This is a genomic window from Schlesneria paludicola DSM 18645, from assembly GCF_000255655.1.
Taxonomy (GTDB): domain Bacteria; phylum Planctomycetota; class Planctomycetia; order Planctomycetales; family Planctomycetaceae; genus Schlesneria; species Schlesneria paludicola.
Genome location: NZ_JH636435.1, coordinates 2,824,053 through 2,868,430, shown reverse-complemented (window position 1 = coordinate 2,868,430; position 44,378 = coordinate 2,824,053). Strand labels below are relative to the sequence as shown.

The 44,378-nt window shown below is 55.8% G+C and carries 26 protein-coding genes; 14 read left to right on the top strand and 12 right to left on the bottom strand.

The features are described from left to right. Positions 1–391 precede the first annotated feature (391 nt). Complete coding sequence (locus OSO_RS45780) at positions 392–1,066, top strand: hypothetical protein (protein WP_010586678.1); 675 nt, start codon at positions 392–394, stop codon at positions 1,064–1,066. Here OSO_RS45780 and OSO_RS0130240 read toward each other — a convergent pair. Next, positions 997–2,946, bottom strand: coding sequence for an ArnT family glycosyltransferase (locus OSO_RS0130240; RefSeq protein ID WP_010586677.1), 1,950 nt, complete (start codon positions 2,944–2,946; stop codon positions 997–999). The two genes, OSO_RS45780 and OSO_RS0130240, sit on opposite strands and share 70 nt — an antisense overlap. Before the next feature lie 1,312 nt (positions 2,947–4,258). On the opposite strand from OSO_RS0130240, the gene OSO_RS0130215 reads away from it, so the two are divergent. Continuing rightward, a complete protein-coding gene (locus tag OSO_RS0130215; RefSeq protein WP_010586674.1) occupies positions 4,259–6,955 on the top strand; it encodes a DUF1573 domain-containing protein in 2,697 nt (898 codons plus the stop codon). Positions 6,956–7,682: 727 nt separating this feature from the next. Here OSO_RS0130215 and OSO_RS0130200 read toward each other — a convergent pair. From OSO_RS0130200 to OSO_RS0130175, 5 genes are all read right to left on the bottom strand, one after another. Beyond that, entirely contained in the window at positions 7,683–9,440 is a 1,758-nt protein-coding gene (locus tag OSO_RS0130200) for an ArnT family glycosyltransferase (RefSeq protein ID WP_010586673.1), read from the bottom strand. Further along, a complete protein-coding gene (opgC, locus tag OSO_RS0130195) occupies positions 9,437–10,765 on the bottom strand; it encodes an OpgC domain-containing protein (RefSeq protein WP_010586672.1) in 1,329 nt (442 codons plus the stop codon). The genes OSO_RS0130200 and opgC overlap by 4 nt, the downstream gene beginning before the upstream one ends. A gap of 535 nt (positions 10,766–11,300) precedes the next feature. Then, complete coding sequence (locus tag OSO_RS0130185; RefSeq protein ID WP_029247636.1) at positions 11,301–11,729, bottom strand: hypothetical protein; 429 nt, start codon at positions 11,727–11,729, stop codon at positions 11,301–11,303. 663 nt (positions 11,730–12,392) lie between these two features. Further along, on the bottom strand, positions 12,393–14,360 hold the full coding sequence (locus OSO_RS0130180; RefSeq protein ID WP_010586670.1) for an FG-GAP repeat domain-containing protein: 1,968 nt from the start codon (positions 14,358–14,360) through the stop codon (positions 12,393–12,395). A 144-nt stretch (positions 14,361–14,504) separates the two neighbouring features. Next, positions 14,505–15,491, bottom strand: coding sequence for a HEAT repeat domain-containing protein (locus OSO_RS0130175; protein ID WP_010586669.1), 987 nt, complete (start codon positions 15,489–15,491; stop codon positions 14,505–14,507). Positions 15,492–15,966: 475 nt separating this feature from the next. On the opposite strand from OSO_RS0130175, the gene OSO_RS48795 reads away from it, so the two are divergent. Continuing rightward, complete coding sequence (locus OSO_RS48795; protein WP_010586667.1) at positions 15,967–19,794, top strand: PSD1 and planctomycete cytochrome C domain-containing protein; 3,828 nt, start codon at positions 15,967–15,969, stop codon at positions 19,792–19,794. 6 nt (positions 19,795–19,800) lie between these two features. Then, the gene (locus tag OSO_RS0130155) at positions 19,801–21,216 is read left to right on the top strand and encodes a DUF1501 domain-containing protein (protein WP_010586666.1); all 1,416 of its coding nucleotides are present in this window, start codon (positions 19,801–19,803) and stop codon (positions 21,214–21,216) included. 86 nt (positions 21,217–21,302) lie between these two features. Here OSO_RS0130155 and OSO_RS0130150 read toward each other — a convergent pair whose 3' ends face one another. Together OSO_RS0130150 and OSO_RS0130145 are read right to left on the bottom strand one after the other, a co-directional pair. Continuing rightward, complete coding sequence (locus tag OSO_RS0130150; protein ID WP_010586665.1) at positions 21,303–22,535, bottom strand: Glu/Leu/Phe/Val family dehydrogenase; 1,233 nt, start codon at positions 22,533–22,535, stop codon at positions 21,303–21,305. Between the two features lie 265 nt (positions 22,536–22,800). Next, a complete protein-coding gene (locus OSO_RS0130145; RefSeq protein WP_010586664.1) occupies positions 22,801–24,126 on the bottom strand; it encodes an SGNH/GDSL hydrolase family protein in 1,326 nt (441 codons plus the stop codon). Between the two features lie 953 nt (positions 24,127–25,079). Between OSO_RS0130145 and OSO_RS0130135 the strand changes: the two genes are divergently transcribed. The 5 genes from OSO_RS0130135 to OSO_RS0130100 all read left to right on the top strand — a co-directional run bounded on the left by OSO_RS0130135 (position 25,080) and on the right by OSO_RS0130100 (position 32,666). Next, a complete protein-coding gene (locus OSO_RS0130135; RefSeq protein ID WP_010586663.1) occupies positions 25,080–26,663 on the top strand; it encodes a 2-isopropylmalate synthase in 1,584 nt (527 codons plus the stop codon). Positions 26,664–26,735: 72 nt separating this feature from the next. Continuing rightward, the gene (locus tag OSO_RS0130130; protein ID WP_010586662.1) at positions 26,736–27,317 is read left to right on the top strand and encodes a redoxin domain-containing protein; all 582 of its coding nucleotides are present in this window, start codon (positions 26,736–26,738) and stop codon (positions 27,315–27,317) included. A 966-nt stretch (positions 27,318–28,283) separates the two neighbouring features. Further along, entirely contained in the window at positions 28,284–29,591 is a 1,308-nt protein-coding gene (locus OSO_RS0130115) for a hypothetical protein (protein ID WP_157605535.1), read from the top strand. Between the two features lie 388 nt (positions 29,592–29,979). Further along, a complete protein-coding gene (locus OSO_RS0130105) occupies positions 29,980–31,815 on the top strand; it encodes a hypothetical protein (RefSeq protein WP_157605534.1) in 1,836 nt (611 codons plus the stop codon). A 311-nt stretch (positions 31,816–32,126) separates the two neighbouring features. After that, positions 32,127–32,666 carry a PSP1 C-terminal domain-containing protein gene (locus tag OSO_RS0130100; protein ID WP_010586658.1) on the top strand — a complete coding sequence of 180 codons (540 nt, stop codon included), beginning with the start codon at positions 32,127–32,129 and terminating at the stop codon, positions 32,664–32,666. A 146-nt stretch (positions 32,667–32,812) separates the two neighbouring features. Here the strand turns inward: OSO_RS0130100 and OSO_RS0130095 are convergent, their stop codons facing one another. Then, entirely contained in the window at positions 32,813–33,697 is an 885-nt protein-coding gene (locus OSO_RS0130095) for an alpha/beta hydrolase (RefSeq protein WP_010586657.1), read from the bottom strand. 311 nt (positions 33,698–34,008) lie between these two features. On the opposite strand from OSO_RS0130095, the gene OSO_RS0130085 reads away from it, so the two are divergent. Beyond that, positions 34,009–34,326 (top strand): hypothetical protein, encoded by a 318-nt coding sequence (locus OSO_RS0130085; RefSeq protein ID WP_010586655.1) that lies wholly within the window; start codon positions 34,009–34,011, stop codon positions 34,324–34,326. A 134-nt stretch (positions 34,327–34,460) separates the two neighbouring features. Here OSO_RS0130085 and OSO_RS0130080 read toward each other — a convergent pair whose 3' ends face one another. Beyond that, the gene (locus OSO_RS0130080) at positions 34,461–35,696 is read right to left on the bottom strand and encodes a tetratricopeptide repeat protein (RefSeq protein WP_010586654.1); all 1,236 of its coding nucleotides are present in this window, start codon (positions 35,694–35,696) and stop codon (positions 34,461–34,463) included. A 380-nt stretch (positions 35,697–36,076) separates the two neighbouring features. Here OSO_RS0130080 and OSO_RS0130070 point away from each other — a divergent pair, with 380 nt between their 5' ends. After that, entirely contained in the window at positions 36,077–37,318 is a 1,242-nt protein-coding gene (locus OSO_RS0130070; RefSeq protein ID WP_010586653.1) for a serine hydroxymethyltransferase, read from the top strand. Between the two features lie 199 nt (positions 37,319–37,517). Here OSO_RS0130070 and larE read toward each other — a convergent pair whose 3' ends face one another. After that, the gene (gene larE, locus OSO_RS45760) at positions 37,518–38,402 is read right to left on the bottom strand and encodes an ATP-dependent sacrificial sulfur transferase LarE (protein ID WP_010586652.1); all 885 of its coding nucleotides are present in this window, start codon (positions 38,400–38,402) and stop codon (positions 37,518–37,520) included. 326 nt (positions 38,403–38,728) lie between these two features. Here larE and OSO_RS0130055 point away from each other — a divergent pair, with 326 nt between their 5' ends. From OSO_RS0130055 to dtd, 3 genes are all read left to right on the top strand, one after another. After that, complete coding sequence (locus OSO_RS0130055; protein ID WP_010586651.1) at positions 38,729–40,615, top strand: c-type cytochrome domain-containing protein; 1,887 nt, start codon at positions 38,729–38,731, stop codon at positions 40,613–40,615. A gap of 114 nt (positions 40,616–40,729) precedes the next feature. Next, the gene (gene thiO, locus OSO_RS45755) at positions 40,730–41,845 is read left to right on the top strand and encodes a glycine oxidase ThiO (protein WP_010586650.1); all 1,116 of its coding nucleotides are present in this window, start codon (positions 40,730–40,732) and stop codon (positions 41,843–41,845) included. 55 nt (positions 41,846–41,900) lie between these two features. Then, positions 41,901–42,350 carry a D-aminoacyl-tRNA deacylase gene (gene dtd, locus OSO_RS0130045; RefSeq protein WP_010586649.1) on the top strand — a complete coding sequence of 150 codons (450 nt, stop codon included), beginning with the start codon at positions 41,901–41,903 and terminating at the stop codon, positions 42,348–42,350. A 656-nt stretch (positions 42,351–43,006) separates the two neighbouring features. Here the strand turns inward: dtd and OSO_RS0130030 are convergent. Further along, positions 43,007–44,011 (bottom strand): acetyl-CoA carboxylase carboxyltransferase subunit alpha, encoded by a 1,005-nt coding sequence (locus tag OSO_RS0130030; protein ID WP_010586647.1) that lies wholly within the window; start codon positions 44,009–44,011, stop codon positions 43,007–43,009. Between the last annotated feature and the right edge of the window lie 367 nt (positions 44,012–44,378).

Below are 44,378 nucleotides of genomic sequence, written 5' to 3'. Positions count from 1 at the left end.
GAAAATCCTGCATCCCTATCCCCACGTGAGGTTCGCTCGTCTTTATTCAAGGTAAGAGCCGTATGCAGTAGTGCTGCACGTACGGATCTGTGCGGGGGGCGGTCAGCAATGACCGTCCCTACCGCGATAACGAATGGCACTGCCGCAATTGTTGTTGTCATCGTCCGCGCAGAACGATAGGACCCGCGCGCGGTGCATGCGTTGTCGTGGAGTGTGAGTTTTGGATTGAAGGCGAAAATCGGGAATTCGACTTGGTTGTGAGACCATTTTGTCCTAATATTTCGCTTTATGTGAGACCTTTCTTGGGCGTTGCCGGCAAGCTTGGACCAAGGAAGGCCTCATGTCTTTTACATGGACTGCTCGCAGCGCGGATAGATCAATTGATTTAGTGATGCGTTCTCTATTGCAGCGTGACGGCTTGCCATTAGCCGATGCCCTGAGTGTTGAACAGATTGAGCAGGCCTTCGAAGACGAAGGCGTGTCGTTCAACGACGCCGAATCGAATCACGAGACGGCCGCCTCTGCAAACGACGTTGGACTCGTCTATACCAGCGGAGTGACGTTGTGGGCGATGGTGTCGCAAGCGTTGTTTGGCGGCGTTCAACGATCTTGCCGGGCCGCTGTCCAGCGGGTTGCGGTCTATCACGCGCTGCTGGGGCATGACGTCTCGTCGACCAATACCGGCGCTTACAGCCGTGCCCGTGCGAACGTACCGGAAGGCGTCGCCCAACGTCTGATCGAAAGCGTCGCGGAACGATGTGAGGCATCGATCCCTGAGGAGTGGCGGTGGAAAGGCTTTCGAGCCCTGGTCGTGGATGGCACGACCCATTCCATGCCGGACACCGAGGAAAACCAGGCGGAGTATCCGCAGTCCAGCATGCAAGCCGAAGGGCTCGGCTTTCCGATCCTGCGTGCGGTCGCTTTGACCTCACTGGCCACGGGGATGGTGCTTGGCCACACGACGGGGCCCTCGCTTGGGCTGACGATCACTGTTCCTCATTCCGTCCGACTTGGCGGGAAGCCAAGATCCCGTCTCAATGTCTCGGCCTGCTCGGGCGTCAGGTGATAAATTAAGATCGAATAGCCCGCCGATGCCACTGGCTGAAGGCGTTGGAAATAGGTAAACCGTGGTTTTGAAAATCGTGTGTCAACGTATCCTTTGACCTGGCCAATGCTGATGGCGAACCAGCCCGGACACGGGCCCGATAAGTCGGCATTTCTCACAGTCGGCGAATCATCGGGTGTCAGGAAGCCTGGGGCAGGGATCGCATCAATCCCCGCGAGTTTTGGATCAACGTCGCCATCGCCGACATAGGCGAGGTGAAGAGGTGTGGAGCTCGGATGGCTGTCGAGCCACCTTCTCAGAAAAAACAAATCCTGGCACCAATCGATATTGGCGCCCAAAAGGTATCGTGAGCCCCCGGTGGGGCCTCCCGCCGCGATGTTGAAAAATGAAATCTGATGCGGAAACACCATTGCGCTTTCCGTGGCGGCGAAAAGGCACGCCGCCGCTACAATCCGAATTCGAGTTCTGCGATGGCGGCCAATTGAGGTTGCCACACGGCTCGTGTGGATGAAAACGAATGGAAGCACCGGAATTGCATAGCGAAGATACTCATTGATTCCGGTTTGAGAGCTCACGAGTGCGAATAGTGAGATTGGCGGCAAGAGTAGTAACAATTCGTTTTCCCATCCGGATCGGAATTGCTTCCATAGTAACATCGCCATCGAAGACCAAAGAAAAATGGCGATTGTCGCAACCGGAGTCTTCAGGACAAATGCACAGGCATAGTAGTACCACCACCCTTGATCTCGCAGGACGCCGAACAGATACGAAGGTCTACGTTGCTCAAATTCATATTTCTGAATGTCAAATCCTCGTACATAGTCTTCCGGAAACGGTACTGGGATGACCCCGGCCCAGGTATTCGAGAATCGATTGGCGCCTTCATCCGGATGGTTCTCTCCGCTTAAGCTTTGGCTGACAAACTGAAATTTCCCCAATGGCGTCCAGGTGCCGCGAAATCCGTAGCCCAGATTGAGGACATAGAGTCCCATCGCAAGGATCAGGACAAGCTGTATTGCGGGTAATGGCTTCGAGAAGGCGGTTTGGCTGATGCCGGAGCCCAAGGCAATTTGGTGCAATTCTTTTGTCGTACGGCCCGGCTGAGGCGCTGGTTCATTTCTTGAATTGTGAAACACTCTGTGGAGTGCCCAGAGTGTTGGCCATATGGCAAACAGAATAATCCAAGACATTTTCGACAACTCGGCCAGGCCCAGTGCCAGTCCCGCATACACAGCGTTCAGCCAGCTTGGATCGCGCATCCATTTCCGATAGGCGTATGCCGACAGGAGGCCAAGTGAAGCGCAGCCCGCGTCAGGGGTGATACAGGCGCCCCAGGCAATCATGTTGGGGCAGCCGCAGTAAAACGTCGCCGACAGGATTCCGGCAGTTACTCCGTAGAGTTCCGTCGACCATTGATACGCGAGGTACATTCCAAGCAGGCACAGCGGAATGCAGGTCCAGCGGGCGACTGTCAGATACCAAAATGCGGCCGGCCCATTGCACGTCACGAAATCCTTTCCTACTGGGAACTCGTCTCTTGACTGCGGGGCTAGTTTGCTCCAATGCGACCAATCTTGTTTTGCGGACGTGAGCAATATTGGTGCTGAGGCAATCATTCGAACCAAAGGCGGGTTCACGCGGTAGAGGTCAAAGCGGCTGAATTGCCAGTGGCTAAGACCGGCCACAAGGTGTGCCGGTTCATCAACTCCTGGGCTGTTAACGACAGCGATCCACATCAGGCAAGCTGCGTGAACTCCCAGCAAAATCGGCAGAATGAACGCCGAAACGTTGTGCTTGGCAGGTGGGGTCGCAGCAGAGCTTCTGTCCGCTTCTTCGCCGGATCTGACGTCGTTCATTGGCGTGAAGTCGGTCTGCTTCATGTTGCGGGAATCCAAGCGTGAGCACCAAAAAATGCCGAGGCACCATGCAGATGATGAAGAACAATACAGTCTCTGCGAGATTCCCGACACAGCACGGTGTGGTTTGATTGAAATTCAACATTGCCGGTTTGCCGGAAAGTTGCGATTTGCAGCGAAGAATCCACGCCGCAGAATGTCGGGATGACGACGTATTGGCGAACGAAATGAGCCTTTTTTTCAGCGAATTCTGACAACAATCACGGATTTAGAGTTTAAGTCGATTTGTCGTCAATGAGCAGTATTGCATTTGGATGGAGGGCGTGTTGCGGGTTGCCGCGAAGCGATTGACAGGACGTTGGGCTCTCCGTATGTTTGATTTTCGCCAAAACGTTCGTTTTTGGCGAGTTTGAAGTGCCGTTGTGACATTTCAGTGCATCGATTCCAAGATGAGGAGGACAAGGCAATGGTGTTTTCGAGTCAAGACTGGAAGCCGATCGGTTTAATGTCTGTGGTCATCGCTGTCATCGCTTCAAGTGCCATGGTCGCGTCGGGGGGGGCAAGCGGCGAACTGCCGGGGACCCATGCTGACGCGCAGGTTCTGGCGAGCATTCGCGGCGCACAAGTTGGTTTTTCTTGCACGAATGGCGCGGCTTGTACCGCGACGCAGGCTTGCCCAGCTGCTCAGGCCGGCGTGTGTCCTATCCCTGCCGCAAACTGCGTTGCTGGGGCTGTGGGCGGGGTTGCGAATACTTGTTCCGGCGCGGTGAATCAAACGTGTGTGGCGGGCGGTTCGGCCGTCCAGTGCGTCGCAGCTCCGGTTCAAACCTGTTGCAACCTGACAAACTCTTGTGCACAAGGGCGTGCTGGTTGTGATTGCAGCGGGGCGATTATTGGGGGACCCGTTGCGATCGGTACGCGAACTGTTTGTTGATCGCGGAGACGTCGGGGTGCTTCGCCTGCCATTGACGTCAATGGCGAGGTGACGACCTGAAGGCCGTCGTTTCAAAAATGTTCTGGTCAGAGTTTCGTCCGTTGTGTGTCATGACAAGGCTGCTTATCAAAAGCGTATGCCATGCATTTCGGCGTATTCGCCCCGGCAGGGATCTCGGTGCCCTTGATGTTGTCGGGCCAAATTCTTGTGCGGACACAACGGACGATCTTTCGTTGATTCCGGCTCCAAATCATCTCGTTTCTGTCAAATCAATGGATGTGTGTTGCTTGGTCAGATCTCATGAGGCTTGGCATTTCAGTCTCTCGATGTCGCGCCAGGCTCGATCGCGGATTGGACAAATCCAGGGACTGCGGCAATGGGTTTATCAAGAGGATTGTCATCATGAGAGCATTCAATGTGACTCGTTGTGGTCTTGTTATTTGCCTGATTGTGCTGACGGATTTAAACACGACATTATTTGCAGTTGAAATCGAGCAGGCTCTGGCGGTCGTTTCGCGCCACGAGGCCGAAATCCAGTCGGTTCAATTTCATTGCGATTTCAAGACCGGCGAATTCGAATCAATTGATGATTTGTCAAAATTTCGCGTCGAATTCGAGGACCGGAATTCCTCTTTGACGAAATTTGATTTTGATGGCAGACGTTTCTTTTGTCATTCGTCGCGAGTTTCGTACGCGATATTTCCTGGTAACACTCCAGATAAGGCGAAAGGATTCCAGAGTTCGCTTGATGAATATGCGAATGATGGAAAGGTTTTCCAGCATTGGTATCGTCACGTCTTGACGGAGTCGGGGGCACCACCTGCGATTCCTGACTTAGAGACAAAGCTTCATCAGGGAAACCGACAAGGGTTTATCGCAACTGCGGCCGATGAAGATCGAATGATGCAAGGGATCGGCTATCTCAAGATGCAGGGATTGGCCACAGGGATGATCTGGGCGGCCCCATTCATATGGCCCGAATTCGAAATACCTCAAAAGTTGTCGGAGTTTATCCGCGACAAGACGGACCCCGACGACACCGTGTCGGTGAATGCTCTGGATGATGGGCTTTGGGAGATCATTGTCGTTTGCGACAACGAAAAGCGAGCGGTTCCCTATAAGTGGACGCTGACATACGACCCGATTCGTGGCAGGCCGATGACGGTCTTTTGGGAATGTTATCCTAAATGGCGCCCACGACGAAAAGCGTTCTATGAATATGATTCACCCGATGCCAAGTTTCCGTCCCGAGTGGTTTTGGTGACGCTTCCCCTTGGCAAAGGTGGCATCGACGGTGAGTGGCGATATCGGGATGTCGAGATCAATCCAAAATTATCGGATGCGGATTTCAAGTTGTCGTTTCCCAAAGGGACGGAAGTCACCGATCATACTCGACAAAGAACTTATATCGCGGGCGAAAGTGCCGTCGACGATGACAAGGCTGTCCGTGCATTTATGGAGAGTCAGGGCCTGAACGCATCTCCGAAGACCGAACTTGTGGAAACAAAAAAATCAGGATTTCTACTCCTGTTGGGCATTAACGGCGTTCTCGTTTTCGCGCTGTTGATTTTCCTGTGGCGACGCTCGAAACGCAGTGTGGCGGGTCTGCTTTTGGTGCTGGGGATCTGTTCAGAGGCATCGGCCGCGGGACCGCTTCAGGATCAGAAAAGTAACATGTCAATCGGGCATGAGTCTCAATACACCACCCAGTGCGGAATGCTCTCGACGCTCTTCATTCTCCGACATTTTGATCTGAATTATTCGCTGAATGCTCTGGATGCATCGTTTCATCCCGACGACCGCGGGATTCCAATGTCTGAAATCGTTTCCGTCCTCGAGGCATATGGCCTTGAATGCCATCCGAGAAAGGGTGTTACCGTTCGTGACGTGACAAGAATGGTCGATCGTGGCTATCTGGCGCTGATACCCGTCACTCTTAAGAATGGAAGGGGACACTATCTTGTCGGGGTCAAGCATGCGAAGACGAACGAGTTACTCGCTGTCGACGTTCCAACTTTAGTTGCGGGGCTTGATCAGGCAATTACCGATGCAAAACTGAAAGAAACCAACGGTGTGGTCGCGTTCGTCTCTCAAAATCCGCGGCGACCTCAACGAAAAATCGATGTCCGGTTTGATCAGAGTGTGATCGACCTGGGTGAAATCCATCCCAGCGATACTGCGATCCGTACGGTCGATGCCGAACTCGTGAACCATTCCGCGTCGCCGGTGATCGTCGACGAAATTCTGACGTCGTGTGGCTGCACAACACCCAATTGGACGTGCGGGTTGATTGGCGCCAATGAGAAAAAGACGATTTCTTTTAAGGTCTCTGTTCTTGGTTGGACGTCTGGAAAACAGACAAAGACTGTGAAAGCGAAATTGACTGGCGGCGACAATACAAATCTATTTATTACGGGTACGGGTGTTGATGCCCAGCAAGTTCATGGGATCTTTGTTTCGCCCAAGAAAATTGAAGTTGACGCAACTTCCTTATTTTTGCCAGCCAACCAAGAGCCCGAAGCTCCTCAATTCAAATTCGTCGTCACTGGCGATGCTGATTCCGTGGCAGCGCTTCGATCGAAGACCGGTACGGATTGGTTGGAATCCAAGGTGAACGTGCTACCGAATGATGCCGCCTTCCAGGACTCGTTGGCGGAAGTTGTCGTTTCCGTATTGAGGAATGAAGCATCACGGTCTGCGCTACAGAAAGGGCGAACGACCTGTCAATTGTCATTGTTTAAGGAGTTGCTCCCGAATGACGAACCGATCAAGGTTGCTGTTGTTGTCACTCGGAAGCCGATGGCAAAACTGAAATCGTCGATACAGGAACCGATAACGTCAGGCGAATCGGCCAGCGTGGAAATTGCGAGCGCAGTTCCTTCTATCGGTCACAAAATGGCTTTAAAAAGTATCAAGTCGAGCCCCGAAGGGCTTCTGTTTAGCCATTCTCAATTGGAGGATGGTTCAATTCGCATTCAAATCGACAGCACAACGAAGGACGCCGCTCAAACATATCTGGTGACCTGCGAGGTCGAACAGAACGATCCCAACGTGATCGACGTGATTGGCTTTCCGGTACAAGTGCGTTCGCCCCGTTGACTGACATCGCCGGTCGGCGTCATGCTCACGTCTCGACGACATTGACGTACGAGTTGACCCGGTGATCGTTGTATGATTCAGGCCCGCGGACAATTGATGAATGCCGTCTCAGCAAGGCCACGGCATTCGGTCTTATTTCCCTGCAAAATGAGCCAAAATGCTCTTGAGGACGTCTGTTAAGGGGCTGCTGTTGAAGTAGGGGGGGGGAGGGCAGGCACCTTGGCGTTGACGACGTCGTGTTTTTTTAAGCTGGCCGGAGCCAGTCCCAATGACTTCAACAGACTGGTGGGGCGGTATCGCTTGCTTCGGCCATTTTCTTTAACCGACGAGTCCTTCGACAAGATGGACACAGCCAAGCGTCGCAGTATCGCGATTGTCTGCGGTGCTTGCTCCTTGCGGATTCGATTGGCGTCTTCTGTGAGCGTTACCCCTCGAATTCAGTGCAATCGAATTTCGATGCTCCGGTGCTGACGGATGAGCTTGGCGAGATTCTTGACCTGGGCTGGGAGGTTGGACAGAAAATAAACGGGCTTCTCCCGAGTCTTTCCCATTGGTCTGACTTGGGTTGAATGACGGACATCCAAGCCGAAGTGGAGCATCAATGCACGGCAGTGGCCGTCCGGGCGATTAGAAATTTTCGACGTTTGTGTCGCAAGCAGGTGACAGGAGTCGAAAGATCAAATTGGTCTGCGAGCCAAAATGATTGAGCAACTGGCTGCGGAGACGATCATTGTTGATTGAGCCGGTCAAGGCGTTCGGCGGTCATGTGATACAAATAGATCGAATAACCGGCCATCATGTCGGGAGCGATGTGTTGAAATCGGGTCCATGTCGGTTGGTCGTTTTCGTAGTGCCGATAGCCATACAGATGATTGACACTGATTGCATACCATCCTGGAGTCAAGTTGGGGCGCGTCACTGTGTTATCTAGCGTCGACTGTGGCTCGGCTCGAAATCCTGCGAGTTTTTGATCCGCGAACCCGAAGTAGATCAAATTGATTGGGGTCGCTTCTGGGTGAGCGTCGACAAATCTTTTGAGCTCTAACAGATCCTGGCCCCAATCAATGTTGGCATCCAAAAGATGTCTCGGTCCGCCGAGCGGCCCGCCAGCAACCAAGTTGAAGTACGACATGGAATGGGGAAATACCAACAGACTGCCGAGGATTGCCATCATCGTACTGATCACACAGAGCAGTCGTGGCAAACGTTGTTTCAGTTCGAACGCTTTCGCCGATTGGCTCGCAAAGATGAACAGGAATGGAAGTGCTGGCAGAACATACCGCAGATATCTGTTGAAACCCGTTTGAGAACTGACAACTGCCAGCACTGTCAACGCGGGAATGAGCAGCACGATTTCGTCTCGAAACTTCACTGAATATCCACGCGAAATTGCGAGGAGAAGTATTGTCAGTCCCATGAGGAATAAAGTGCCGAGCGGAGTTTTGACGGCCAGCGCGTACAAATAGTAGTACCACCAGCCGCCGAGTTTCTGTTCGCCGCGCAGATACGACCATTTGCCTTTTTCAAAGTCGAATTTCTGGATATCGATCCCGCGAAGATAATTGGCGGGCACCGGGACCGGAATCGATCCGATCCACGAATCGCGAAACCGATTGCCTGGCGCTGTGTGAGCGTCTGGACCTCCCAGGGATTGGCTGATGAAAGTGAACTGTCCCAGCCGCTGAAAACTCCCATCAAGGCCGTAACCGAGATTTAAAACGTAAAGACCCAATAGGCACAGACAAACCAACTGCAAGACTCGCGGTTTCGGAACGACCACGGTACGAATGCAACACCGCCAAGCAAACCAAAGAACGGGCCAAAGCAGAAAGAGAATAATCCAGGTCGATTTTGACAACTCGGCGAGACCCATTGCGATACCGGCAATCAACGCCGCGCTCCACGAAGGGGTTTTCAGCCAGCGCCAGAACGCATACGCCGCGGCCACGCCGAACGCGGCCGCCCCGTTATCGGGTGTGATTGTCGATCCCCAAGCGAGGACATTCGGGCATGTGGACCAAAGAAGCAATGCGACAAACCCTGACGACGGTCCGAATAATTCTCGCGCCCAACGAAAGCAGATCCAACCACCGAACATGGAGACCGGGATTTGAGCCCAACGGCAGATGCTGAACAGCCAAAACGATTCATACCCATTGGCCCTCATAAACTTTGAGCCGACGACAAATTCTGGTCGCGCATAGGGCCCGTCTGAAATCGAACTCCAGTCCGTCTGTGGATTGATCAACAAGAGCGGAGTTGATGCAATCATCCGCATCAGCGGAGGATTGACACGATATAGGTCGAAGTTTCCGAATTTCCAGTGTGAGAGCCCCGCCGGAAGATGGGCAATCTCATCAAAGACAGGTGCATTGATATACGCAATTCTTGCAAGCAAGAGGGCGTGAACGAACAGAATTGCCCAGACCGCGATCGATTGGTTGTGTCCTCTACACCGGGCGAATAACCAGTGACTGGAGTTCATTGATATTGGCTTACCATTGATTGAAATTTTTGAGTCGATTTCTCAGTCAGATTCTGTCGAGTTCGTCGATACCAGTCCAGCAAATACGCCAGCCCCACGGAAAGAACGCAACAATCGAATTCGATCATCAAGATCGTACTCAGCGACTCGCCTATCAGGCGGAAAACAACAATCGACAAAAACGTCAAGAACAAGCCGAATGAATAGACCGCAAGTGAATTCTGCCCGCACTTGATCACCGGAGCCAAAAGACGACTATGCCAGATCTTAGCAGACGCCGCTGGAAGGACCGCTGAAAGCACGATGACAAGACTCATGAAATGAATAATCCGAATTGGTTGGATTCGAGTTTTGTGACTCCATTCGTTCGAGAAATGAACAAGAGTCTTTTGAAAATCTGCCGCGCCAGGAATTGCGCCGATCAAGTTATTGCGAATCAACAGACCAGCCACCAGGATTGCAAGCGATCCCCAAAAGAATGCTCTCGTCAGAGAGGGCGATCGTCGACAGTCAGGTTCGCGTGCCGTCTCACCAGATTGCCATGTCTTGGCCAAATCGCGATCACGTGGAATTAACTGGTTGGGAACCTGGCTCGTCCAAAATGCGGCACCGCGATCCGCGTCTGTTTGGTCAGGCATCTCTTTAATCTTCCCAAAAATTCGGGTTGTCCCGACGCTCATGCCGATAAAAAAAAGAAATTGCCAGGCGAATGGATTGAAAATCCACTCGCGTCCCCAAGGGAATCTGGGTAGCTGAAGATTGGGTATCATTTGCGTTGCAACGTAGAGACCCAAAGGAATGATCCAAGCCGTCTTGGCACTTCGCAATCGCCAACATAGCAACAGCGGCATGAATGGTAGAATGACCGCATAAACGGCCAGGATCGGGAATCCCCATGGTTGGTAACACATTGGCAGTGTCCAACGGACACATTGTACGGCGCCCTCGGTCAGGCTCAGTCGTTCGACGAGCCGTGATGAATAGTTGCGAAAGCAAACTCCCATTCCAATCACGATCAACGCCATCACCAGATATGTCAGGTAGATACTGATCGCCCGTCGCACGGCCTTCTGCTGACAGGCGAGCAGCCCCCGCTGTTGAAGGTGCCGCTGAAACGCCCGTCCGAAGACCAGGCCTGACAGAAAGACGAACGCTTCGGCTCCGTCGAAGTAGCAGGTGGAAACTGGCATCCAGGGGCGGATGGCTTTCAGAAATGATTGATCTTCAATGTGATCGACAAGGACAACGAGCAAGGCCATGCCGCGCAGGAAATCGTATCGCAATTCGCGATTTCCGTGTTCGAGAGGCGTTCTTTCGATGGACATGTGTCGTCAACTTTGAAAGGCGGCGGATGACCAGGAACGTTTTCTGCGATGTCTTTGATTCGTTTTCGCAAACGGCATGTTTTCTGCAAGGCTACGTTCGACTGATGTTGCCCTCGACAAGATCGATAATTTGATCTTCAACACGAATTTATCAGAACCTACAAAGTTTGCGCACCTCATCGAGTGAAGATTAAAGATCTGGTAAATTCTTCATCAGAACAATCTCAGCGAGGGCCTCGCTTGTTTTGATGACAATGATGCCGATTGGACAGTGTGTCATAGAAGTTGGTTGATCGAGGCGAGGGCCAAAAAATACGCATTCGATTTTTGGTATCTTCAGAGGAGTACCAGCCACAACGAGCAATCTTCCAAGGCAGCTTGATGTTCTCGCCCGTGCCAGAACGGCAAGTCGCCTGGCTTACCCCCACTTCACAAACTTCGGATCTACAACGTACCCACACGAATCACAATTCGGGTTTGATGCCGAAATCTGCCCCTCTTCACAATGGGGACAGACATCTGAGTCCAAAATCGCTCAACAATTCACGCCAAGTTCCGCGTCGAAGTGCGAGCACTGCGGATTTTCGAATTTGAATCCCCATTCGTGATAGGAGTTGGGACAAATGTCGTTCGGTACGACCTCAATTTCTCCATCAACCACATACCGATGAGCCGACGAATCACCGGACCTGAGATAAACCTCTCCCGATTCGGAAACTCCCAAACCTAGATTCAGCAACGCTAACGAGCATTCTCGATTCCGGTCGAAGATTGACAGGGTGCATTTCAAATCGACCGACACGTCTTCGGAAATGGTTTGTCCACATTTCGCAATCAGCCTTCGCAGTTTCTCGGCTTCATCCGATGCCAGAAGCCGTTCGATTTCCTCCGAAATTTCGTCCAATTGGGGGGCGATGTCATCCCACGTGCTTTGATCCATCACATGTCCTTTTGGGAGTTCCATTTGAGATGATCTTGGCGGCCACTAAGCATCCCGTCAACATAGACATCTTTCCTGCGTTGCGGCTCGTCCCTCACCTCATACAGCGAATCGAGAGGCGGCCAAGCCCTCCGTTTCAATTGTCATAATTCCGAGGTCATTAATTCAAAGAGGGTATAAGATTCAGGTTTCGAAACCTTGGTTCACATGACGCTCCCGCGTCTTGCCTTCAAGGCATACTCGATGATTGAAGGAGAGGCGCCGACCTTTTGACGAGAGAGAATCAGGAACTCATCGTTACAGATCGATACAGGCTCGAAGCTATGCCTCGAACTCTGTTTCGAATCGGGATTCACTTGTCGAAACCCAATGTCCAATTCCGTGCAACCCGCTACTTATGCAAGCGGAACTTTTGCAATTGATGGCCGTCCAAAGGACGCTGACACAACTCAGTAACGGATGAGTGGTCCAACAACATTGTGTACATCACGGCGCGGAGGTAAAAAAGGTTCCTGACACCTTTTTAGGTCTGGGTGTTTTTGAGCTGTGAGTTGACGAGGCGTTATCAAGCGGGAGCTTGGTAACGAGAAAATCGATTCTGCTTGAGGATGAGGAGCTCGGGTGAAGGAGCGTCCCCAAGCGGGAGCTTGGGAACGAGGGAAAACCAAATGGTTGTTTCAACTGCTTTTAGGGCTGTCTCGGGTTTGGCATGAAGTAGAAGCGGCCGTCTTCGGCGCCGCCGAGGAAGTCGGGGATGCCGTTGCCGTCGAAGTCGACTGTCGTGGGGCTGACGTCGTGGCCTTCGATGTTTTGCTTGGCGAGCGTGCCCGCGTGCTGGAACTGCCAGTGGCCGTTGACTTCACCGAGGCCTCGATAGAGATCGGCGTTCGAGGAATTCAAGAGCAGGTCAAGTTTGCCGTCGCCGTCCCAATCGACCACGGCGAGTTTGCGGCGGCCGCTGCCGCCTGCCGTTCGCTCGTTAAAGCGAAGCGGTTTGTCCTCGGCGTCGACGAAGACTCGCTCAGGAGGCAGAAGGGCCAGCTTGTCGTTACGGCGGGCGCGGGGGAAGAAAACGAAAAAGCCTTCGGGGTCGAGCATCGCCAGGTCGAGCAGGCCGTCGTGATCGAAATCGAAGACGACGGGCGTCGTGCGCCACTGCGTGACGAGTTCCTTGCCGGTGGGGTTCCACCAGGTCCAGGCCGGTTTGGGGGGCGAATCGGGCCATTCGACTTCGATCGGTTGCAGTGACGTGAACTTCGGTGATTGACGTGTGCCCACGTTTTTCAACCATTGGACTCGTCCCAGGATGGAATTGAGGAGGATGTCTGGCAGGCCGTCTTGATCCCAATCGGCGACGTTCAGCGTGGTGTAACCCCATTTCGCTTCGGCAGGGCCCTGGATGCTGCCGTTCGGGCCGGCCATGATGCGAAATGTCTGACCATCGACCTTCAGGCGCTGGGGAGCGGCCCACTTTGGTTTTGCCACGTTGGGGCCGCTCAGGTTCTCGAAGATTTCGATGTATCCCGACGTATTGCCGGAGACGATGTCGAGGTCTTGATCGCCGTCCCAGTCGACACCGAAGGGCGTGGCGAGTGCGCCGCACTTCAGTGTGTCGGCCTCTTGCTGGAAGTACTTGGGCGGTGCGAACGCCAATTCGAACTTGCCACCTGCGGCGGATGCTGCGCGGCTGACGTTTTCGATGAAGGCGACACGACCGTCTTCGTCACCGACGATCAGATCGAGATCGCCGTCTTTGTCCCAGTCGAAGGCCACGGGGACGATCATTTCCAGATCCATCTTGAGCGGCGCGCCATCGGCCTGCTTCACGCGCTGGCCACTCGCATACTTTGGTTCGCGGCGAGTGCCGATGTTTTCGAAGTAGGTGAACCCGTCCAAAAATTCTCCGCACAGCAGATCCAGATCGCCATCCCCATCAAAGTCGGCGAAGTTGGGGGAAGGGCAGCCAAAGGTATCGACAGGCTTCCCGTCCGCCATGACGGTGACGGGGGGAAAGTACTCGGGCTTTTCCGTTGAGCCTTGATTTCGATGGAGCAGCACGAATCCGTGCAGGGGGCCGTTTGTCCATTGGCCCGCGGAATCCCACGCGTTGTCCCAACCGTATTCGCTCCAATCTTCCACGCCGGTGATCAGATCGAGGGCTCCATCGCCGTCATAATCGACGTAACGCCATTGCCGGTGACGAACCTTGGGACCTTTGGGCTGCGTCCACTGGGGTTTATAGAAATCTGCGGCGATCGGTAGTGGCGTCCGTTTCTCGAGTCCGGTTTGTGCGAAGTTTTGATATTCGAAACCTGGCGTGAGGACTCGTAGTTTTCCGTCCACGTAACTTGGCATGACGTAGTGGACTGTCGAACTGAGTTTTCTGGCGGGCTTAAAGACCGGCATTTTCTGTTTCGAGGTGTCGCCACTGTCATTCACAAACAACCAGACACCGTTCGACGGTTTGTCGGGACACGACACGATCAAGTCAAAATCACCATCGCCGTCGGCATCGCAGGGAACTGGCCAGGCCCAAAGCCCTACACCCAGATCGACGACCAGGCCGGGATTGTTGTACGGCAGCTTTTCCAACCCCTCGGCCAGTGCGATGGAAGGAAGCAGTGTCAGGCAGAAACAGACGAAAATGTATTTCACGGATGTCGTTTCCTTGAGGGGCGCGTCTTTGGATGGAGCGATCAGTCTCTTGAAGTCACGGGGACAGGCACCTTGGCGTTGACGATGTCATGGCGCTTTTTAATCTGGCCTGAGCCAGTCTCCGCTATTTCAAGAGGCGGTTTTCTATCGATCTGCACCGCACATTCGATCGAAGGTCTCGGATAACTCGAAATCGTCAATCTTTTCCAATGCCTGGCGAACTCGCGTTCGCGTACTTTCGTAGACGCAGGAGGGTTTCAGTGCTTCCAGTACGGTCTCGGCAAAGCGTTCTTTTTCGAGTTGTGAGATCAGAAAGTCAATTGCCGCGGGATCGCGAGAGAGACCGATACTCAGTAATAACGAACGTTGGATTTCGTGATCGCGGCAGCGTTTTGAGACGGCGATCAGGGCTTGAGTGGCGGCAGGTTGGCCGCACTGCCCCAGGGCGGCTGCGGCTTCACAAACGACCAGTTCGGACGGGTTGTCGAGGAACTGGGCGATAAACGGAATCGACGGAAGCGCGGCCAATTCCAGCAGGCCCGACATGCAGATGCCGAGAACCTCGATTTCGGGATCGCCCGCATGGAGTTTTTGGCGCAACACGGGGATGGCCGATTCGTTTCCCGTTTCGAGGAGCGCCTTCGTCGCATGGATTCGATCACTGCGTGAACCTTGCAGCAGATCGACCAGGGCATTCAGTTTGTCGACAATCCGGATTCGCCTTGAGATGGCGATCGCAAAGGCGCTGCTGGCGCGAACATTTTCGGCCGTATCTTGACTTTGGGGCCAGGCCGGTTCGACCTGGTGGTAGTGAATTCCGGCGAGATAGATGTCGGGTTCGTCGCAATCCAGCAATCGCAGTGCTTCGATAATCGCGGTCTTGGCCACGCAGCCTTTGTCGGACTTGATGGGATTGGAATGCGAGATCAGTTCATTCCATTTTTCAATCAGCCCGGTGATTTCGCTGGAGAACGCGCGTTCACAGATGATTTTGGCGGCTTCCGCGACGATCAGATGACAGCTGTCATTCAGACTTTTCGTCGCGAGCTCACGAATCTGATCGAGGTTTCCTTCGCGATTGGTCGCTTGCAGTTGACGCATCCGTTCGTCGATCGACACTCGAGGTGCCATGTGCCATTCCCTTTCACAATCGGTCGTTCACAAATCCGAAGACTGCCGTTCGGCGCCGAACGGGTCTCGATGCGATGTCGTTTTTTCATTGGGGCGGAGCCAGTCCCCCGTGAGTTCAGCAGGTTGCTCAGTCGCAGAGACGAAAGGGCTCGGGTTTGCGCGAATTCCAATTCTGAGACTTCGGAGAACGCATCACAAAATGTTTGTGCATTCCCGGTCGATTGTCTACAGTGAATGGTCGGTCGCGGAGTGAAAACAGGAGGGGCAGTTACTGCAAGGGTGCAACCGTTCATGCTGTCCGTTGAAGTTGGTGCAGATGATTGTCGGGGGGCTTGCTTGATCGGGTGAAAAAAAGGGGACAGGCACCTTGGCGTTTTCTGGTGGTATGAAGCTTTGAGTGTTGGCGGAGCCAGTCCCCATTTTTTCACGAGACTGTTAGCGGCTGGATGTGATGCGGAAGATAGAGGAGCCATTCTTGACTTTCGAACGACCAGTTTGGGGCGAACGACCAGGATCGGGGGGCCGTCGCCATCGTCGCACGGGATTCCTTGTTCTGCTCATCAGCGCCGTCTGTTGTGAGTTTGCCGTTGCCGACGACGCGACGGACTTGTTTGAGGCGAAGATTCGTCCCGTTCTTGCGGGGACCTGTTTTCGATGTCACGGCGGATTGAAAGCCGGTGGCACGCTGCATGTCGATTCGCGCGAAGCGTTGCTGAAGGGCGGGGACTCGGGTCCGGCGATCGTACCGGGCAAACCGGATGACAGTTTGCTGATCCAGGCGATCAAGCATCAAGACGGCGTCTCGGCGATGCCGCCCGAGAAAGACAAGACGCTTCGCCCCGACCAGATTGCCGACTTTGTGGCCTGGGTGACAGCTGGTGCGGCTTGGCCCGCCAAGACCGCGGCGTTCGAATTTGAACAACACTGGGCCTTCGAGCCAGTCCGTGATGCGGAGCTTCCCGCCGTTCGGGATGCCAACTGGCCACAAACGAGTGTCGACCGTTTTGTGTTGGCCAAACTGGAATCCGCAGGTGTGCACGCGGCGCCACGAGCTGACAAGTTGACGCTGATTCGGCGAGTGACGTTTGATCTGACGGGACTGCCTCCCACGCCGGATGAGATCGACGCCTTTGTTCAGGATTCGTCACCCCAGGCGTTTGAGACCGTGATCGAGCGTCTGTTGAAGTCGTCCGCGTACGGCGAACGCTGGGGACGACATTGGCTCGATGTTGTTCGCTATGCCGATACCGCAGGAGAAACCGCCGACTACCCGGTTCGCGACGCCTGGCGCTATCGAAACTATGTCATCGATTCGTTCAACGCCGACAAACCGTACGACCAGTTTTTGCGTGAGCAAATTGCTGGTGACATTCTGGCAGAGCAGGGGCCGCGTGAACGCTATGCCGAACGAGCCGTGGCGACCGGCTTCCTGGCGATCTCGCGGCGGTTCGGATTCGATTCGGAAAACTATCACCATCTCACGATTCAAGACACGATCGACACCTTGGGACAAAGCGTCCTGGGGTTAAGTCTGGGATGTGCGCGTTGTCACGATCACAAGTTCGATCCTGTTTCCTTGCAGGATTATTACGGCCTGTACGGGATTTTTGAGAGTAGCAACTATGCCTTTCCCGGGGCCGAGCAGAAGCAGCGTTCACGCGCCATGATGCCGCTGTTGCCTCAGAGCGACGCGCGTCAGAAATGGACCGCCTTCGATCAACGTGTCGACGAACTGGTGAGGAAGCTGTCAGCACAATCACCGACTGCCCCACCGGCCATTCTCAGATCGCTCGACGACTTGGACGGTGATTTCGAAATGCAGGGACCGGCCGCCGGGGGCAGCAAGGGTGTTCTCGTCGGCCCATGGGCGTGGAGCGGTGACATTTCGGTCACCGCGTCGGCTCAAAGCCCCTTCAAACGGGTTTATCCGTTGGGCAAGCTTGGTACGAACCTGTCGAAAAACGGGAATGAGTATCACGTGGGGCGGGCGATTCATCCGTCGAGGACGCGCGAAAACTGTGCGGTGCTCTTCGTGAATCTCGATTTCCGCATCGCCTCGGCGTCGGCCGGCCAACACCGCGTTTGGATCGGCGACGCCGATCAGCACGCTGTCGCAGAGCTTTGGGTTTCGAAAGACGGGATCCTGGCGAAGTCGGGTGATCGAGCCGAGCTGGTGTGTCCGAGCAAGCCGGATCAGTGGCAGAGTCTGCAGTTGATGTTGGACCTTGAACGGCGCGAGCTCTCGGGACGCGTACAAGGGACGAACGAGACCTTGGCCATTCCCGCGCAGCCATTCGCGACGAACTGGTCGGGTTCGATTGATTATATCGGGTTGAATTCGGCGACTGCGGTGGACTCCAAGTTCCCCGTCCTGGAAATCGACAATCTGGCGCTACAGGACGCGCCGTTTCCAACGTCGACGGGCACGCCGGCCGCTCCGGCGATCGATCTTGCGGGGTTGACGCAACAGCTCAAGCAACTGGCCGGGCAAGACGGAGACTTTGAATCTCAACTGGTGGATGCGGCGCCCGATGTTCCTTGGACAGCGGGACCGAACAGCGTGGTGAAGATCGCGGCGATCGCCCAAAGCCCCTTCCAGAATTTGTTTTCGATCGGCTCGCGTGGAATCCAGATGCCGAATCGCGGCGAATACGATGGCTATGGTCAGGTTCTCGCGACGGATTGGAAACCTGAATCGACCGAACGGTTGTATGCGAGCGTCGATTTTTGTTGTGCCAGCGATGCCGCGGGGGGAATGGGATCGTGGCGGTTCTATCTGGGGCACGGACCGGGGGTCTCGGCGGCTGTTGAGCTGTTCTTCAATGGCCACGAGATCACGCGGCGAAGTGGCGATGCGCGGGATGTCGTGCGCCCGTTGCGCGTTGGTGAGTGGTACCAGCTGCAGCTGTCGCTGAATCTGAAAGAAAAAACCTATTCCGGTGTGATCTCATCATTCACCGATCGGACGGAGTTTACGGGAGCCTTTGCGACGGGATGGGACGGCCATCTGGACTACACCTTTATTGATAGTTATGGCCATCGGCCAGGCGTGCGACCTTCGCTTCATGCGGACAATTTCACGATCAGCGAAACGTCATTGTCGCCGACGAATGCCTCACCGATTGCGGCGGCCGGGCCGGACGATGAACGGCGTACCAAAGTGGTCGAAGTCCGTGCGGCCATCAAGGGAATCAATCAAGGCGTGGAAAGCGCGCGTCAGGAACTGACGACGCTCTTTACGGAAGGCCCGTGTGAGATGGCGTACGGAGTCGTCGAAGGGACTCCGCGAAATGCGAGAATCCAGATCCGGGGCGAGCCCGACCAACCCGGGGCCGAAGTGTCACGGGGGTTCATCAAGGTCCTCGGCGGGGGAACGCTGCCGACGGAAGCGAAGGGCAGTGGTCGTCTGGAGCTGGCGCAGTGGATTACGCGTGCCGACAACCCGCTGACCTCGCGCGTCATGGCCAATCGTATCTGGCAAAATCATTTCGGAACGGGGCTCGTCAAAACCTCGAATGACTTCGGTGTTCGTGGTTTGAAGCCAACTCATCCGGAGCTGCTCGATCATTTGGCCCAGGAATTCGTGCGAGGCGGTTGGTCAATCAAAAACCTGCATCGTCTGATTCTGAGAAGTGCAACGTACCAACAAGCGGGATCGCTGGCCGTTGCCGCGCTCGCCCAGGGAACGAACGCCAGTGCTTCGAACGAATCCCCTGCGGTTTCTCCAGATTGGCTCGCCTCGTTCCCGCGTCGGCGATTGAGTGCCGAAGAGATTCGCGATTCCATTCTGGCAATCAGCGGCGAATTGGACGCCACGCCCGGCAAAGAGCATCCGTTTCCTCCGCCAGCGAGTTGGGGATATTCACAACACGGTCCGTTCAACGCCGTGTATGACCACGATCGACGTAGCATCTATCTGATGACGCAGCGGCTGAAACGTCATCCGTTCCTGGGATTGTTCGATGGTGCCGACCCGAATACGACCACGGCCATTCGAACCAGCACCACCGTGCCGACGCAGTCTCTGTTTTTCCTGAATGACCCGTTTGTTCACGCCAAGGCCGGGAAGTCTGCGGAACGCTTGAGATCCGCGATCTCCGACGAGTCTGGACAAGTGGAACGTGCTGTCAGGTTGGTGTTGGGACGTCAGCCGACCGGTGATGAACGAGCCGACGCTACCGAGTTTCTGCAAGCGTATCGTACGGAGCTGGTGGCGGCGGGGCAGGACAAAGTCGAAGAGCGGGCGTTGGCTGCGTATGTGCGGACCTTGTTTGGCAGCAATGAATTTCTGCATGTGGATTAATCAACGATGAAAGATCATAAAGCTTTCGACCCAACCCGCCGCGGAATGCTACGATCCATGGTTGGTGGATCATTGCTTCTGCCAGGGATTGTCTCACAGTTGCTGGCCGAGGACGCGGGCTCGCCGCGGGCCGATGATCCGCTCGCGCCCAAGCCGACGCATTTTGCGCCCAAAGCGAAGCGTGTGATTTTCCTGTACATGAGCGGCGGCGTGTCGCACATCGAATCGTGGGACCCCAAGCCTAAGCTGTATCAGGAAGCGGGTAACTCTGTCAGCGTGAATGAATTCCAGGGGCGAAAGGGCGATTTCAAAATGCGCCTGACTCGACCGCAATTTGAATTTTCTCGTTATGGGAAATGCGGCACGGAAGTCAGTTCGCTGTTCCCGCACATGGGTGAATGCGTCGATGATTTGTGCGTGATTCGCTCGATGAAATCGGACCACACGAATCATTACGAAGCGACGCTGGGCCTGCATACGGGGTCATTCACATTCGCGCGGCCGAGCATTGGATCGTGGGTCAGCTATGGCCTGGGGACCATGAATCGCAATCTGCCGTCGTTCGTCGTCATCGCGCCCCAAAATCCCTATGCGGGAGGGCAAGTCTGGGCGAGTGATTTCTTGCCGGGCGCCCATCAAGGCACGCGTGTCATTCCGGGGCCCGAACCTGTCCCCAATGTGCAGCGGCGTGTTGCCAGCAGTCGGCTGCAAGAATTGGAACTCGCGCAGATGGCGCGGATGAATGACCGCCATTTGGCAGTGCGTGCCGCTGATCCCTTGCTTACTGCACGCATTCAGTCGTACTCGACGGCGTTCGGGATGCAAGCCGAGGTTCCTGATGCATTTGATCTGACGAAAGAGACCGACGAAACCCTGCAGCTTTATGGCTTGGAGCGGGGCAGCACGGCGGGCTTTGCCTGGCAGTGTCTGATTGCCCGCCGACTGGCGGAACGGGGTGTCCGGTTTATTGAGCTGATTGATGTGGGGTCGTCGAATAACTGGGACGCTCACGGCGATACGGCGACGCATGCACCGCTGGCGAAGAATGTCGACCAGCCGATCGCGGGGTTGTTACGTGATTTGAAACGACGCGGCATGTTTGATGACACGCTGGTGGTGTGGACGACCGAGTTCGGTCGCACGCCGTTTCAAGAATCCGGGACGGCAAAAGGCCGCGATCATCATCACTGGGTCTTTTCATCGTGGCTGGCAGGCGCGGGCGTCAAACCGGGGATCACGTACGGCGAGTCCGACGAGTTTGGGATCGACGTGGCGAAGGATCCCGTGCATATGCACGACTTCCATGCGACGATCCTGCATTTGATGGGGCTCGATCACGAGCGTTTGACGTATCGTCACAGCGGGCGCGACTATCGCTTGACCGACGTGCATGGAAAGGTCGTTCAGGGAATTCTGTCGTGATCGGAATACAGCGAGCCCTCGGCTGATCAGCAGAGAGCTCGTTTGCGGATTTCATCCGGTTTTCATCTGGGTTAAGTGGGGGCTCGTCACGAGACGCCGGCGAGTTCCGTGGCTTTCGCCACGCGGCCGATCCCCAGAATATAGGCGGCGGTGCGAAGCGGAACTTTGCGCTCCTCGGCGATTTTCCAAACGGCATCGAATGCCGCCGTCATCTTCAGTTCCAGTTTGGCGCGGATTTCTTCCAGCGGCCAATGCACGACCGAGCGGTTCTGAACCCACTCGAAGTAGCTGACCGTCACACCACCCGCGTTGGCAAGAATATCTGGTGCGACCAGGATGCCGCGTTCGTGGAAGATCTCGTCCGCTTCCGGCGTCGTCGGGTCGTTGGCGGCTTCGACGATGTATTTGGCTTGGACGATCGGAGCGGTTTTCGCGGTGAGTTGTCCGCCCAAGGCGGCGGGGATCAGTAGATCGCACTTGGTGGCGAACAGGCCTTCGTTGTCGAGCGGTTCCGACTCGGGAAAACCTTGCACGCCGTTGTTCGATTTGGCGTATTCCGCCAGCTTGGGAATGTTCAGTCCATTCGGGTTTGCACATCCACCTCGGACATCGGTGATCGCGACAATTTTCGCGCCCCGTTCAAACAAGAACTTGGCGGTGTAGAGACCGACGTTACCGAACCCCTGCAGGGCAACGGTCTTCCCTTTGAGTTCCTGTCCCAACTGATGGAACAACCGATTGGCGATGATGACGACGCCGCGGCCGGTCGCTTCTTCACGTCCCTCGCACCCGTGCAGTTCCAGCGGCTTTCCGGTCACACAGGCCGGCTGAAAGCCGTGGTACTTTTGGTACTGGTTCATGAACCAAGCCATCACCTGACTGTTGGTGCCCATGTCCGGTGCAGGAATGTCGGTGTCGGGGCCGACCATGTCGTGAATCTGATCGACGAATTTGCGTGTTAGCCGCTCGAGTTCTCCGCTGCTCAGACTTCGTGGATCGACGGCGATCCCGCCTTTGGCACCGCCGTAGGGCAGGTCGACGACGGCGGTTTTCCAGGTCATGAGCTGGGCCAGGGTTTGTACTTCAAGATCATCGACTTCGGGGTGGTAACGCAATCCGCCTTTCATGGGGCCGCGGGCACCGTCGTGCTGGACACGATAGCCGACGAATGTTCCCACTTCGCCATTATCCAAGCGAACGGCCAACTGAACTTTCACGTCGCGTTCAGGTGTCAGCAGCAGCGTGCGCATCCGATCGGAAATCTTCAGATGGTCTGCTGCGGCATGGAAATAGATCTCGGACTTGTTTGGCGTGCTCATGGAGTTTGTCCAGTGCGTCAAATGGAATGTCATTGCAGGGAAGGAATCTCACACTTGCCGTCTATCAGCGTGTTGAAGTAAGGGGGACAGGCACCTGCGCGGTCACGATGTCATGGCGTTTTTTATCTGGTCGGAGCCAGTCCCCGTTACTTCGACACGCTGCTATAGGCATCTTACGCAGCCGGTGAAGCCTCTGATGGATTCAGACTCCCGGTTGAGGCCATTGTTTGCAATCGTCGATCGATGCGAACGGCGAAGACAGGGATTACGGCGTTTGTCGTTTGAGTTCGGTTTCAGGAGGTCGAGACTGCTGCTGTGTGCCGCTGGTCCACTGAATTGAATCGTCATCGGTTCGAATCCGTGTGAGCGGCGAATGGATGTTCTGACTGCGGGGGACGTAGTTTCTGTTCCACAAGTCGGGGGCATTTTCGAGTAGGAAACGCGTCATATCATCGGCCATGTGCTGGTGACCGGCATGCGACCAGCGGGGGGCATAATTCAAAAAATTGACTTCGGGTGATTTTCCAGAGGTTAAGGTCGCCGTGCCATCGAAGAAGAGAATCTTCTGATGATCGGCAAAACGTTGTAGCGCTTTGAACGGGGCGCGGTTTGCGTAACAGGCGTCACGGGCGACTCCCGATGCGAGACGGATTCCGGCGCCGCGACAGCATCGGGCGGAGACCTGCCAAGGCTTGGGCGAGGTGAACAGGGCAAACTGGCAGAACGAGGAACGGCACAGTTTTGCGATTTCGACGATCGGTTCGATGGAGTGGCAGAATCCCACATTGCGTTCCGGACGCTCGTCACGCAGCCATGCATAAGGGTTCAGGTCTGCATCGCGGCTTGATGCTTTCTGGCGTGCCACGCGCGATTTCCATTCGGAGCTTGCGGAACACAGTCCCCAGTCCAGCAGCCGGAATTGCTGCCGCCATTGCTCGATCGGCCGTCCCTTCTGTCTTGCCGTCAGTTTCGGGTGCGGGCAAGCCTGAACGATATGCGATTCATCACAACGAGCCTGACGTCGGACTTGTTGATCATCGGAGACGTCTGACCAGTCAAAATGCATCAGCACCAGATCGGGTTTCAGGTTGAGCAGTCGTTGTTTGAACAGCACGAATTCAGTCAGCGGGCAATGGCCGGGAACTCCGGCATTGATGACTTCGATCGTGGCTGTCGAGTGTTGTTGCAATTGCGTTTGAAGGAGCGTGCAGAAGTGATCGGCGTCGTCCGTTTCAGGGGCGAAGATCGTTTCATCGCCCAGTACGACAATCCGACAGACATCGGACGGCTTGGGGATCGCCGGTTCTCGGCCGCGCAGCCCCAGGCTATTCGTGTGGATTACGACTTCTGACTTCGAGTCGCGGCAGGCGACGCGAGCGGTCGCCAGGGGCATCAGTTCCTGATGACATGACGAGGAAGGGACCGTCAATCGGGAGGGATCAAGGCTGGACGCTTCTGAAGTGTTTTGAATGCGGGTGCCGCCTGCCGCCTCGTACAGGCGCACGCCGACCTCGGCTCCGCAGATCAGCAAGATGAGCAGGGAGGTGGCGAAGGTGAATCGGCGAATGAATTTCAGCCCGGCACGCAGCATCTTCGTGACGAGACCAACCCTGAGACATTCAGAGACGTCGACTCTCGCGTTGGCAATGTCTCACTCAAGGAATGCGAGAATCCATAGTTCATACGACACCAAAATCAAATCGACTTGTTGAACGAATGGGGACAGGCACCTCGGCATTCTCGATCTCAAAGGGTTTTTGAGCCTGTGCGGAGCCAGTCCCCGTTCTTTCAACATGCCGGTGACACAACGGTAGTGCCGTCAAGACGTTGCGAGGTGAGCTCGGTGCCGTGCCTGACATGATGCAGGGGCGATGAGCCAAAGAATGACGGCCGACGGGGGCGATCCCCGCCAGATTTCGAATCTGAAAGTCGTCCGTCGTTGCACACCAAACTCGTCCATGACGGTGTTGCTTGAACGCAATCGGATGCTAGTGAGATAGGAAGATCCAGACAAGACGGGATTTTGGACTGAAGTCTTCGTAAGTAAACAATTGCTATGGGGATCGGGGTTGGTTTGAACAGCTCGCGCCTGGGGCGAAGGCTGGCTGCGCCCCGAGTGAAATTGCCGAGCACGATTCTGGGACAATTCGTTCAAAGCCTCTCGTTTTTGCTGATTGCGATTTCCGTCGTTCGTCGATACTGGTCTGAGGATGCTGCAAGTTGACCCCTGTTGGCCCGAGCAGTATCATTTTGTGGGAGGCGATTTCGGTCGCGTCCACTGAACCTACATCGAAAATGGATTGTCTGTTCCCTCATCATGACACGCGACACGTTCCTCCTACTGAACCTGCTAACTCGCTGAAACGCGGGCATCAGGGAACGTCCAGTCGCATTATGCACAAGTTGACCCTGAGACCGCGTGGTCTCAGGGTTTTTTTATTCGTACACGATAAACTTTGGCTTGATGGTCAGGATTGGCAATCCGGTCAAACGTCTGTGTCCCCGCGGTTTTCTACCTTATTCAGATAGAAGCACGAAATCATCATGTCCGACAACGTCATTATCTTTGACACCACGCTTCGCGATGGCGAACAGTCACCCGGTTGCAGCATGACGACACCCGAAAAGCTGAAAATCGCGGAAGCGCTGGTCGAACTGGGCGTGGACGTGATCGAAGCCGGGTTTCCGATCGCCTCGCCCGGCGATTTTGAAGCGGTCCGGGCCGTCGCACAGCGGTTTGGTGATCGAGCGAGAATCTGTGGTTTGGCTCGTTGTCGCCGGGAAGATATCGAAAGGGCAGGGGAGGCACTTCGCGGGGTGGCGAAATCGCGAATTCACGTGTTTCTTGCCACAAGTCCGATCCATCGTCAGTTCAAACTGAAAATGGCCGAGCAAGAGATCGTCAAAGCGGCCGTGGAGCATGTGAAACTGGCCCGGTCCTTGTGCGAAGACGTCGAATTCTCGCCCGAAGATGCCGCTCGGACGGAGTTGGACTTCTTGGTCGAAGTCGTCGAGAAGGCGATCGAGGCGGGTGCGACGACGGTGAATATCCCCGACACGGTCGGTTATGCCACACCGACGCACTATTTCAAAGTTATTTCGCACCTCAAGCAGCATGTCTCGAACATCAATCGGGCGATCATCAGCACGCACTGCCATAACGACCTTGGACTTGCGGTGGCGAACAGTTTGGCTGCTGTGGAAGCGGGTGCCCGGCAGATTGAATGTACCATCAACGGATTGGGTGAACGGGCGGGCAATGCGGCGCTCGAAGAGATCGTGATGGCGCTCAAGACGCGTCATGACTACTACGGTGTTGAGACAAACATTCATACTCCCAAGTTGTGTGGCCTGAGCCGCCTGGTGTCGAGCACGACGGGGATGCTCGTTCAACGCAATAAAGCGATCGTGGGGCAGAATGCGTTTGCTCACGAAGCGGGAATCCATCAAGACGGCGTGTTGAAAGAGCGGACGACATACGAAATCATGCGGGCCGAGGATGTTGGTTTCGTGGGGGCGAATCTCGTCTTGGGCAAGCACAGCGGTCGGCATGCGATTCGTTCGCGGGTCATCGAACTCGGCTATCAATTGCCGGACGCCCAGTTGCAGCAGGTGTATGACGATTTCATTGCACTGGCCGACAAAAAGAAAAACGTTTACGACGCCGATATCGTTGCCTTGATCGACAATCGAATGAACGTGACGGTGGATCGCTGGAAGCTGATTCGCTTTCACATTGCCGCGGGGACGGGGACGATTCCGACGGCGACTGTTGAACTGCGTGACGAGTCTGCCGCTGCCACTTCGGCCGGCAGCACGACCGGCGACGTTTCGGTCGCGACCTATCGCGATGCGGCGATCGGTGACGGTCCGGTTGATGCGGTCTGCAAGGCGATGGAACGGATTGTTGGCATTAGCGCGGAACTGAAGGACTATCAGGTTCGTGCCGTTTCAGGTGGCGAGGACGCCCAGGGTGAAGCCTCGGTTGAGATCGTCTATCAAGGGCGTCGCTATCATGGCAAAGCGGTCAGTACCGACGTGATTGAAGCGAGCGCTTTGGCGTATCTGAAGGCATTAAATAAGGCGATCAGCGAGCAGCCGACGTCGACACCCGCGCACGGGGTTTAGGTTGATCGTCTGTGCTGTGAATGCCGTGAACGTGTGCCGGGCGGTTGGCTTTTTCCAGTGGAAAGATTCTCGATGAAAGATCGTCGCTTGCTGTTGGTTGTCGCGGCGGGAATCTTGATCGGGCTGGTCTGCGTCGTTCGGGTCCTGATCAACAAGCCATTGGATTACGAACAGCAAGTGGCCGCGGCGACGGTCATGCGTCCTGCACCGCCGTTTGAAGCACTCGATGCGGAGAATCATCTGGTGCGACTGGCGTCGTGGCTGGGACGGCATCGGATCATTGTGTTGTTTTTTAATGGCGAGCGCGGGGCCGATCAGGATTCGGATCTGCTGCGACTCCGCGATCGATACGCGGAACTTCAATCTCAAGATGTGAAGGTCGTGGGGGTGACGACCGCGCTGCCTCAAGAGAATCGGGCGGCGATGGAACGGGCAGGGGGGGCCTTTCCGTTCCCCTTGGTTTCGGATTTTGATCCGCAGTCGCCTGAAGGCATGCTGCGCATTCATCGTCATTGGGGGCGAATGGACCCTTCCAACGAGAAGCCGCTGTCCGGGGCGTTTTTGATTGATCGGAAGGGGCAGGTCGCTCATCTTGGTTCGATTCCAAAGCCCTACGACAATGTCGATCAAATCTTTGATCTCCTTGCGAAGTAATTCGGACATGGATGAGGGGCATGGTCTGGTTGGGCCGGATGTTGGTGATGCGGTGTATTGATTTGTCGTGAATCTGTGCGACGCGTCCCGTCTCGCCATTCGGTGAAGGATTTCTTGGTTCGTTTCTGATGTGCCAGTGCGCGAGCCGCATCACGTTGAGCCGTTTGCGTGACAATCGGGATATGGCTCTCTCTCTGCGAATCCCTGCTCGAAGATGTGCATCGAACGACAAGAACGTTTCTACGCACGAAGACGATTTCAAGATGAATTTCGAGAATGTCGCCGAAGGCATCACATCGAGATTGATGAGCAAGATGTCTGGGATTGAATTGTCGGCCTTACAGGCCTTCTCGTGCTGCTGGGGATGAGCACCCAGCCCGTCAGAGACCTTGCGGTCTCCTTTGGACTGGGCTGGTGGAATGGCTGGGCCTGTGGCCCGCAGGAAATGTCAGGGTTGGCTTCCAATTGGCGAGCCAAAATCGCTCGCGGTGTTGCCCTTCAGAGTTGGCTGCGAGCGATTGCCCGACTTGGTCTGTCCTTTTGCCCAACAGGGCAATGCTTTGGCGATGGTCATTCCCAGGGGAGCGATCGAAAGGATCACACCCCTGGGCTTGTTCACTCCACCACGTTGTGGTGGTCAGAGGGAATCGAGATCGCAAGAGGCGTTACCAAGCGGGAGCTTGGTAACGAGGGGCTCATGAGGAGTGACGCGGGAACTTCGTGACGAGGCCAACGAATCTGTCACGGCGCTGTTCATCAGGGGGGGGCTCTGCACACTGGGCTTTTCGCCTTGTCGGCAAATCAATGGACGGTCTTGACCGAATTTCAAGATTGTCTTAAAAACCCGCCCGCTTCGACGGGGTTGCTGCCCCAAACAGGCGGTTCCTGCAGAAGACTCCCCTCAATTTTCAGTCCGCAGATTCCCTTCACCGCTTTCTGGCCTCATTTTCAGGTAGGAAGGTTTCCATGCCCCGATCATTGTTCGGGCTGACCTCGTTATGGGGCGGCCTCACCGTATTGAGCCTTTGCGGAAACGCGTCGGCTCAATGGTTTCCTGGTAGTGGTTCGGGAAGCTGCGGCTGCTCGTCTCCTACGTTAATGGGACCGCCGCCAATCATGCGGCAGTCTGCATTTTCTTCGGCCTCTTACAGTGCAGCACCGATGTCGGTCGCCTCGTACGGATACAGCGATGCTGTTCAGTGCGGTGCTCCGATCGCTTGCACGATCGATCAACCTGTTCAACAGATGCAGGTTGTCAGTGTGCAGAACGTGGCGCCAGCTGTTACTCAACAGGTCGTGGCCGTCAAGCAGATGCAGCAAATGGTTCAGCCGCTGATGCAGGATGTGGCGGTCACCGAATACCGTCCAGTCAAGCAAATGGTGTCAAAGCCAGTCACGACGACCGATTACATCGATCAGCCTTACACCGTTATGGCTCCTGTGACGGAACAACGGACGGCTCAAGTGGCCTCGGTCGACTATCAAACGGTCACCGAATACAAGCAGGTCAAGAAGCAAGTGGGCGGTGGCTGGGTCACCCAGAACGTTCCGAACACTCGCGTCAGCGCTTATCAGTACGACAATCGTCAAAACGTCATGGGAGCCATGAATCGCGCCAGCTACAACATGCGAAGCGCTTTCACGCCACCCTATCAGCAGGTGCGTCAGTATCAGCAACCACAAACGATGACCTGCACAATTCCGTGCACTCGCAAGGTTGCTGTTCCCACGACGAAGCAAGTCACCTACAACGTGACCCGCATGCAGCCGACGCAGTCGACTCGCAAAGTCGCTGTGACTCGTACGACCTATCAACAGGCCGAAGAGACGGTGATGCAGGCGGTTCAAGTGACCAAGAGAATGCAGGTCGGAACGCGAATCTCGTATGTTCCAACGGGCACCTCGATCAGCAGCAATCCTGCTGGCGGCGGAATCGGTCTGGCCCCTACGCCAATCGATACCAGCACTCAAGCGACGAAGCCTCGTACGGAACAAACAGGCGATGCGAACGGCGCCATCAACAGCGACAGCCTCAACCGCAAGGGGGCTGCACTCGAACAGACCGATCCTTATGGTACACGTTTGGGTGACAACTCGACTCCTGAGTCGTCTCCAGCCAAAACCTTCACCGCAGCTTCAAAGTCTTCACAGGCTCCCTCCGTAGTTCGTGTTAGTCAGTGGGTCGCCCGGACCTCAACCTCGACGAATCCTTCGTCAAATCCACAACCCAGCGGCAAGTCCGCGGCGATCTCCATCGCCGACACCGCTCGGTAAATCACTGCTTGTCTAGTCACATCGCACGATTTTGATTCCCCCACGCGGTGCCGGTTTCTTGCCGGCACCCATTTTTTTCTTTGGGCGATTCGCACGTTCCGAAGTCTCTTCGTGAAACGCAAAATTCCTCAGACGAGTCTTCACTACAGAGGAATTGTCCCCCTCTCTTCAGGCTGTGGACGGTGACCCAACCGCATTTTGCGTGCTGAATTCCCTGTAACAATCCGCTACCATTTTATCTTGAATATTTTCTTAACGACAGATCTGGGTTTTCCACACGTGCGATGACGAGCCGCTTTCCTGTGTTCAGAAAATGCGGTGCATCGACGACGAGAGGAATTTCCATCTGTCGGACGACGAACTCGATGGCGAATGGCGGAGTAGTCTCATGGCGCAGAAGATTTCTTGGCCGCGTCTCCATCATTGTGTGTCGGCGTTTGGATTGCGCGCGGTGCTGATGATCGCGTTCGTTGGTGTGGTTCCTGATAAGGCGATTCCGCAGGCAGGTGCGGCGGACACGCCAACGGCGGAAATTGACTATCCCCTGGGAGTGATCAACGCCGCCAGCATTCAGCAACTGCGCGACAAGGCGACCGTCATGTTCGAGGCGGCGGATCGCTCCGATTTGCTGGAACGCGTTGATCAGTGGATGACGGAAACACTCAAAGACACCAAAGGCATCGATCGCAATCGGCCATTCGGAGTGATGTTTTACCTTCGTCCAGATTTTTTCGGCCCATTGAGGATCAGCTATCTTCCCGTGGCCAATCTGGAGGAGGCTCTTGCGACACTTGCCTATGGGAAGGGGACGGTCGTTCCTGTCGAGGGCAGGGCAGACCGTTTCGACATCCAGTTCGGAGACAACTCCAAGATCCGGGTATTACATCGCTTCAACTATCTGTTTCTGGTCACTCCCGAAGGTGACGATCGAAGTCTGGATCGTGAATTTCCCGATCCCGAGCGGATGACAACGCGGTTGTCGTCACAGTACGACATTGCCGCGTCTTTGATGATCAAGACAATCCCCGAGGGATTGAAGATGGTGTTTCTGAGTTTTATGAAGACTCAGTTGATGGCCAACTTGCAGCAACGCGACGACGAGCCTGAGTCGGTCTATCGTCTGCGTCGAGCCAGCGGCGAGGGTTGGGTTGATCTGCTGGACAAGATTGTCACACAGGGTGAAGATTTCATCCTGGGGAGTCGGATCGACGCAGATCAAAAATCCGCCAGCATCGATCTCGAGATTGCCGGAAGCAAGAACAGCAAACTGGCGAAGTTCTTTCAGACGATGGCCGGCAAGAAAACCTATTTCGGCAGTCTGCTCGCGAATCCCGCAACGCTCACCGTGTCGGCCTCGTTGCAACTCGAAGAGAAGCAACGAAAGCTGTTCGTCACGTTTTTTGAGTCTGCTCAGCGAGATTTCACCGCCCAGATCGGGGGCGACGATCAGGATGAACTTCAGGTCATCATGGCGCCGATTTTCCAATCGCTGGTCACGTCCGCCGAAGTCGGACATCTGGATGCGTTTCTGCAGTGTACGGGAGCCGAGAAGGGGGAGGTTGCGGTTGTGGCGGGCGTGAAAGTGGCGACGGCGCGCGAACTGCCGAAACGACTGACCGAGACGTTGGAATTTTCCAAGGACACCGCCGCAGACGGAAGTCTCGCCACGAAATGGGATTTGAATATGGATGTGATCGATTCCCATCCGGTGCATCGATTGCCCTTCAATGCTCCGGAAAAGATTGGACAGCGTTTATTTGGTGAGACGGCCAATCTCTATCTTTATGCCAATCCCGATGTGGTCTGGTGTGCTTATGGCGGCGGTGCAGCGCTCGGCGCATTGAAAGATGCCGTGCTGTTGGCGGCGGCTCCACAAGACCCTGTACTCGCACGCAATCGCATTCCCCTGCAGTTCATGACTCACGCCAAGAATTGGCAGTTTGCCCTGAACGGCGACGATCAGGAGCCAAGCAAATTCAGTAAGCGTACTGAAGCCTCGTTTCAATCCGACAATGACGGGCTGACAATTGAAGTCAGGCCGACCGATAACGGGGTGCGCATCCGAACGGCGTTCGAAAGTGGGTTTGTGGCTTTAATGGGACGCGGGTTTTCTGCGGGAATCGATGACGGATTCCCATCTCCTCCTCCACGAGGTCAGGGCGCTCGGCGTCGGGGTCAAAATAAGCCCGACTCGGAAACGAAGCAGCCGGAACCGCAAAACTAGTGCTTTGTCAGGCCTGAAAAAGGGATCGGGTGGCTGGGGCCGGACGAGCGATCGCACTGGACGCCCTGGGCTTTCGGTTCAGCCCTTCAGCCCTGGCCACCCCGAGATTTCGGTGTGATCATGCACTCGTGGCACCAGCAACTCTGTGCAGGCAGGTTCGCGAGCATCGCCCGCAGGCTCGTTGGTCTGCTCACAGCGTGTTCATCAATGCGTCATTTTCAGATTAGGGCTCGACGACTGGCTGTGCCACCAAACTCGACAATGCTACGCTATGGTCGAGTGATTTTGCCGCGCGAAATGAAAGACTTCCGATGACAACTGCGATCGATACGCTGTCAAACATTTATCTTGTCCGCTATGGCACCGTGCCGGAAGTTGCTCGATTCATCAATGATTCGATTGAACTGCCCACCCGCGGAGCGTGCGTGGTTGTGCAAACTGATCGCGGGTTGCAGATTGGAACAGTGCTCGAGCGTCTCAAGCCGCAGGTCGATCCCGCGAAAGATTCCGAGACGGAATTCCGATTGGTACGCGTGGCGACGGATGACGATCTGACAACGGCACGTGAATCCACTCGCGACTGTGAAGAATCGTTTGCGTTGTGGTGTGCGCGAATCACTCAGTGGAATCTGAATCTTGAGCTAATCGATCTGGAACGGACGCTCGACACGCAAAAGCTGATTCTGTACGTCCTGTGCGATCGCGGCCCCGATTCGACAAAACTGGCGCTCCAGGCTGCCGCCGGCGGATTTGGTGTTGTTGAAGTGCAGCCCGTCGCATCGACGGGCCTCGTCACGCTGCCGCAATCATCCTGCGGCAGCGGAGGAGGCGGATGTGGGTGCAGTCATTGATCTGCGGACCGTCCGCTGAAACAGGGGGAAGGCGCTTCGCGCGGCACTGTGAGCGTCTGACAGAGATCGCGCTTTCGCGAAGCAATCCCTGTTTCAACAAGATGCTGCAGGCGTGAACGTGCATCACCTGCAGCGTCACGCTACGGCTACTTCTTCAATTTCTTGTCAAAGTAATCGAACAAGGCTTTGTCGGCCTTCTCGACATCGGCACCTTTGAAACCGTGCCCGGCTCCTTCGAGAGTCAGCAGTTCGGCGTCAACCGTCGCGGCTTTCAACTTGTCGACCAGCCAGACGGCTTGTTCATGTGCGACATACTTGTCCTCGGTGCCATGAATGCACAGCGTGGGGGCGGAGGCGGGGGTGACCCAATAGAGCGGGCTTCCCTGAATGTGCAGTGCGCGCTTGGTTTCCAGATTGCCACCGAACCAAAGGGGCAGAACTTCGTGCGCGTCGACGCTTTTGCCATAGGACTGCGTGAAGTCGCTGGGGCCGTAAACATTCACGACGCACGCCACGGTGCTTGATTGGTCGGCATTTCCGCCGTTCCCTTCAAATTCGGGAACATGTGCGGTGACGGCGAGAAACTGCGCCAGGTGTCCACCTGCGGATCCCCCGGTGACGCCGATGCGGGCGGGGTCGACGTTGTAGGTCTTTGCGTTGGCACGCATCCAGCGGACGGCGGCCTTCGTATCATGCACGGCCGCGGGAAACTGATACTTCGGGGCAAGGCGGTATGTGATCGTCGCGGCAACGTATCCACGTTCTGCAAGACGTAGACACAAGCCATCGTAACCGTCCCGTTTCCCCGCGCGGAACCCACCGCCATGAATGCAGATGACGGCAGGGAAGGGGCCGTTGCCGGACTTTGGGCGAGCCAGATTCAGTTGAAGATGCTGGTCATCGGGATTCGTGTATTCGATTCCTTCCGTCCAGGTGACGGTCTCGGGAACGGGGGGAGCCGCCATGGCGGTGGCTCCGCAGGCGAGCAGGGCGGTCAGGGCCAATGTGGGAATCAGTCGTTTCAAAGCCATTCTCCTCCAGTGTCGGTCATGAATTGAACAGGGGATCCGGCGGGCAGCTTAGCAAACCGTTCCGCGGAACTCTGCCGAATGCGACCGACGCGTGAAATTGGGCCGCTGAATGCCGAGCGAAAACAGAGGCGTTTCGCGGCTTGAAAATCTCGTTTTCGGGAATGTTGTTCCGAGACACGATGACGATCGTGATCAGGCTCGACAGCCGCGAAACTTCCGAGCAGAATGGCACAAAGGCGAGGTTTGGAAGAAGAATTCGCGACTCGTCAGGATTCGGTCGCTGCACCGTGTTTTTCTGGAGAGACTTGTCGATGACCGCGCACGCTCACATTGATCACGTTGATGCAGCACATTCCGGTCACGGCGAAGATCCTCGTCTGGCCGCAGCGTTGGCTCTCAAGTTTGAGCCCTCAGAGCTGCACGAGTTCGAGATGGCCGACAAAGCGGCAGGGCAGATGATGGGAAAGCTTCTGGCATTCCTGTTCTGTGTTTTGGTGGTCCTGATGGCCGGTGTGAATATCTGGATGATTGATAACAAATCCAAGGGCAATGACCCTCAGGCTCCCGTCGGGGGTAGTGCCCATCCGGCCGCACACGCCGCCGCCGCTGCGCCGCACGCAAAGCACTGATTTTCTTGTGCCGGTTCCGTCGTTCTTGAATTTGCGGATCTTTGCCTGTCGGCTGGAAACGCTCGCGGAGAAGCAGGCCAAAGAGCCCGCGGTCGCTGCGCGCAGGAACCCATCAGAACTTCGTGGCTGTCCCGCTAAATTTGCGGTTCACCCAACAGACGTTCGCGTGCGATCTCGGCCCAGGGGCCTCGCTGATCGAATTCGAGATACGCTCGCCAGTGTTCGGCGGCCTCGTCGCTTCGATCAAGCTGCTCAAGCACACCCGCCAGATGGAAGTGGGCATCCGGGTACTCTGGATGCAGGTCGAGTGCGATTTGGAATGCATCTTTTGCGGAGGCGGGGTCGCCGGTTTCGGCCAACACACATCCTAGTTGCGTCCAGGCTTCTAGAAAATTGTGGTCCAGTTCGACCGCCACATGGTATCGCTCGATGGCTCCATCCCGCTTGTGCTGACGATACAAGGCATCCGCCAGATGGAAGTGATACATCGGATTCAGCGGCTCGTTAATAATCGCCAGTCGCAGCGCTTCGATCGCGGACGAGAGTTCGTTGGCGTCGGTGAGCCGGCATCCCTCATGAAACCAGTCTTCGGATGTCCATCGTGCCCGATCGATCGTTTCGTCAGACAGGGAAGGGCGCATGGGAATCGTGTCCGGGCTTTCATCCTCGGCGGCGGCTGCCGGAGGATCAAAATCGAAAAGACGTTGTCCGGTCGGCTCAAGCAGGCCCGATTCATCGCGAAAGACGAGGCGATTGCTGCCGCGGGCCAGGATCTCAAGCTGTTCAACGGGGCGGACGACATTGGGTAAGAGCGAATGGAGCCGTTCCAGGCTGGCCGCAATCTGATCGACGCGCACTCCCGACGCGGCCAGTTCGCACAGGCGTCGTGCGGTAGCGACCTCTTCGAACTGAAAGTAGGGCAGTCGAAAGACTTTCTTGACCGACTTGATCAGACCCGCGCGTTCCCATCGACGGATTTCATGAACCGGAATATTCAGCAACTGACAAAGCATGGCGGGGGTATAAAGCTGGTGTGATCGACGTTCCGGTGGTTCGACGCCCAGCAGCTTCAGCCATTCAGACTCGGAAAAAATCTGGATTGGTTCGCCTTTGTCGTGTAGCTGTCTGGCATGCTCCAACTTGGAGGATGGTAACCCGTCTGGTTCAAGTGGCCAGCCTTCTTCGCCCACAACCAGCACGGTTGTGATCTGGCCGACGTGCTGCATCGCGATGCCGCCGTGTTGTTCGACAAGTTCCATGGCCTGACGATGCGTCATGGAGGCCAGCGTGCCCGTGAACGCGACGCGTTCGCCCTGAAGGATCGGCGAACTTTGAAGTGACGTTGTCAAGTCAATCGGCAGGTCTGTCATGACGGGTCGCAGGTGTGAGAGTGGCGGGTCAGGGGGCTGGGCGATTATAACCTAGATGAATGCATTCTGCCCTTCGGTCGAGGAATTGGGATGAAGTGGCATCCCTCCGAAGCGGTCCATCATGCATCAGAGCCTGTTGAAATAACGGGAACCGGTTCCGTCGTGGCTTAAAAACGTTATGACCGTCAAAGTGACGTGGAGCTTGTCCCCGTTATTTCAATGAGTGAACAAGACGTCGGCTGGATGCCGACGCGATTCGGCGATGACAGCTTGTTTTTGCCGAATGTCGTCGTCTCCCCGCTAGTGAGCGGGATGGGTGGTGTTCAAACCTCCACGACCTTGCCGATGTCATCAAACGACTCTTTTGGAGCCTGAAGAACATGTCCGCCTTGCGATCCGCTGATCCCGCTCTCTGGTCCGCTCTACAAAGCGAACAGCAGCGCCAGCATGATGGTCTCGAACTGATCGCCTCTGAAAACTACACCAGTGCCGCGATCTTGGAAGCCGCAGGCACGGTGCTGACGAACAAGTATGCCGAAGGCTATCCCGGTCGCCGCTACTACGGCGGATGTGAATATGTGGATGTGATCGAAACCCTTGCGATCGATCGTGCCAAGCAATTGTTTGGCGCTCAGCATGTGAACGTTCAGCCACACGCCGGTTCACAAGCGAATATGGCCATCTATCAAACGGTGCTGAAGCCGGGTGATACATTCCTGGCGATGAATCTGGCGATGGGTGGGCACCTGACCCACGGGATGGCGCTGAACTTTTCCGGTCAACTGTACCGGCCGATCGCGTACGGCGTGCGGGAAAGCGATCATCGAATTGATTTCGACCAGGTGGCTCAATTGGCTCGCGAACATAAGCCGAAGCTGATCGTCGCGGGGGCCAGTGCCTATCCGCGTGAAATCGATCATGCCAAGTTTGCGGAGATCGCGCGCGAAGTCGGGGCCAAGCTGTGGGTGGATATGGCTCACTATGCCGGGCTTGTGGCTGCCGGAATCCACAACAGCCCTGTGCCCGTTGCGGACTTTGTCACCAGCACGTCGCACAAGACCTTGCGCGGCCCTCGATCGGGTTTCATTCTCTGCCAGGAACAGTACGCGAAGGAAATCGATAAGGCGGTATTCCCCGGATTGCAGGGGGGGCCGCTGATGCACATCATCGCCGCGAAGGCGATCTGTTTCCAAGAAGCGGCGCAGCCCTCGTTCAAAGACTACGGCAAGCAAATCGTTGCGAATGCCCAAACTTTGGCCGAAGTGCTCATGGCCGGTGGTGTGAAGCTGGCCAGCGGTGGAACCGATAACCACTTGATGCTGTGCGATGTGACGACGATTGGTCTGACCGGAAAAATCGCCGAGAAAGCACTCGATCACGCCGGGATCACCGTCAACAAGAACATGATTCCTTACGATCAGCGTAAGGCACTTGATCCGAGCGGGATTCGAATCGGAACTGCCGCACTGACGACACGCGGCATGCGACAGGGCGAAATGAAGAAGGTTGGGGCGTGGATCCTGCGCGTCTTGAAGGCCCCCGAGGATACCAGTGTCATCGAACAGGTGAAGGGCGAAATTCGCGAATTCGCGAAGGCGTTCCCGGTTCCCGGTATTGCCTGATCGTTCACGCGCGAACGATGCGTCGAGCAAAGCGAAAGCCCCACCGAGATGATCTCGTGTGGGGCTTATGCTTTTGTGTCACGAGGCCCGAAGCGATTACTTCTTCGACTTCTTCTCTTGCTTGGCCTGTCGCTTTTCTTTCAATGTCATCGTTGGTTTCTTTTGGACTTCTTTTCGTCCCTTATCTTTCTTGCCTGATTCACCCATGTGATTTCTCCAGTTGCGGAAGGGGAAGTTGGACTTGCAGCAATGTGTCAACGGGAAGGGCGGTGTTCATGCTGCCAGAACGAAAGCCTTCGAGATCGAGTGTAATAAAACGGAAGCCCAGGCGACGCAGTTCGGTCTGAATTTGCTGCCGAATCGCAGGGGTGACCAGCAGGGTAATGGCTTCTTGCGGGACTTCGATGCGGGCAAGCTCATTCGCTTCGCAACGGACACGCAGTTCTCGCAGGTTGGTGAGTTGTTTCAAGAACAGCTCTGCCTGATCAATGCGCCGGACTCGTTCCGGCGTCACTTCGATTCCGTATGCAATGCGACTCGACAGGCAGGGGGTTGCAGGCTTATCCCACACGGGAAGGTCCCAGATCCGCGCCAGTTCACGCACATCGTCTTTGGTGAACTCGGCTTCAATCAACGGTGAACGCACTTCAAACTCGTTGGCGGCTTTCATCCCCGGTCGGTAGTCGCCGCGATCATCAAGGTTCGCACCGTTGACGAGCACGTCAACACCCAGGGTGGGGGCCAGTTCGATCAGACGCGCGTAAAGCTCTGACTTGCAAAAGTAACAGCGATTGACGGGATTCTTCAGGTAGTTGGGATCAGCGAATTCTTGCGTCGAAAGCACGACGTGCCGAATGCCAATTCGTTCCGCGAGAGTTTTGGCTTCTTCGATCTCACCCGTCGCCAGGCTCAGGCTGACGGCCGTGACCGCGACGGCATCGACACCGCAGGCCAACTGAGCCGCCATGGCCACAACCGTGCTGTCGACACCGGCAGAATACGCAACCGCGACGCGACCGTAACCCGCGAGGATTTGCAGCAGATGGTCGCGTTTTCGTTCGATATCCCTGTGAGCGGAAGGCATGTTATTCAAAACCGATGAAATGGCATTCAAGGAGACTGTATGAGGTAATCTTAGACGAATTCGCCTGGAAGCGTATCGGTTTCTTTTCGAAGTCACAATCCGTCGGTTGCGACGCTTGTGAGGCTTCGCGATTCCTGGTCGAGTCTGTCGTTCGCGCGGGGGTTAGGGTACAATCGGATTGAGCCGGTGGATTCGCGGTATCGTGTTCGGTCTCGTCGCACAAATGAGCTGGGCAGGGTGCAGTTGACAGACTGTCGGCAATCGCGCTCGGTCAGTCGCAACCGCTTGATCGGTCGCTTCGAATGCCTTCCGTGGATGGAATTCCAATGCGCCAGCACGTTTTCTCTGCCTGCGTGGTATGGCTGATCGTCGCCGGGGTTTGGGTGTCGCCCGCCTCCGCGGCCACCTTGACGGCTCCTCAACGAAAAGAGCTGAACGAGATTGGGGCCGAGGCCTCGAAGATCGCATCTCTTGTTTCCAAGAAGAAGTTCGACGAGGCATCGTCTGCCATCGAAGCGGCCGAGGCTCGTCTTTCCAAATTCGCCAACAACGCAGGATTGAAAGAGACGGACACGGCGCTGAAGCCGGTGCGAACCAAGCTGGATAAGGTCAAAAAGCAGCTGGCAAAGGTCCTGGAGAAGTCGGAAGCCACGTTTGAAAAGAGTGTCGCTTCGATCTTTGCAGCGAAGTGCGTGGAATGCCATTCGGAAGACCGCAAGGGAGGTTTTCGGCTGGATACCTTTGAAGGTTTGGAGCGCGGCGGTGCCAGCGGGCAAGTGATCCAGCCCGGGGAAAGTGATTCTAGTTTGTTGATGGCCCGCCTGTTGACGCCGAACGACGAGCAGCGGATGCCATACGGGCGTGAGCCCCTTTCCGAGAATGAAATTCGTGCGATCGGAAACTGGATCTCGGAAGGTGCGAATTTCGACGGAGACAAGTCCGCCTCGATGGCGACGCTCGTCAAATCCGCTGCCAATCCCAAGTCAAAAACCGCGGGAAAGAAAGCGGGTATCACAAAAGAAAAGGGGACCGAGACGGTCCATTTTATGAAGGATTTGATGCCCGAGTTGGTCGACACTTGTGGTCGCTGTCACAACGACACCGCCAAACGCAGTGGCTTCTCAGTCATGTCGTTCGAAAAATTGATGAAGGGCGGTGACAGCGGCGCGGTCATCGTGGCGGGAAGTTTGGACGACAGTCGCCTGTGGCGTCTGGTGAACGGCGATGAAACACCCGTGATGCCAGCTGGCAATCAAACGGGGATCACTCGCAAATGGCACGAGAATCTGAAGACCTGGATTCAAGAGGGAGCCACATTCGACGGGCCTGACCCCAAGAAGAATTTTCCGTCGCGTGAAGAACGTGAAGCGGCGGCATTGTCGCAGTTTACTCCGGCGCAGTGGCTCGAGAAGCGAAAGAAGACCTCGGACGAAGAGTGGAAAAAGACCTTTCCAAATGTTGAACCGAATCGGCTCGAATCCAGCGAGTTTCTGCTGTACGGCGATGTTGATGCCGGGCGATTGCAACAGGTCGAGAAATGGGCCACCGAACAGGCGGTGTACCTGCGGCAGACATTCAAGATCAAGGATGATCCGCTGTGGCGAGGCAAGCTGACAATCTTTGTGTTTAAAGAACGATTTGGATATGAAGAGTTTAATAATTCGGTTCACCGGCGCGAGGTTCCGCGTGAGGTGATCGGGCACTCGCAGGTCAACGCCACCTTGGAAGACGCCTTTGTCGCCGTGCAGGATGTCGGTGATTCAACCTCAGAACGCATGCCGGGGATGCACCTGAATCTGATCGAACAAGTCACGGGAGCGTTCTTAAAGCGAGGAGGGCGACTGCCTGACTGGCTTGTTCAGGGAGCGGGGCTTTCGTTTGCCCGTGCAAAACTTGCTAGTAACCCCTACCTCGCTGGGTTGCCGCGATCTGCCGCCAAGATTCTCCAGGAATCGAACCTGACAGAGCCCGAGGCGATTTTTGCGGACGGCACATTCTCGCCCGATGAAGTCAGCCCCGTCGGATTCACGCTGGTTGAGTTTCTCTTGAAGCGCGGGCAACTCAACACGTTCACGCAACTCGTTCAGAAGATTCAATCGGGGACCGCTCCCGCCGAAGCCATGAAGTTCGTCTATCGAACAGATCTCAATACGCTGGCGCTCGCGTACGCGAATTCATTGCCGACCGCCGCAACGAAAAAGGGAAAGAAGTAACCTGATCCCGCCTGAACATCGACGGCCGCAACGGTCTGGCAGTATCATGCGTTCGCTTCGCCTCGATCTTGGATCGAGCACCCTTTCCACCTTTTAAAAGCTTTGTTCGCCAGCATGCCTGATGTTGTCATTATTGGTGGGGGTGTGATTGGCCTGTCGATCGCCTGGGAATTGACTGGCCATGGTCTCAGCGTGCGAGTGCTGGAACGAGGTGGCATTGGGCAGGAGGCCAGCTGGGCAGGCGCGGGAATGCTTCCGCCCGGCAATTTGAAACAAGCCCAGACATCCGAAGCACGCTTACGTGGCGCCGCTCATCAGCTTTGGCCGAAATGGTCCGAAGCACTGACGTCATTTTCGGGCCTCGACAATCAATTTGTCCGATGCGGCGGTTTGGAAGTCTGTTTCGACGCGTCGAATTCGGAATATCGCACGGGACTCGCCGGTCTGCGATCAGAAGGCGTTGCGATCGACAGCGATGATCTTGCCGAAATCAGAAAATCGTTCCCACAAATTGGCGCCGATGTCGCGGCGGGATACTGGCTGCCAGAGTTCTGCCAGGTCCGCAATCCTCGCCATGTAAAAACGCTTCAAATCGCGTGTGCCATGCGGGGCGTGGAATTGGTCGCTGGATCTCCCGTTCATCGAATCGAAACCGACGGCGAACGGATCGTTGCGGTACACGCCGGAATGGAAAGGCACCAGGCCGCCGAATTCGTGGTTGCTGGCGGTTCCTGGTCTGGTCAATTGCTCGAACAGGTTGGGGTTCATCTGGCGATTGAACCCCTGAAGGGGCAAATCGTCCTTCTGAAGTGTACGCCGCTGCCGTTTCGGTCGGTCATCCAGGCTGGGCGGGAATATCTGGTGCCTCGACTCGACGGCCGGATCTTGATTGGTTCGACGGAAGAACACGCCGGTTTCGATAAGCGGAGTACGGCGCAGGCCGTCAGCGATCTGATTCAGTTCGCCCAGCGCGTCGTTCCGAGCCTGCGGGAGGCGGAGGTGGAGCGTTGCTGGGCGGGGCTTCGGCCATATTCCGGGATCGGCCGTCCGTATATTGGGCGGTTGCCGCAGTTTCGAAACGGATCCGTGGCGGCAGGACACTTCCGTTACGGTTTGCACCTGTCGCCGATCACAGCCGTGCTGATGCGTCAGGTTCTGCTCGGGCAAAAAATCGATTTGCCAGGCGAGTGCCAGGTGCCCAGTGGCGGGTCAACGTCGGGGCCAATCTGACGATTGCGGATCGAGGTGGAAGTCGGGGTCTAGAAGGCAAACAGGAGTGCCATCAATGCGAGCGGTCGTGCAGCGAGTCTCTCGCGCCAAAGTGACGGTTGCAGGCGAGGTTGTGGGAGAGATCGAGCGAGGTCTACTCGTCTTGCTGGGTGTGTCTGAAGATGACACGCAGGATGATGCTAGCTACCTCGCCGAGAAGATTGTCTCGCTCCGCATCTTTCCGGACGACGACGAAAAGATGAACCGATCGCTCCTGGATGTTGCCGGGCGAATGCTGGTCGTCAGCCAGTTCACCTTGTACGGCGATTGTCGCAAAGGGCGTCGGCCAAGTTTCATCAAAGCAGCCAGGCCGGAACAGGCCGACAATCTCTATCGGATTTTCGTCGCCGAAGTTCAGGGACGCGGCGTGCCAACGGCCACGGGACGGTTTCAAACGCACATGGATGTTGAGCTGGTGAACGACGGCCCGGTGACGCTTTTGGTCGACAGTCGGAAAGAGTTTTGAGTTCGTGATCGATGATCCTGATGTCGACGACCTGATGCGTCAAAACGGACATCAAGATCGACCCGCAGCAGATGGATCGGACAAAGGGATCCCGTGGCTTCCTGACGCAAATGCGGAGATCCAATTCCGTCGGCTCGTCGCGGTGGATTCACCAATATCACGTATGGACCAAAATCTGTCGCCTCTGTAAAATAGGCCTTTTCCTACCGATAAAAGAAACATAACAGACATTATCGGACGTTCGTGTGTGGTGGGAAATGGGCTCGGTTTCTCTCGTGATGATGCTGCGGGTGTTTGCTGACGCCTGGGCTGCAAGGCCGCTGATGGCCGTTCGACGCCGATGGGCCACATCGGATTCCATTCGCTGCAGGCCTTCAGAATGGTGCCCGCTCTGAGAGCAGATTCAGGGCAGCCAGAATCAACGAGGCTGGCGTCGCTCCGCGGTTCGATTGCTGACACAATCCGCGAGCTTGGGGCGAGCGAGTTCAGTCGTTCAGGATGACCCGTCGTGGTCGCCCATGTCGTTGTCCCGGCGATCACGGACTGGGGCGAATTCAATCTCGCGTTTGGCGCTTGTCGGCTCTTTTGGCGGGACTCGAATCGCAGCGCCGCAATCGCGGATCTGCGGCATCTGGACTCGACGGATTCACTGCCGCTCAGGTCGTGCTCGTGACGGCGTTGGCGGCGGGTTCGTCGACAACGATCAGTTCTTCGAACTCACCGATTCGGCGGAACTTTTGATAGCGGCGTTCGAGCAGTTCTTCGCGTGGAAGGTTCTCGAGCGATTTGATATTTCGCAGGATCGTCTGCTTGAGTGTAATCGCCATCGCTCGGTGATCGCGATGTGCCGCTCCGAGCGGCTCTTGGATGACTTCGTCGACGATGCCAAACTGAAGCAAATCGCGGCCGGTGAATTTGAGTGCCTTCGCAGCCTGGTCGGCGAACTTCACGCTCTTCCACAAAATTCCGGCGCAGCCTTCGGGGCTGATCACGGAATAGTACGCGAACTGTAGAATCCCGACGTAGTCGCCAATCCCCAGTCCGAGTGCCCCGCCCGAACCCCCTTCTCCGATCACGATACAAATGATCGGAACCGGCAGCATCGACATCTCGCGCAGATTGACGGCGATCGTGTAGGCCTGGCCGCGTTCTTCCGCGCCAATCCCCGGGTAGGCTCCTGGCGTATCGATCAAGCAGACGATCGGCAGGTTGAATTTCGCCGCGAGCTCCATCTTTTGGAGTGCTTTGCGATATCCTTCGGGGTGAGCACAGCCATACAGGCACTCGTTGCGTTCCTGCAGATTACGTCCTTTGTGCTGACCGATCAGGAGCACTTTACAGTCATCGAGTTTCGCGAAACCGACGTTGATCGCCCGGTCGTCGCCGAAGGCTCGATCTCCGTGAAGTTCGATGAATTCGTCGCAGACGAGTTCGATGTAGTCACGCGCCTGAGGGCGATCCTGGTGCCGAGCGACCTGAACCGTCTGCCACGCGTCCAGATTCTCGAAGACCTCGCGTTTCATTTTCGCGATCTCAACCCGCATGTTTCGGATCGATTCGAGCGTCGTCGGAGTCGGGCCTGGCTGGGCCTCAAGCGTCGCGAGTTGTTCTTCTAATTGTACGATTGGCCGCTCGAACGGCAGCACGTATTGAGGCTTCATGAATGTCGCCCGCCCAAACCGGAATTCAATGCATCGTATGGTGGATCGCGGTATCGTGGACGACGCAGGTGGAAAAAGCACGACGATCGAAGCACAGCGAGAATTCGCCAAGTCTTCCGCAGCCGTTTTGAATTTCCATGCTCATCCAACAAGATTTCCGGGAGAAACGCTCTCCGTTGGCAGATCGAGTCGAAGCGTTTTCACCCTTCGATTCGATCTGACTGATCTGACCCGCGCAAGCCGTTTCTATAGCAGATCAGAGCACATCCGGCAAATCGGTCATGAAGTCCAGGTCCTTGGCAGGCTCGGCTGGCGGGGTTGGTTTTGCCGCTGGGCGAACGGGTGCCTGCGCCGCCGGTTTTGCGGG

Excerpts from the sequence above, each read along its gene's own strand:
- OSO_RS0130055 (WP_010586651.1), top strand. The coding sequence starts at position 38,729 with ATGCGCCAGCACGTTTTCTCTGCCTGCGTGGTATGGCTGATCGTCGCC.
- opgC (WP_010586672.1), bottom strand. The coding sequence starts at position 10,765 with ATGTCCATCGAAAGAACGCCTCTCGAACACGGAAATCGCGAATTGCGA.
- OSO_RS0130155 (WP_010586666.1), top strand. The coding sequence starts at position 19,801 with ATGAAAGATCATAAAGCTTTCGACCCAACCCGCCGCGGAATGCTACGA.
- OSO_RS0130100 (WP_010586658.1), top strand. The coding sequence starts at position 32,127 with ATGACAACTGCGATCGATACGCTGTCAAACATTTATCTTGTCCGCTAT.
- OSO_RS0130185 (WP_029247636.1), bottom strand. The coding sequence starts at position 11,729 with ATGGAACTCCCAAAAGGACATGTGATGGATCAAAGCACGTGGGATGAC.
- OSO_RS0130030 (WP_010586647.1), bottom strand. The coding sequence starts at position 44,011 with ATGAAGCCTCAATACGTGCTGCCGTTCGAGCGGCCAATCGTACAATTA.
- dtd (WP_010586649.1), top strand. The coding sequence starts at position 41,901 with ATGCGAGCGGTCGTGCAGCGAGTCTCTCGCGCCAAAGTGACGGTTGCA.
- larE (WP_010586652.1), bottom strand. The coding sequence starts at position 38,402 with ATGCCTTCCGCTCACAGGGATATCGAACGAAAACGCGACCATCTGCTG.
- OSO_RS0130175 (WP_010586669.1), bottom strand. The coding sequence starts at position 15,491 with ATGGCACCTCGAGTGTCGATCGACGAACGGATGCGTCAACTGCAAGCG.
- OSO_RS0130080 (WP_010586654.1), bottom strand. The coding sequence starts at position 35,696 with ATGACAGACCTGCCGATTGACTTGACAACGTCACTTCAAAGTTCGCCG.
- OSO_RS0130070 (WP_010586653.1), top strand. The coding sequence starts at position 36,077 with ATGTCCGCCTTGCGATCCGCTGATCCCGCTCTCTGGTCCGCTCTACAA.
- OSO_RS0130145 (WP_010586664.1), bottom strand. The coding sequence starts at position 24,126 with ATGCTGCGTGCCGGGCTGAAATTCATTCGCCGATTCACCTTCGCCACC.
- OSO_RS0130095 (WP_010586657.1), bottom strand. The coding sequence starts at position 33,697 with ATGGCTTTGAAACGACTGATTCCCACATTGGCCCTGACCGCCCTGCTC.
- OSO_RS0130105 (WP_157605534.1), top strand. The coding sequence starts at position 29,980 with ATGGCGCAGAAGATTTCTTGGCCGCGTCTCCATCATTGTGTGTCGGCG.
- OSO_RS0130085 (WP_010586655.1), top strand. The coding sequence starts at position 34,009 with ATGACCGCGCACGCTCACATTGATCACGTTGATGCAGCACATTCCGGT.
- OSO_RS0130240 (WP_010586677.1), bottom strand. The coding sequence starts at position 2,946 with ATGAAGCAGACCGACTTCACGCCAATGAACGACGTCAGATCCGGCGAA.
- OSO_RS45780 (WP_010586678.1), top strand. The coding sequence starts at position 392 with ATGCGTTCTCTATTGCAGCGTGACGGCTTGCCATTAGCCGATGCCCTG.
- OSO_RS0130200 (WP_010586673.1), bottom strand. The coding sequence starts at position 9,440 with ATGAACTCCAGTCACTGGTTATTCGCCCGGTGTAGAGGACACAACCAA.
- OSO_RS0130115 (WP_157605535.1), top strand. The coding sequence starts at position 28,284 with ATGCCCCGATCATTGTTCGGGCTGACCTCGTTATGGGGCGGCCTCACC.
- thiO (WP_010586650.1), top strand. The coding sequence starts at position 40,730 with ATGCCTGATGTTGTCATTATTGGTGGGGGTGTGATTGGCCTGTCGATC.
- OSO_RS0130130 (WP_010586662.1), top strand. The coding sequence starts at position 26,736 with ATGAAAGATCGTCGCTTGCTGTTGGTTGTCGCGGCGGGAATCTTGATC.
- OSO_RS0130215 (WP_010586674.1), top strand. The coding sequence starts at position 4,259 with ATGAGAGCATTCAATGTGACTCGTTGTGGTCTTGTTATTTGCCTGATT.
- OSO_RS0130150 (WP_010586665.1), bottom strand. The coding sequence starts at position 22,535 with ATGAGCACGCCAAACAAGTCCGAGATCTATTTCCATGCCGCAGCAGAC.
- OSO_RS0130135 (WP_010586663.1), top strand. The coding sequence starts at position 25,080 with ATGTCCGACAACGTCATTATCTTTGACACCACGCTTCGCGATGGCGAA.